At 73.3% G+C, this 57,671-nt stretch carries 44 protein-coding genes; 17 read left to right on the top strand and 27 right to left on the bottom strand.

Translation table 11 applies throughout. From position 1 onward, the window contains the following. Positions 1–217 precede the first annotated feature (217 nt). The 6 genes from ABD330_RS01720 to ABD330_RS01695 form a co-directional block, all read right to left on the bottom strand. Positions 218–1,042, bottom strand: coding sequence for a class I SAM-dependent methyltransferase (locus ABD330_RS01720; RefSeq protein ID WP_344459883.1), 825 nt, complete (start codon positions 1,040–1,042; stop codon positions 218–220). Between the two features lie 88 nt (positions 1,043–1,130). Further along, positions 1,131–2,087: a YihY/virulence factor BrkB family protein gene (locus ABD330_RS01715; protein WP_344459882.1), complete on the bottom strand. Its 957-nt coding sequence runs from the start codon at positions 2,085–2,087 to the stop codon at positions 1,131–1,133. Positions 2,088–2,168: 81 nt separating this feature from the next. Beyond that, a complete protein-coding gene (locus tag ABD330_RS01710) occupies positions 2,169–3,140 on the bottom strand; it encodes a class I SAM-dependent methyltransferase (RefSeq protein ID WP_344459880.1) in 972 nt (323 codons plus the stop codon). 121 nt (positions 3,141–3,261) lie between these two features. After that, entirely contained in the window at positions 3,262–5,019 is a 1,758-nt protein-coding gene (locus ABD330_RS01705; protein WP_344459879.1) for a hypothetical protein, read from the bottom strand. Positions 5,020–5,132: 113 nt separating this feature from the next. After that, entirely contained in the window at positions 5,133–7,157 is a 2,025-nt protein-coding gene (locus ABD330_RS01700; protein WP_344459877.1) for a hypothetical protein, read from the bottom strand. Between the two features lie 287 nt (positions 7,158–7,444). Next, entirely contained in the window at positions 7,445–8,458 is a 1,014-nt protein-coding gene (locus ABD330_RS01695) for a glycosyltransferase family 2 protein (RefSeq protein WP_344459876.1), read from the bottom strand. A gap of 276 nt (positions 8,459–8,734) precedes the next feature. Between ABD330_RS01695 and ABD330_RS01690 the strand changes: the two genes are divergently transcribed. From ABD330_RS01690 to ABD330_RS01670, 5 genes are all read left to right on the top strand, one after another. Next, a complete protein-coding gene (locus ABD330_RS01690) occupies positions 8,735–9,370 on the top strand; it encodes a class I SAM-dependent methyltransferase (protein WP_344459874.1) in 636 nt (211 codons plus the stop codon). 152 nt (positions 9,371–9,522) lie between these two features. Beyond that, positions 9,523–13,080, top strand: a complete 3,558-nt coding sequence (locus ABD330_RS01685) for a bifunctional glycosyltransferase/CDP-glycerol:glycerophosphate glycerophosphotransferase (protein ID WP_344459873.1) — start codon at positions 9,523–9,525, stop codon at positions 13,078–13,080. 262 nt (positions 13,081–13,342) lie between these two features. Beyond that, positions 13,343–15,868, top strand: a complete 2,526-nt coding sequence (locus ABD330_RS01680) for a CDP-glycerol glycerophosphotransferase family protein (RefSeq protein ID WP_344459871.1) — start codon at positions 13,343–13,345, stop codon at positions 15,866–15,868. Between the two features lie 59 nt (positions 15,869–15,927). Further along, positions 15,928–17,397: a hypothetical protein gene (locus ABD330_RS01675; protein WP_344459869.1), complete on the top strand. Its 1,470-nt coding sequence runs from the start codon at positions 15,928–15,930 to the stop codon at positions 17,395–17,397. Between the two features lie 31 nt (positions 17,398–17,428). Then, positions 17,429–19,012: a hypothetical protein gene (locus tag ABD330_RS01670; protein ID WP_344459868.1), complete on the top strand. Its 1,584-nt coding sequence runs from the start codon at positions 17,429–17,431 to the stop codon at positions 19,010–19,012. A gap of 280 nt (positions 19,013–19,292) precedes the next feature. Here the strand turns inward: ABD330_RS01670 and ABD330_RS01665 are convergent, their stop codons facing one another. From ABD330_RS01665 to ABD330_RS01640, 6 genes are all read right to left on the bottom strand, one after another. Continuing rightward, positions 19,293–19,847 (bottom strand): 2'-5' RNA ligase family protein, encoded by a 555-nt coding sequence (locus ABD330_RS01665; protein WP_344459866.1) that lies wholly within the window; start codon positions 19,845–19,847, stop codon positions 19,293–19,295. Next, entirely contained in the window at positions 19,847–20,884 is a 1,038-nt protein-coding gene (gene trpS / locus ABD330_RS01660) for a tryptophan--tRNA ligase (protein WP_344459864.1), read from the bottom strand. Before trpS ends, ABD330_RS01665 begins: the two co-directional genes overlap by 1 nt. A gap of 30 nt (positions 20,885–20,914) precedes the next feature. After that, a complete protein-coding gene (locus tag ABD330_RS01655) occupies positions 20,915–22,228 on the bottom strand; it encodes a hemolysin family protein (RefSeq protein ID WP_344459863.1) in 1,314 nt (437 codons plus the stop codon). A 138-nt stretch (positions 22,229–22,366) separates the two neighbouring features. Continuing rightward, positions 22,367–23,356 carry a malate dehydrogenase gene (locus tag ABD330_RS01650; RefSeq protein ID WP_344459861.1) on the bottom strand — a complete coding sequence of 330 codons (990 nt, stop codon included), beginning with the start codon at positions 23,354–23,356 and terminating at the stop codon, positions 22,367–22,369. A 251-nt stretch (positions 23,357–23,607) separates the two neighbouring features. Continuing rightward, positions 23,608–24,006: a DUF3017 domain-containing protein gene (locus tag ABD330_RS01645; protein ID WP_344459860.1), complete on the bottom strand. Its 399-nt coding sequence runs from the start codon at positions 24,004–24,006 to the stop codon at positions 23,608–23,610. Positions 24,007–24,023: 17 nt separating this feature from the next. Continuing rightward, entirely contained in the window at positions 24,024–24,881 is an 858-nt protein-coding gene (locus ABD330_RS01640) for a bifunctional methylenetetrahydrofolate dehydrogenase/methenyltetrahydrofolate cyclohydrolase (protein ID WP_344459858.1), read from the bottom strand. Positions 24,882–25,119: 238 nt separating this feature from the next. Between ABD330_RS01640 and ABD330_RS01635 the strand changes: the two genes are divergently transcribed. The 3 genes from ABD330_RS01635 (at position 25,120) to ABD330_RS01625 (ending at position 26,817) form a co-directional block, all read left to right on the top strand. Continuing rightward, positions 25,120–25,533 carry a hypothetical protein gene (locus tag ABD330_RS01635; RefSeq protein WP_344459856.1) on the top strand — a complete coding sequence of 138 codons (414 nt, stop codon included), beginning with the start codon at positions 25,120–25,122 and terminating at the stop codon, positions 25,531–25,533. Further along, positions 25,530–25,955 (top strand): DUF2752 domain-containing protein, encoded by a 426-nt coding sequence (locus ABD330_RS01630; RefSeq protein ID WP_344459855.1) that lies wholly within the window; start codon positions 25,530–25,532, stop codon positions 25,953–25,955. The genes ABD330_RS01635 and ABD330_RS01630 overlap by 4 nt, the downstream gene beginning before the upstream one ends. 181 nt (positions 25,956–26,136) lie before the next feature. Continuing rightward, on the top strand, positions 26,137–26,817 hold the full coding sequence (locus ABD330_RS01625) for an RDD family protein (protein ID WP_344459853.1): 681 nt from the start codon (positions 26,137–26,139) through the stop codon (positions 26,815–26,817). Between the two features lie 80 nt (positions 26,818–26,897). Here ABD330_RS01625 and purH read toward each other — a convergent pair whose 3' ends face one another. Together purH and purN are read right to left on the bottom strand one after the other, a co-directional pair. Continuing rightward, a complete protein-coding gene (gene purH / locus ABD330_RS01620; RefSeq protein ID WP_344459851.1) occupies positions 26,898–28,481 on the bottom strand; it encodes a bifunctional phosphoribosylaminoimidazolecarboxamide formyltransferase/IMP cyclohydrolase in 1,584 nt (527 codons plus the stop codon). Continuing rightward, positions 28,478–29,080, bottom strand: coding sequence for a phosphoribosylglycinamide formyltransferase (gene purN, locus ABD330_RS01615; RefSeq protein WP_344460032.1), 603 nt, complete (start codon positions 29,078–29,080; stop codon positions 28,478–28,480). The genes purH and purN overlap by 4 nt, the downstream gene beginning before the upstream one ends. 489 nt (positions 29,081–29,569) lie before the next feature. Between purN and ABD330_RS01610 the strand changes: the two genes are divergently transcribed. After that, the gene (locus ABD330_RS01610; protein WP_344459849.1) at positions 29,570–30,202 is read left to right on the top strand and encodes a hypothetical protein; all 633 of its coding nucleotides are present in this window, start codon (positions 29,570–29,572) and stop codon (positions 30,200–30,202) included. A 27-nt stretch (positions 30,203–30,229) separates the two neighbouring features. Here the strand turns inward: ABD330_RS01610 and ABD330_RS01605 are convergent, their stop codons facing one another. After that, on the bottom strand, positions 30,230–31,603 hold the full coding sequence (locus tag ABD330_RS01605) for a cell division protein PerM (RefSeq protein WP_344459848.1): 1,374 nt from the start codon (positions 31,601–31,603) through the stop codon (positions 30,230–30,232). Positions 31,604–31,720: 117 nt separating this feature from the next. On the opposite strand from ABD330_RS01605, the gene ABD330_RS01600 reads away from it, so the two are divergent. Next, on the top strand, positions 31,721–32,878 hold the full coding sequence (locus tag ABD330_RS01600; protein WP_344459846.1) for a sigma factor-like helix-turn-helix DNA-binding protein: 1,158 nt from the start codon (positions 31,721–31,723) through the stop codon (positions 32,876–32,878). Positions 32,879–32,977: 99 nt separating this feature from the next. Here the strand turns inward: ABD330_RS01600 and sucD are convergent, their stop codons facing one another. The 5 genes from sucD to ABD330_RS01575 form a co-directional block, all read right to left on the bottom strand. After that, a complete protein-coding gene (gene sucD / locus ABD330_RS01595) occupies positions 32,978–33,865 on the bottom strand; it encodes a succinate--CoA ligase subunit alpha (protein WP_344459845.1) in 888 nt (295 codons plus the stop codon). A gap of 17 nt (positions 33,866–33,882) precedes the next feature. Further along, positions 33,883–35,058 (bottom strand): ADP-forming succinate--CoA ligase subunit beta, encoded by a 1,176-nt coding sequence (gene sucC, locus ABD330_RS01590; protein ID WP_344459844.1) that lies wholly within the window; start codon positions 35,056–35,058, stop codon positions 33,883–33,885. A 359-nt stretch (positions 35,059–35,417) separates the two neighbouring features. Then, a complete protein-coding gene (locus tag ABD330_RS01585) occupies positions 35,418–36,548 on the bottom strand; it encodes a VWA domain-containing protein (protein ID WP_344460031.1) in 1,131 nt (376 codons plus the stop codon). Positions 36,549–36,634: 86 nt separating this feature from the next. Continuing rightward, positions 36,635–39,055 carry a DUF5682 family protein gene (locus tag ABD330_RS01580; protein ID WP_344459842.1) on the bottom strand — a complete coding sequence of 807 codons (2,421 nt, stop codon included), beginning with the start codon at positions 39,053–39,055 and terminating at the stop codon, positions 36,635–36,637. Positions 39,056–39,084: 29 nt separating this feature from the next. Then, positions 39,085–40,197, bottom strand: coding sequence for an ATP-binding protein (locus ABD330_RS01575; protein WP_344459841.1), 1,113 nt, complete (start codon positions 40,195–40,197; stop codon positions 39,085–39,087). A gap of 247 nt (positions 40,198–40,444) precedes the next feature. Here ABD330_RS01575 and ABD330_RS01570 point away from each other — a divergent pair, with 247 nt between their 5' ends. Together ABD330_RS01570 and ABD330_RS01565 are read left to right on the top strand one after the other, a co-directional pair. Next, entirely contained in the window at positions 40,445–41,776 is a 1,332-nt protein-coding gene (locus ABD330_RS01570) for an SWIM zinc finger family protein (RefSeq protein ID WP_344459839.1), read from the top strand. Between the two features lie 29 nt (positions 41,777–41,805). Further along, entirely contained in the window at positions 41,806–43,386 is a 1,581-nt protein-coding gene (locus ABD330_RS01565) for a DUF5691 domain-containing protein (RefSeq protein WP_344459838.1), read from the top strand. Between the two features lie 130 nt (positions 43,387–43,516). Here the strand turns inward: ABD330_RS01565 and icmB are convergent, their stop codons facing one another. After that, positions 43,517–43,924 carry a coenzyme B12-dependent isobutyryl CoA mutase small subunit gene (icmB, locus tag ABD330_RS01560; RefSeq protein ID WP_344459836.1) on the bottom strand — a complete coding sequence of 136 codons (408 nt, stop codon included), beginning with the start codon at positions 43,922–43,924 and terminating at the stop codon, positions 43,517–43,519. Between the two features lie 220 nt (positions 43,925–44,144). Here icmB and ABD330_RS01555 point away from each other — a divergent pair, with 220 nt between their 5' ends. Further along, positions 44,145–44,927, top strand: a complete 783-nt coding sequence (locus ABD330_RS01555; protein ID WP_344459834.1) for an esterase/lipase family protein — start codon at positions 44,145–44,147, stop codon at positions 44,925–44,927. A 23-nt stretch (positions 44,928–44,950) separates the two neighbouring features. Here the strand turns inward: ABD330_RS01555 and ABD330_RS01550 are convergent, their stop codons facing one another. Then, positions 44,951–45,121, bottom strand: a complete 171-nt coding sequence (locus ABD330_RS01550) for a hypothetical protein (protein WP_344459832.1) — start codon at positions 45,119–45,121, stop codon at positions 44,951–44,953. A 147-nt stretch (positions 45,122–45,268) separates the two neighbouring features. Further along, positions 45,269–45,625, bottom strand: coding sequence for a hypothetical protein (locus ABD330_RS01545; RefSeq protein ID WP_344459830.1), 357 nt, complete (start codon positions 45,623–45,625; stop codon positions 45,269–45,271). Between the two features lie 163 nt (positions 45,626–45,788). Here ABD330_RS01545 and ABD330_RS01540 point away from each other — a divergent pair, with 163 nt between their 5' ends. Both ABD330_RS01540 and ABD330_RS01535 read left to right on the top strand, forming a co-directional pair. Continuing rightward, positions 45,789–46,784: a helix-turn-helix domain-containing protein gene (locus ABD330_RS01540; RefSeq protein ID WP_344459828.1), complete on the top strand. Its 996-nt coding sequence runs from the start codon at positions 45,789–45,791 to the stop codon at positions 46,782–46,784. A 99-nt stretch (positions 46,785–46,883) separates the two neighbouring features. Further along, the gene (locus tag ABD330_RS01535; RefSeq protein ID WP_344459826.1) at positions 46,884–47,588 is read left to right on the top strand and encodes a M23 family metallopeptidase; all 705 of its coding nucleotides are present in this window, start codon (positions 46,884–46,886) and stop codon (positions 47,586–47,588) included. Positions 47,589–47,607: 19 nt separating this feature from the next. Here the strand turns inward: ABD330_RS01535 and pcrA are convergent, their stop codons facing one another. The 4 genes from pcrA to ABD330_RS01515 all read right to left on the bottom strand — a co-directional run bounded on the left by pcrA (position 47,608) and on the right by ABD330_RS01515 (position 54,621). Next, positions 47,608–50,196, bottom strand: coding sequence for a DNA helicase PcrA (gene pcrA, locus ABD330_RS01530; protein WP_344459824.1), 2,589 nt, complete (start codon positions 50,194–50,196; stop codon positions 47,608–47,610). Positions 50,197–50,397: 201 nt separating this feature from the next. After that, positions 50,398–51,861 carry a glycosyltransferase family 39 protein gene (locus tag ABD330_RS01525; RefSeq protein WP_344459822.1) on the bottom strand — a complete coding sequence of 488 codons (1,464 nt, stop codon included), beginning with the start codon at positions 51,859–51,861 and terminating at the stop codon, positions 50,398–50,400. Positions 51,862–51,958: 97 nt separating this feature from the next. Then, positions 51,959–53,233 (bottom strand): hypothetical protein, encoded by a 1,275-nt coding sequence (locus ABD330_RS01520; RefSeq protein WP_344459820.1) that lies wholly within the window; start codon positions 53,231–53,233, stop codon positions 51,959–51,961. Then, positions 53,230–54,621: a glycosyltransferase family 87 protein gene (locus tag ABD330_RS01515; RefSeq protein WP_344459818.1), complete on the bottom strand. Its 1,392-nt coding sequence runs from the start codon at positions 54,619–54,621 to the stop codon at positions 53,230–53,232. The genes ABD330_RS01520 and ABD330_RS01515 overlap by 4 nt, the downstream gene beginning before the upstream one ends. 366 nt (positions 54,622–54,987) lie before the next feature. Here ABD330_RS01515 and ABD330_RS01510 point away from each other — a divergent pair, with 366 nt between their 5' ends. Both ABD330_RS01510 and ABD330_RS01505 read left to right on the top strand, forming a co-directional pair. Beyond that, a complete protein-coding gene (locus ABD330_RS01510; protein WP_344459816.1) occupies positions 54,988–56,304 on the top strand; it encodes an acyltransferase family protein in 1,317 nt (438 codons plus the stop codon). A 546-nt stretch (positions 56,305–56,850) separates the two neighbouring features. Beyond that, positions 56,851–57,671 (top strand): C40 family peptidase (locus ABD330_RS01505; RefSeq protein ID WP_486327072.1); only part of this gene is annotated, 821 nt, incomplete at its 3' end.

Below are 57,671 nucleotides of genomic sequence, written 5' to 3'. Positions count from 1 at the left end.
GTCCCCCCCGGGGCGTTGGTTGACGTTCGGGAGCGGGTTCCTACAGGGGCGCGTGGGGGCACCTCCCGGCCGAAGGCTGGGGGAGAACTGCGCGACCAGGGCACGACGTAGGTGCACGGTTGCGCGCGCAGTTCCCCGCGCCCCTGTTTGTGGTTGCCCGTATGCCCACAGATCGGTCGCGCCCCTGCCGTGGTTGCCCGCGAACGGAGTGAGCGGGTCAGCGGGCGCGGCGGATGGCTCGGGTGACGGCCGGGGGGAGGAGGTCGAGGGCGAGGCGGCGGACGGCCGAGCGTTGGGGGCGGGGCTGGGGCGGGACGCCGTCCCAGGCGAGCCGCAGGACGGTCGCGCCGGCGATGACGTCCTCGTCCAGGCGGAAGCCTTCGCCGCGCCAGTCGCGGGCGAGCAGGGCCTGCTTGGCCGCCTCCGCGTCGCCCCAGGTGCCGTAGAACTTCTCGGGTGTGAGGCAGACCGGCCGCAGGCCGTGGACGGCCACCGCCTCCCAGACCGCCGCCGCGACGCCCGGGGTGTGCGGGGAGCGGTAGTCGTCCAGCACCACCAGGCCGTCCTCGGCGAGCGCCGCGCGGGCCACCTGGATGTCGCCGGCCACGTGCTCGTACAGGTGCGAGGCGTCGACGTGCACGAAGCGGCAGCTGCCCGCCCCGACCCGCCCGTCGGCGAGCACCGAGGTCGGCGCCTGGATCACCTCCGGCAGCCGTTCGTGGAAGGCCAGGTAGTTGGCCTCGAACGCCTGCCGGGTGAGTGTCTTGCGGTACGACATCGCCATCTCGGCGGCGTTCTCCTCGTCGGGGGCCGAGGAGTCGAAGAGGTCGCAGACGGTGAACTTCTCGCCGGGCCGCAGGTGGCCGCCGAGCAGCACCGCGCTGCGGCCCAGGTAGGTTCCCAGCTCCAGGATGTCCCCGGTCAGGCCGGCTGCGGTCTGGCTGTCGAGGAACCAGTCGAAGGCCTCCTGGTCGACCTTCCAGAACCAGCCGGGGACGTCGTTCGGGGTGCGCGGAGCGGGGGCGAGGACGGGAGCGGTCACGGGTCTCTCCAGGAACGGCGGCGCGGGGGGATGCCGCTGGGTGGTACGCGGCCCTGGGGGGAACGGGCCGGACTGCGCGTGATCCTAGTCACATCGGGGGTCGTTGGGCAGAGGGTACGCCGTTCTGGTCGGCGGCCGCTTCGAGCTCCGCCAGGGCGTGCTCCCTGGCCCGCCGCCGGGCGGCGGCCGGATCGGCCAGGGCCGTCCAGGAGACGCAGTACATCAGCAGCCGGCTGACGAAGTTGATCCAGAGCAGCAGCGCCACCGGCACGCCGAACGCGCCGTACACGCTCTTGCCCGCCACCCCGCCCAGGTACGAGGAGAGCAGTTGCTTCAGCAGCTCGAAGCCGACCGCCCCGATCAGCGCCCCCTGGAGCAGGTCGCGGCGGTGCTGGCCGCGGATCCTCGGGAAGGGGGCCAGCAGGTAGGCGAACATCGCGGTGCTGGCGGCCACCGCGATCAGCACACCGGCCCCGCCGAGCAGGGCGCGCCCGGGGGCTCCGCCCAGCCCGATCCCGTTCGCGACCCGCTTGGCCAGGGTGACCGCGACGGCGGAGGCGCCGAGCGAGACCGCCGTGATCAGGCCGAGGCCCAGCAGCACCACGCAGTCCCAGATCTTGCGGACCACCACGTTGCCCGGCTCCTGGGGCAGTTGCCAGACGTCGCGGATGCTGCCGCGCATGGTGTTCACCCAGCCGAGCCCGGAGAGCAGCAGCAGTACGCCGCTGACCAGCCCGATCGTCCCGGCGTTGGCGATCAGGCCGGGCAGGTCGAGCGAGCCGGAGAGGCCGGGGACCTGCTCCGAGATCTTGTCCTGCAACTCGTGCACCCGGGAGTCGCTCAGGGTCGCGACGGCGACCGCCAGCGCGACGGTGAGCAGCGGGAAGAGCGCGAGGAAGCCGAAGAAGGTCACCGCCCCGGCGAGCCGGTTGCCCTGGGCCGCCGTGAAGTGCGCGTACGTCAGGTAGGGGCGGCTGCGCAGCAGTCGGGCGAACAGCGGGCCGACCAGTGGCAGCTTGGCCAGGAACTCCACGGGCGCTCCCACGGTGCGCAGGCGCCCGTAGGCGATGAGACCCGTAGGCGCGAGAAGGACGAGTCCGACCTGTATACCCCGCACGCCGCCGCCTCAGCCCCGGCGGCGCGCCCGGCGCAGCGCGCCGGTGAGGACGGGCGGGAGCAGGTCCGCCGCGACCCGGCGGGCGACGGCGACGGGCCGGCGGGCGGCGGCGGCAGCGGCACGGCGGGCGGCGAGCTGCCCGGCGGCCCGCTCGGCCGCGTGCTCGGCGGCGAGCTGCTCGGCCTGCTCGGCGATCCGGTCGTGGTGCCGGGAGACCGGGAAGAACGGGACCGGGCTGGGCGCTCCGCCGAGCCGGAGCACCCGTTGGCCCGCGATGGTGTCCGTGACGACCCGGCAGCCTTCGGCGCCGCCGGAGGCCCGGATCAGCTCCCGCTGGAACGGCTCCGGGTCCCCCCAGGTGCCGTAGAACTTGCACTCGGTCAGGCAGATCGGCCGCAGCCCCTGGTTGAACACCGCCTCCCAGGTGGCGGCGGCCACGCCGGGGGTGTGGGCGGAGCGGTAGTCGTCCAGCACCAGCACCCCGGCGGTCCGCAGTGCGGCGCGGGCCACCTGGATGTCGCCGGCCACGTGCTCGTACAGGTGCGAGGCGTCGACGTGCACGAAGCGGCAGCTGCCGGCCTTGACCCGCCCGTCGGCCAGCACCGAGGTCGGCGCCTGGATCAGGGTCGGAAGCTCGTCGTGGAAGGCCAGGTAGTTGGTCTCGAACGCCTCCCGGGTGAGGGTCCGGCGGTAGGACATGTGCATCTCGGCGGCGTTGTCCTCGTCCGGCGCGTCCGAGTCGAAGAGGTCGCAGACCGTGAACTTCTCGCCGGGCCGCAGGTGGCGGCCCATCACGATGGCGCTGCGGCCGAGGTAGGCACCCAGTTCCAGCAGGTCGCCGGTCAGGCCGGTGACCTCCTGGCGGTCCAGGAACCAGTCGAAGGCGTGCCGGTCGAGGTCCCAGAACCAGCCCGGGACGTCGCCGAGCACGGCCGGTTCGACGGGCCTCGGGGCCTCGGTGGTCAGACCGGTTCCGGTCATGGGCACTGCTCCTTCGCTGGTACGGCGGACCGCGAGGGGACGGTCCACCGTGCTGAACGAGCCGGGTCCGCGCAGGTAGCGCCGCCGCAGGGCTACCCGGCCGGTCCCGGGTTGACCGGTGTCACCCGCTCGGGGGCCGGCCGCCGCAGTAGGCCGCCCAGTTCTGGAAGGAGACGTTGCCGCACCAGAGCCGGGTGTCCGTGCTGTCCTGCGGACGGCTGAGCTCGTGCGGGGGCGTGCAGGTGTGCCTGGGGGCGTACAGCGGGCAGCTGCCGTCGGCGCGCTCCAGGGTGTGCGAGCGCCAGGCGTCCAGGCCCATGGTGTGCTGCGCCGGGTCGGTCGGCATGTAGCGGTTGGCGGACCAGGAGGCGGCCATCGCGCCGAACAGCGCCAGGCCGCAGAGCGAGCCCGCCGCCAGCCGCCGGCCGAGGAAGCGGGGCAGCCGCACCGGCTGCCCGGCCGTCAGGCGGGACCAGGTGCTCCGGACCCCGCCCGCCAGCAGCATCGCGGCGAGCACGGTGAGCGCCAGCAGGCAGTAGAGGATCTGCCAGGTGGTGCGCGGGTAGAGCATCACCGCCTGGTCCCGCTGCATGTGCCCGGCGAACCAGAAGCGCAGCACCCAGGCGCTGGCGAGGGCGGCCAGCGCGGCGACCACCGGCGGGCGGCGCAGCCCGAGGGCCAGCGCGAGCGCCAGCCCGGCCAGCACCAGCAGGGTGACGGCGTCCTGCCCGGCCAGCCCGCCGGGCGGCGGCCAGGCCCAGGAGGGCGGCCAGCCGGAGCGGTCGGAGCGCCAGCCCATCACGTACGCCGGGTCGATGTAGACGTCGAAGTACGCGTACCGGTCGACCGCGTTCGCGCCGTTGGCGAGCATCCGGGTCAGCAGCGGCGCGCCGACCAGGGCGGCGGTGAGACCGGTGGCCCCGAGCAGCGCGGCCGCCCGGAGCAGCGCGGCGCGGCCGTGCTGCCACGGGACGAGCGCGAGGACCGCCACCAGCACGCCGGGCACGGACCAGACGAACCAGCCGGAGTAGGTGAGGAAGAGCACCCCGAGCACCGCGCCGAGTACCGCGCCGCGCAGCAGCACCGACCGGACGGTCCGGCCGCGCACCCGGGTGAGTTCGGTGAGCAGCCGGCCGAGGACCGGCAGCAGCACCACCATCACCAGGTGGCTGTAGGGGCGGATCGGGTCCAGGAAGACGATCGAGGCGGGGAGCGCGACGGCCAGTGCCCAGGCCGGGCGGAGCAGGGTGCGCCAGGCCAGGTAGCAGAGCGGGCCGAAGACGGCGCTGAGCAGGAGCTGGACGTCCTTGAGCGCGAAGCCGACCTGGCCGTGCCTCAGGTACTTGGCCCACTCGGCGAGCAGCACGATGAAGCCGGGCGGGTAGAGGCCGGGCAGCCCCTCGCCGCGCAGGTAGGACTCGGCGTAGGACTGCAGGGTGCCCGGGTCGCCGTCCTGGCCCCCGAGCCCCCACGGGGTGCCGCGCAGCGCGACGGCGATGCCGCCTGCCACGATGCCGGTGCCCAGGCCCGCGACGGCCGCGCAGCCCAGCCGCAGCACCAGGCCGTGGCGGCGGCGGTCGGACCGGTACGCCGTGAACAGGACGGCGGCGAGCACCGGCAGCGCCACCAGCGCGGCCCGGAACTGGAGCTTGGCGAGTCCGCTGACCTGGCCGACCCGGATCAGCGGGTCGACGCTGATGTCGCGGGCCCAGAGCATGAACCCGACCCCGACGGCGAGCGCGACGACCGCTTCGCCGACGGGTGCGAACAGCCCGCGCGGGTGGCGCCTGCCGGGCGGGTCGGCGGACTGTCCGGGACCGTCCTGGAGGAACTGGGGGTCGTCGTGGGCCTGGGGTTCGTCGGGAGCCTCGATGGCCACGTCCGGCATGGTGTCCGCTTCCGTCGGGAGGTGAACCGGACGCCCGCCGGACGCTCTGGTGCCGGGCAGTCCTCCGGCACTGCAATCGGCGTAACGACGGACCGGCGGGCAGGTCACTCCAGCGCGGGCGGAGTTCCCCCGAACGGGGCAACGACGACCGGACGGCCCCTCGGGTCGTACCGGATCAGCGCGACGTCGAGCTCGGCGAGCCGGCCCGGACCGGCCAGGGCGACGGTGTCGGCCGCCAGGACGGGATCGTCGAGGTAGACCCGCATCGGCACCGGCGAGGCGTCGGCGAAGTCGACGATCTCCTGGGCCGATCGGTGCCGGCGGCCCCAGAGCCAGGCCCGCCAGGAGAGCCCGTTGTCCCGGGCCAGCACGCCGAGCCAGAGGTTGCCCTCGGCGGCACGCGGGTCCTCGCCGCCGTGCGGATCGACCAGCAGCACCCCGATCCGCGGGTCGGGCACCGGACGGCTCGCCGCCACCGTGGTGACCAGCAGCGCGCTCGCCGGGGCCGCCCGCAGGCCGTGCCGGTACACGTCGGCGGCGCTGGGCCCGCCACGGTCCGGCTTCGCGTTCAGGACCAGCGTGAGGAACAGTGCGGCGGCCGTCAGCACGGCCCACCCCGCCTGGACCGGCCACGGCGACCGGCGCCTGCCCGTTGCCTGACGCGGCACCAGCGCCCCGGCGACGGGGACGACCGCGGCGCCGAGCGCGATCAGGGTCACCACGAACACCGGGTGCAGCAGCTTCTCGTAGTAGTACGAGGTCTTCCCGGTCGTGGCGACCTGATAGCGCATCACCGCCACCGCGACGGCCCCGGCCACCGCCACCGCGCCGAGCGCCGCCCGCCGGACCGGATTACGGCGGGCGGGCGCGGTGAGCAGGCCGAGCACGGTCAGCGCGAGCAGCGGCAGCAGCAGGTGCCGGCCGACCGGCAGCACGCCGCCCGGGATCACCAGCGCCTCGGCCGAGTTGGCCTGCTTCCAGTTCGCCAGCACCGGCAGCACGGCGGCGGCGCCCGTGACCACGGCGGCCGCCGCCGTGCGGGCCGGCATCCGCGGCCGACGGCGGCGGTGCACCACCGCCCAGAGCAGCAGCAGCGGCCCGGCGACGGCCAGCAGCAGGTAGTAGGAGAAGGACACCCCGACCGTCAACGCCCCGAGCAGCAGCAGCTGTTCGCCCGTCCGGCCGACCGGGCGGCAGACCACGGCGGTGAGCAGCGCGAGCAGCGCCAAGCCGAAGAGCTCGCTCTCGAACCCGACCAGCAGCAGTGGTGTGCCCTCGGCCAGGACGAGGTAGCCGCCGACCGCCACGCAGAGCGGCAGCACGGCCCACCCGCCCAGTGCGGGCCCGGCCGCCCGGCGGGCGGCCCAGACCACCGCCCCGACGAAGGCCGTGAGCACACCGGCGGCGAGCAGGACGAAAGTCCCGAGCGCGGTCGCCGCCTCCGTCGGCACGTCCCCGTTGCGGGCGAACTCGGTGAGCACCGCGAGAGTCAGGTGACTGCCCTGCGGATAGCTCTGGAAGCCCTCCTCCAGCGGGACGGCCGCCTGCGCGCGGTGGAAGGTGAGGTAGCCGCCGAACCGCAGTACGCTGTCGTAGAGCGCGAAGTGCCGGGCCAGGTCCTCACCCTGGTACAGCGCGGCGAGCCGGCCGGTGACACCCACCGCGAGCAGCGGACGGAGAGAGAACCAGCCCGCGGCGGCAACGGTCAGCACCAGCAGCCAGTCGCCGAGCGGCGGTCGGACCGGAAGCCGGAGCCGGAGAACCCGGTGCCGGTTGACCGTCAGGGTCGCCAGCGCCAGCGGCAGCGCCGTCGCCTCCGCCAGGGCCACCGGTCGCAGACCCCACGGCCAGACCGAGGCGAGCACACCGAGCAGGCAGAACCACCCGGTGAGCAGCCCGGCCGCGAGCACCAGCCGGTCCAGCACGGTCAGCCGGGAACGGAACTGGAACGCGGCGGCCCCCCAGAGCAGCGCGAGCGTGAGCAGATCCGCGTCGAGCACGTGGAGGACCGGCGGAGCACCCAGCAGCACGGCGGCACCCACCGGCGCCGCGGCCCACCCTCGCCCGCCGCCCGCCCGCCCGGGACGGAGACCGGGATCTGCGGGGGTCGCGGTGTCCGCGTCCGTCATGCGGCTCGGCTTCCGTCGGAGGGAGGACCAGCCCTGCGAAACGATCGGTCTGCCCGGAGGTTGCGCCGCGTCACTCCTTCGGCGGATGCGACTGGGCAACCAGATCAGGGGCGCGGGGAACTGCGCGATCAACCGTGCACCACCATCACTCCCGTTTCGCGCAGTTCCCCGCGCCCCTGGGGGGGTGCATGGCTGGTCGGCGAGCGGACGTGCGGCTACGTCGTGCCTACCTCGCGCAGTTCCCCGCGCCCCTGAGGAGGTGCATGGCTGATGCGTGAGCGGCTGGTTCAGGCCCTGCGGGCGGCCTTGGCGACGACGTGCCGGCCGCGGGCCAGGGCGCGGACGCCCTGGTAGGTGAGGTAGCGGCCGTGGCTGAGGAGTTCGGTGCGCAGGCCGCCGGCGCCGGGGTCGGGGCGGTAGTCGTCCGGGCGGAGGCGTCCGCAGTGCTCGGCCGCGCGGCGGAAGTACTCGCGGCGGTCGCCGGGCGGGATGCGGCCGGGCTTGCTGACCACGGTGTTGAGGTGGTGCACCATCCGGCCGTAGACCACGGGGCGCCAGCGGGCGAGGTCGGGGCGGCGGTCGAGGAAGGCGAAGACCAGGTCGTACTGGGCGAAGACGTCGAAGTGCTTGCGGCTCGCGGTGGCGAGTATGTTCCCGCCCTCTTCGCGCTGGCGGTAGTGGACGCCGACCAGGTCGAGCATGGTGATCCGGTGCGCGGCGAGGAGGGCCGGGAAGGTCCACGGCGTGTCCTCGTAGTAGCCGGCCGGGAAGGTCAGGCCCTGCTCCTCGATGTAGCCGCGGCGGTACGCCTTGTTCCAGACCACCATCAGCAGGTCGAGCAGGTCGGGCCGCTGGTCGAGGTCGAAGACGTCCGCACCCGGGCGGGCGAAGATCGGGGCGGAGTTGCTCCGCACGGCCCGGCCGTCGGCGTAGCTGCGGGCGTAGTCGTAGACCAGGATGTCCGGGTCCTGGCAGGTGCCCAGGCGGTCCTCGACGGCGGCGAGCAGCCCGGGGGTGAGGGTGTCGTCGCTGTCCAGGAAGATCACGTAGTCGCCGGTGGCGGCCGCCAGCCCGGCGTTGCGGGCGCGCCCGAGGCCGACGTTGGCGGGCAGGTGCAGTACCCGGAGGCGGTCGTCCCGGGTGGCGTACTCGTCCAGGAGGGCGCCGCAGCCGTCCGGTGAGCGGTCGTCGACCGCGATCAGCTCGAAGTCGGCGCACGACTGGGACAGTACCGAGTCGAGGCACTCGGCCAGGTAGTCCTGCACCTGGTACACCGGGACGATCACGCTGAAGCGGGGCATTTGCGACTCATTCTAGGGGGACGCTCAGTCGCCGGAGATCACCGGACGCCGGGGGAAGCGTCCCGGGACCGCCTGGGCAGGGGCAGGGCTGGGCCCGGCCGCAGACTAACCGGCGCGGGGAGGTGCGCGCACCCCCCGGGACCTGCCCCGGGACCTGCCCCGGTCCGCCCGCCCGCGCCCCGCCGGACGGGCCGCTCGGGCGGCCCGGGGCCGTCGTACCATCGTGTCGCAGCTCACTTGCCGCGCCCTGCGTCGAAGCCTGGAGAGGCCCCGCCCATGTCCGAAGCCCCCGAGTCGCCGAAGCCCGGCTCGCCCACCGGCGGCGCCACCGCCGACGCCTCCTACACGGAGCGCCTGGTGACCCTGGAGCAGTCCGGCATCAAGCGCCTGCTGCCCACCCAGGCGCCCTACCGCTGGAACCTCAAGCGGCTCCAGCTCGGCCGGGTGCTGGACGTGGGCTGCGGCGTCGGCCGCAACCTGCAGAACTGCGACCCGGGCAGCGTCGGCGTGGACCACAACGAGACCTCGGTCGCCACCGCCCGCGCCCGCGGCCTGATCGCCTACACCGCCGACGAGTTCGAGGCCGACCCGGAGCTGAGCCGGCCCGGTGCCTTCGACTCGCTGCTGGTCGCGCACGTGCTGGAGCACCTGGATCTGGAGACCTGCGAGCAGCTGCTGAAGAGCTATCTGCCGAGCATCCGGTCCGGCGGCAAGGTGGTGCTGATCACGCCGCAGGCGGCGGGCTACAAGTCCGACCCGACCCATGTGCGCTTCGTGGACTTCGAGGGCCTGCGCGACTACGCGGAGCGGGCCGGGCTGCGGGTCGACCGCAGCTACTCCTTCCCGCTGCCCGAGGCCGCGGGGAAGGTGTTCAAGTACAACGAGTACATCCTGGTCGGCATCGTCCCCTGACCCGCCCGCCGCCGACGTCCCGGGCCCGCGACCAGCGGGCTCCCGGGCCCGGCGAGGACGGCCGGGTAGGATCGCCGTGCACCCGTGCCCGGCTCGTCACCACGACCGGCCGCAGCTTGGTCGCACGTCCCCGATGAAAGGCCCGCGCACCGATGGCCCCCCGCCTCTCCGTCGTCGTCCCGATCTACAACGTCGAGCGCTACCTAGAGGAGTGCCTGGACTCGATCGCCGCCCAGACCTTCGACGACCTCGAATGCGTCATGGTCGACGACGGTTCGAAGGACGGCAGCGCGGCGATCGCCGAGGCCTACGCCGCCAAGGACTCCCGCTTCCGGCTCGTGAAGCAGGTGAACAAGGGCCTCGGCGCGGCCCGCAACACCGGCTACCGGCACATCAGCCCGGACTCCGAGTTCCTGAACTTCGTCGACAGTGACGACACCATGCCGCCGAGCGCGTACGAGCTGATGATCGGCACGCTGGAGGAGACCGGCTCGGACTTCGTCACCGGCAACGTGCTGCGCTTCCGCGCCGTCGGCTACTACCCGTCGGGCGGCCACCGCAAGCCGTTCAAGGAGACCCGGCTCAAGACGCACATCACCGAGATCCCGTCGCTGGTCACCGACCGCACCGCGTGGAACAAGGTCTACCGCCGGTCGTTCTTCGACGCGGCGGGCGTGCTCTACCCCGAGGGCATCCTGTACGAGGACGCGCCGGTCACCGTGCCGCACCACTTCCTCGCCACCAGCGTCGACGTGCTCTCCGAGCCGATCTACCACTGGCGCGAGCGCGAGGTCGGCGAGATGTCGATCACGCAGATGAAGACCAACCCCAAGACGGTCATCGACCGGGTCAAGTCGATGGAGCTCGTCCGCGCCTGGCTGCAGGCGCAGGAGGACCCCAAGTACCGCGAGCACCTGGACTTCTACGACGAGAACAACCTCGTCGAGGAGATCCCGATGTTCTTCTGGCCGATCATCGAGGGCGACGCGGCCTACAACCAGGCCTACCAGGAGTCCGTCAGCCGCCTGCTCCGCGCCATCGGCCCCGCGCAGGTCCGCAAGCTCCGCGCACCGCTGCGGCTCAAGTACCACCTGACCCTGGCGAACCGGATGGACGAGTTCGTCGCGCAGATGAAGTTCGAGAAGGACAGCAACGGCGCCGCCCCCGCGCGCGGCCTGCTGCGCCCGTACGCGGACTACCCCTTCCTGCGCGGCGGCCGCAAGAGCGTGCCGACCGACGTGCTGCGCCTGGACAACGCGCTGGTGATGCGCAGCCGCCTGTACGACTCCGCCTGGGTCGACGGCAAGCTGCAGATCACCGGGCACGCCTTCCCCGAGCACCTGGGCGCCGAGAACCGGCACGACATGGTCAAGGTGCTGGTGCTGCGCGAGGCCAAGGGCCGCCGGGTACTCGCCGTGCAGACCAAGGCGATGTACAGCCCGGAGGCGACCTCCAGCTCGCAGCACGACCTCTACAGCTGCGACTGGGCCGGCTTCAGCGCGTCCATCGACCCCAAGCGGCTCAAGCACCGGGGCCAGTGGAAGGACGGCTCCTGGCGGGTGCTGATCGCGGGCGTCGGCAAGGGCGGCGTCTACAAGGGCCGGATCTCGGGCGGCTGGAGCGACACCGCCGAGAACCTGCCGGTGCAGTGGGTCGAGCCGGACGTCCGGATCGTGCCGTGGCTCCGGGACAACCACGTCTACCTGCGGGTCGAGCGGGTGCGCGCCCGGGCGACCGAGGTGACCGCCTCGCGCGGCGAGGTCACGGTGGCCGGCACGGTGGCCTCCGGCGCCGACCTGGCCGGTGCCCGGCTGCGGCTCAAGCACGTCGAGTCCGACCGCGACCTGCTCCTCCCGCTGGAGCTCGGCGCGCCCGTCGGCCGCCTGGTGCCCTTCTCGGCCGGCTTCGCGATCAGCGAGCTGACCGCCGTCCGGGAGGCCTGGGACGCCCTGGACCCGGCCTCCGACGAGCGGCTGCGCGACCGCTGGGACACCGACCTGCTGCTGGCCGACGGCATCACGTCCGTGCCGCTGGTGATCGACGGCCGCCAGGCCCCCGAGCAGCTGGACGTCCCGATCAACGGGAACACCCGCGCGCTCTACTCCAAGCCCTCCCCCGGCGGGTACCTGCAGTTCGTCGACCAGGTGCTGCAGCCGGTGGTGACCGAGGTCGCCGCCGCCCGCGACCGTGAGGGCTACCTGCTCAGCGGCACCTTCCCGCTGCCCGGCACCCACCACTACGAGCTGGTGATCCGGCACAACTGGCGGGAGGAGGAGCACAGCTACCCGGTGGAGATCATCGACGGCAGGTTCCGCGCCGCGCTGCCCGCCGTACCGACCGCCTCCTTCGCCGGCCGGGTGCCGCTGCGCAAGGGCACCTGGGAGATCTTCTTCCGCCCGTCCGGCGCCGAGACCGGCAGCCTGTGGCCGCAGGTCCTGCTCGGCACCTCCTGCCACGGCACCCTGCCGCTGGAGATCCAGGCGCGCGGCAAGCGGATCGTGCTGGAACGCCGCCAGTACGACACCCTCTCGCTGGAGTCGCACTCCGACCTGCTCCCCGAGGAGCGCAGCGGCTACCGCCAGCGCCTGCTGCGGAACGCCTTCCGGTCGTTCCAGCAGCAGCCGCTGGCCGAGACCGTGGTCTACAACGCCGCGATGGGCGGCCAGTACGCCGGGTCGCCGCGCGCGGTGCACGAGGAGCTGGCCGGCCGCGGCCTGCCGCTGCGCCACCTGTGGACCTGCGACGACCTCCAGGCGGATCTGCCGCAGACCGCCGAGGGCATCCGGCAGTGGAGCCCGGAGTGGTTCGAGGCGATGGCCACCGCCAAGTACATCGTCACCAGCACCCACCTGCCGGAGTGGTTCGAGAAGCGTCCCGGACAGGTCGTCCTCCAGACCTGGCACGGCACCCCGCTGAAGCGGATCGGACACGACTTCGAGAAGGTCTGGTTCATCGACAGCGAGTACCTCAAGCACCTCGACCGCGAGGTGCCGCACTGGAGCCTGCTGGTCTCCGGCAACAGCTTCTCGACGCCGGTGCTGAAGCGCGCCTTCGGGTACAGCGGCAAGGTCCTGGAGACCGGCTACCCGCGCAACGACGTGCTGTTCGCGGCCGACCGGGAGAAGACCGCCGAGCAGGTCCGCGAGCGGCTCGGCCTGCCCGAGGGCAAGAAGATCGTGCTCTACGCGCCGACCTTCCGCGAGGACCGGCGCCGCCCGCACGGCGGCTACCAGCTGGACCTGCGGGTCGACCTGGCGGCCGCGCAGGCCGCGCTGGGCGAGGACCAGGTGCTGCTGGTGCGCGGGCACGAGGTGATGTGCGGCCAGATCCCGGGCGCCGGGAACGGCTACGTCTGGGACGTCGGCACCTACCCGGACATGGCCGACCTGCTGCTCGTGGCGGACGTGCTGGTCACCGACTACTCGTCGGCGATGTTCGACTTCGCGAACACCGGCCGCCCGATCGTGTTCTTCACGTACGACCTGGAGCACTACCGGGACAACCTGCGCGGCTTCACCTTCGACTTCGAGGCGGCCGCCCCCGGTCCGATGCCGGCCACTTCCGAGGAGCTGGTCAGCACCCTCGGCCGGATCGACGAGCTGTCCGGCGAGTACGCCGAGAAGTACACGGCGTTCCGTGAGGCGTACTGCGACCTGGACGACGGCCAGGCGTCCGCGCGGGTGGTCGACGCGCTGCTGGCCTCCTCCTGAGGCAGCACCCGGAAGACGAACTGGCTGTCGGGGGGAATTAATTTCCCCCGGCAGCCGGTTCGATTCCGGCCATCCCTGCGGGTGTCCGGCCCGCACAGCTGAACGTCCCTCAGCGAACCGGTTGACCTGGGCCTTCGCGCAGGTGTGAGATGGCACCCGCAGTCCGTGACCGGTGTCGGCCGCGCTCCCCGCGCATCCCCCGACGGCACCGCAGGACCGCCGGCCGCGACGGCCGCCCCACTGCCACGGAGGGCCGCCCCCGATGCCTGCTTCCGCCACCGCGACCGCCGTACCCGCACCCCGAGTACCGGAGCCCGCCGTGGACCCTGCCGTGGAGCCCGCCCCCGAGGCCGCCTTCGGCGTCCGCTCGACCCGGTGGACGGACGGCGGGCTGGAGATCACCGGCTTCGCCCGGCCCGGCGGCCGCGGCACCAGCTGGCTGAGCGGCCTCTTCACCTCGCTCACCCTCCAGCAGACCGACGAGGCGCACACCCGGACGGTCCGGCTGCGCACCCGGCACCTGAAGCTGCCGGAGGTCACCGACGACAGCGGGCAGAGCACCTTCGACTACGACTGGGCCGGCTTCACCGCGACCGTCGACCCGGCCAAGCTCCGTGACGGCGGCCGCTGGCTGGAGGGCGACTGGCTGATCGAGGCGGGCGTCCGGGCCGGCCGGCAGCGCGAGCAGGGGCCGCTCACCCAGCACTGGTGCGGGTCCGGCGAGTACCCGCTGACCCGGTGGGTGGACCGGGACGTCCGGGTGCTCCCGTACTTCGCCGAGAACGCGCTGCGGCTGCGGGTCGAGGTGGTCCAGGACCGGATCACCTCGGTCGGGCCGGCCGACGGCGGCCTCGACCTGGCCGTGCTCGCCGCCGACTGCCCCGAGGGCACGGTGCTGCGGCTGCGGCACCGGCAGTCCGACACCGAGCTGAGCTTCCCATTGGTGCCGGCCGACGGGCCCGGGTACCGCGTCCGCGTCCCGTTCGCCCCCTTCGTGATCGACGGCCCGGGGCCGCACGAGATGGAGCACTGGGACCCGGAGCTGCTGCGGCCCGACGGCAGCACCGCCCGGCCGGTGCTGGACGACCGCGGCGGTCCGCTCTCCGCCCAGCACCCGCTGCCCGCCCCCGGCCAGCTGCTCTACGTCAAGCAGCTCGCCGACGGCTACCCGCAGTTCTGCGTCCAGCGCGGCACCGCCTTCATCGAGCGGATCACCGCCTCCGGTGACGGCTTCGAGCTCGCCGGCGAGGCCCCGCTGCCCGGCGACGGCCCGCTGGAGCTGGTGCTCCGGCACAGCAACGGCACCGGCGAGGTGCACCACCCGGTCGCGCGCGGCGAGCGGTTCTCCTGCCGGATCCCCGCGCTGTACACCTGCTCCGACGGCTCCCCGCGGCCGCTGCCCAAGGGCATCTGGGAACTGCGGATCCGCCCGGCCGGCCGGGCCGACGCCGAGCAGCCGCTGATCGTCGCCCCCCAGGCACTGGCCACCCTGCCCGTCACCGTGACGGCCGGCTCCCCGGCCACCGGCAGCAAGTCCGTGCTGTTGCAGCGCCGCTGGCACGACACGCTGATCCTCGACTCCACCCCGGTGCTGGCCGCCGCCGAGCGCAGCGCGTACACCCAGCGGCGGCTGCTCACCGAGGCCTACCCCGCCGCCCGCCGCCGCCCGCTGCGCGAGGCGGTGCTGTACGACGTCTTCGGCGGCCGGGGCTACTCGGACTCGCCGCGCGCGATCCACACCGAACTGGTCCGGCGCGGCGCCCCGCTGGAGCACCTCTGGGTGGTCGACGACGCCCAGGGCGCGGTGCCCGAAGGGGTCCGGCCGGTCCGCAGCCACAGCGCCGAGTGGTACGAGGCGCTGGCGACCTCGCGCTACCTGGTCGGCAACACGCACTTCCCCGACTTCATCGAGCGCCGCCCGGGCCAGCTGGTCGTCCAGACCTGGCACGGCTCACTGCTCAAGCGGATCGCCCACGACGTGGAGAACGCCTGGCTCGGCGACGCCGGGTACCTGGCCGCGCTGGACCGCGAGTCGCCGCAGTGGAGCGTGCTGCTCTCCCCCAGCGCGTTCGCCACCCCGATCCTGCGCCGGGCCTTCCGCTACGAGGGCGAGATCCTGGAGTCCGGCTACCCGCGCGGCGACGTGCTGGCGCTGGGCACCGGCGCCGGGGCCGTCCGCGAGCGGCTCGGCATCCCGGCCGGGAAGCGGATCGTGCTGTACGCCCCCACCTGGCGCGAGGACCAGCAGCGCGAGAGCGGCGACGGCTTCCGCCTCGGCCTGCGGCTCGACCTGGACGCCGCGCGCGCCGAGCTCGGCGAGGACCACGTGCTGCTCGTCCGGCCGCACTCGCACGTCCGCGAGCCGCTGCCCGGCGCCGGCGACGGCTTCCTGTACGACGTCGGCGACTACCCCGACGTGCAGGAACTGCTGCTGGCCGCCGACGTGCTGGTGACGGACTACTCCTCGATCATGTTCGACTTCGCCATCACCGGCCGGCCGATCCTGTTCTTCACGTACGACCTGGAGCACTACCGCGACACCCTGCGCGGCTTCTACTTCGACCTGGAGTCCGAGGCCCCCGGCCCGCTGATCCCCACCTCCCCCGAACTCCTCACCGCCCTGCGCGACCTGGCCGGCTCCGACGCCCTCACGACCCGCTACGCGGACGCCTACCGGCGCTTCCGGGCCGTCCACTGCCACCTGGACGACGGCGGGGCCGCCGCCCGGGTGGTGGACCGGATGCTCGGCGGGACTCCGGCGGCAGGGGTGAACCCTGCGGATCGGTAGGGTGTGGATCACATTCGGAGCAGCACCGCTGCCGAAGACCGCGTACTCCTAGGCAGGCCATGACCGTGCTGTTGGACCGCCCCGCCCTCGGCTCGCCCCTGCGCACCAGGCTCACCCGCCGGGTACCGCCGAGGCTCCAACTACCGCTCGCCGTGGGCCTCGGGACGCAGGCCGTCCTGCTGCTCTGGTGGGCCGCGTTCTACCCCGGACTGACGAGCTACGACTCCGCCGTCTACGTCTCCCAGGTGACGACCGACACCTGGAGCTCCGAACACTCCGTCCTGTACGACGCGTTGCTCTGGGCCACCCTGCAACTGCCGGGCAAGCTGGCACTGCTGACGCTCGGCCAGACCGTGCTCACCGCGGCCACACTGGCGTACACCTGCGTCTGCCTGCGCGCGCTCGGCTGCCGGGGCCGGTGGACGGCGCCGATCGCCCTGCTGCTCGCGATGGTGCCGCAGACCGGGGCGTTCGTGGTGTTCATCTGGAAGGACGTCCCCTTCACGCTCTGCTCGGTGCTGGTCTTCGCCGCCTCGGCGCGGCTGGTGGCGCGCCGCGCGGGGCCGCTGGACTGGTGGGTGCTCGGGGTGGCCCTGCTCGGCCTCGGCCTGTTCCGGAACAACGGCCCGGGCGTGGCCCTGGTCGCCGGGCTGGCGCTGGTGGCCGTGGTGCGCGGGTTCCGCCGCCGGCTGCTGGTGCTGACGCTGGCCAGTGTCGCGGTCTCGCTGTTCGGCCAGCTGTGGCTGTACCCGGCGCTCGGGATCAGGCAGCCCGCCCTCAGCTCGGTCTACTCGCTCAACTACCACGACCTCGCGGTCGCCTACGCGGGCCAGCCCGACCTGTTCTCCCCCGCCGACACCGCCGTCATGGCCCAGGTCGCCCCGCTGGCCGCCTGGGCGAAGGGCGGCGCGAACTGCTACGTCTCGGACCAGCTGGTACTCGGCGCCGGCTTCGACCTGACGGCGGCGACCCGGGTCAACGACGAGCTGATGGGCCTGTGGACCAAGGCGCTGGAGCAGCGCCCCGACCTGGTCCTGGACGCCCGGCTCTGCCGCGGCCACATCGCCTGGTCCCCCTTCCCGGGCCCGGACGACCAGCACGCGGGGACCTGGATCCCGTACGCGCTGCCCGCGCCGCCCGACCTGTACGGCGTCGCCGCGCCGGGCACCTCCATGGCGCGCAACCCGTACCGCTTCACCCTCTACAACCACCCGGTCTGGCAGCCGCTGCACACCGCCGCCGAGTTCTGGTACAACGCCTTCCGGGTCCCGCAGCTGGACTGGCTGTTCTACCGGGGCGCCACCTGGTGCTACCTCGGTTACGCGGCGCTCCTGCTCTACGCCGGGCGGCGGCGGATGCGCTCCGTGTACGCGCTGGCCGGCGTCATGATCGGATTCCAGCTGACCGTGCTGGCGGCCAATCCGGCGCCGCTGTACCGCTATATGGTGGGACCGCTGTTCATCGGGCCCTTCTGCCTCGCGCTGCTCCCGGCGGTGCGCGGGCCCCGGGCCCGGAACACCGAGGTCTGACCCTCCCCGCACCGCTGTCTGGAGAACCGTCGTGCCCGAAACCGTCGCCTCACCCGGATCCGCGCCCGGACGCCTGCTGGAACGGGCCGTCCGGCGGATCCCGTCGGACTGGCGGCTGCCCCTCGGCGTACTGGCGGGCACCCAGGCGATCTGGCTGGTCTGGTGGGCCGCGTACTACCCGGCGCTGCTCAGCTTCGACTCGGTGATGTACACCTGGCAGGTCACCACCGGCAACGTCTCCTCGGACCACTCCGTCCTCTACGACGGCTTCGTCTGGCTGGCCCTGCACCTGCCCGGACAGTTCGGGCTGCTCACGCTGCTCCAGACCACGGCGGCCTCCGCCTGCCTCGCGTACGCCTGCGTCGCGATGCGCGACCTCGGCGTCCGCGCGCGCTGGACCGTCCCGGCCGCCCTGCTGACAGCCGCCTTCCCCTCCACCGGCGCGTTCGTGGTCTACGTCTGGAAGGACGTGCCGTTCACGCTCTGCGGGCTGCTGGTCTTCGCCGCCTCGGCCCGGCTGATCGCCCTGCGGAAGCTGCCCGTCGAGGGCGCCTGGTGGCGGCCCGGCTCGCGCCGCTTCGACCTGCTGATGCTCGCCACGAGCCTGCTCGGGCTCGGGCTGTTCCGCAACAACGGCGTGGGCGTGGCCCTGGTCGCCGGGCTCGCCCTGGTCCTGGTGCTGCCGGGCCTGCGGGTCCGGGTGAGCGCGCTCGTGCTGGCCGCCGTGGTGATCCCGGTCGTCTGCCAGCTCTGGCTGTTCTCCGCGATGGGGGTGAAGCAGCCGCCGTCGGACGCGGTGTTCGCGATGAACTACTCGGACGTCGCGGTGGCCTACCAGGAGGCCTCCTACCTGTTCACCCCGGCCGACGTCGCGGTGCTCAAGGCCGTCGCGCCGATGAGCACCTGGAAGCAGGGCGCCAACTGCTACTCGGCCGACGCGCTCACCAACACCTCCGCGCCGTTCGACCACACGGTCGCGCGGGAGCACAGCACCGAGCTGGTGGGCATGTGGACGAAGGTGCTCAAGGAGCGCCCCGACATCATCCTCGGCGCCCGGATCTGCCGCGGGCACATCGCCTGGGCCCCCTTCTCGGACCGGACCGCCCCCGGCGCCAGCACGATCATCCCGGGCATCGCCCGGGTCCCGCACTACTGGGGCTTCACCGACCCGGCCGGTTCGGCGAACCCGGCGACCGGGACCATCTCCCCCGCCGGCCGGATGGTCGGCAGCCCCTACCTGCCGGCCCTGGACAGCCACCCGTTCTCCAAGAAGCTGAACAAGGCCGCGACCTGGGTCAACCTGCTCTTCCGGGTCCCCCAGCTCGACTGGATCATCTGGCGCGGCGCCACCTGGTGCTACCTCGGCTACGCCGCCCTGGCCTGCTACGCGATCGGGCGGCGCCGCCCGGCCGTCTACGCCCTGGGCGGGGTCATGCTCGGCCTCCAGCTGACGCTGGTCGCGGCGAACCCGGCGGAGCTGTACCGCTACAACGTCGTACCGCTCTTCATCGGCCCGCTCTGCCTCGGCCTGATCGCGGCCCGGCGGGGCACGGAGCCGCGGGCTGCGGCCGAGCCGGTGAAGGAGCAGCGGGAGCCCGCGGAGCTCACCGCGTAGGAGCCTGCGGCGCTCACCTGCCCAACAGCCGCGGGCAACCACCTCAGGGGCGCGTGGGGGTACCACCCGGCCGAAGGCTGGGGGAGAACGGCGCGCGCAACCGGGCACGACCGTCACTACCGCCTCGCGCAGTTCCCCGCGCCCCCAAGAGCTCACCAAACGCGTACGAGCAACCACACCAGGGGCGCGAGGAACGGCACGCGCAACCGTGCACGACCGTCACTACCGCCTCGCGCGGTTCCCCGCGCCCCCTGGGTGCCCGATCCTGAACGGTCGGTCCCTAGGGGGCGAAGGCATACGTGTGCCAGGGCCGCCAGACCTGGTCGGGGCCGAAGCGGGAGAGGCTGAAGCCGGGGACGGTGAAGGTGGCGTGGAAGGCACGGGCCGACTCGTGGGCCTGGTCGAGGACGGCCTCGGGGAGACCGTGGGCGACCGTCACGTGCGGGTGGTAGGGGAAGGCGAGTTCCCGGGCGAGCGGGCCGGAGCGGACGGCGGCTTCGAGCGCGCGGCACTCCTGCGCGCCCTCCTCGACCCGGACGAAGACCACCGGGGAGACCGGGCGGAAGGTGCCGCTGCCCTGGAGCAGCATCCGGAACGCGCGGTGCCGGGCCGCCACCGCCGTCAGGTGGGTCTCGATCGTCGGCAGCAGCGCGGCCGGGACCTCGGTCGGCGGCAGCAGGGTGACGTGGGTGGGTATCGAGCGGGCGAGCGGGTCGCCGTGCCCGGCCCGGGCGTCCTGGATGGCGGTGCCGTAGGGCTCCGGGACGGATATGGACACGCCGATGGTGACGGCCTCGGGGAGGTCGCCACCATCGGGGGCGGTCGCAGGCGGCATCAGCGCTTCGGTGCCAGGAAGCCGATGCGGTCGTACACCGTGGCCAGCGTCCGGGAGGCGACCTCGCGGGCCTTCTCCGCGCCGAGGCCGAGCACCCGGTCCAGCTCCGCCGGGTCGTCCAGGTAGGTCTTGGTGCGCTCCTGGAAGGGGAGCACCCACTCGGTGAAGAGCTCGGCCAGCTCGGTCTTCAGGGCGCCGTACATCTTGCCCTCGAAGTGCGCGACCAGCTGCTCGACCGACTGCCCGCTGAGCGCGGAGTGGATCCGGAGCAGGTTGGAGACGCCGACCTTGTTCTCCTCGTCGTAGGTGACCACCGTGTCGGTGTCGGTGACGGCGCTCTTGAACTTCTTCGCGCTGACCTTGGGGTCGTCCAGCAGGCTGACCAGGCCCTTGGGCGAGGAGGCCGACTTGCTCATCTTCGCGCTCGGGTCCTGGAGGTCCTGGATCTTCGCCGTCGCCTTCAGGATGTACGGCTTCGGCACGGTGAAGGTCGGCGCGTAGCGGGTGTTGAAGCGCTCCGCGAGGTCGCGGGTGAGCTCCACGTGCTGGCGCTGGTCCTCGCCGACCGGGACGGCGTCGGCCTGGTAGAGCAGGATGTCGGCGATCTGCAGGATCGGGTAGGTGAACAGGCCGACCGAGGTGCGGTCGGTGCCCTGCTTGCTGGACTTGTCCTTGAACTGCGTCATCCGGGCGGCCTCGCCGAAGCCGGTGAGGCAGTTCATCACCCAGCCGAGCTGGGCGTGCTCGGGCACGTGCGACTGGACGAAGAGGGTGCAGCGCTCCGGGTCGAGTCCGGCCCCGAGCAGCTGGGCGACCGAGACCCGGGTGTTCTCACGCAGGGTCGCCGGGTCCTGCTCGACGGTGATCGCGTGCAGGTCGACCACCATGTAGAAGGCGTCGTTCTGCTCCTGGAGGTCCACCCACTGCCGCACCGCGCCGAGGTAGTTGCCCAGGTGGAACGAGCCTGAGGTGGGCTGGATACCCGAGAGCACCCGGGGACGGTCCTTTGCCGGACCACTGACCGCTGCGTTGACCATGGGCGCCATTGTTCCAGCTTCGGCGACCGGTCAGGAAACGACTTCGCTCGGAGGATCGTCCAGTGTGACGGCACTCACTCTGATCCGTTCGATCCGGCGGCCGTCCAACCGGGCGACGGTGAGCAGCACGCCGTCCTCGGTGGCGATCTGGTCGCCGGCCTCCGGCAGCCGTCCGAGCGCGCTGACCACGTACCCGGCGACCGTCTCGTACGGGCCCTCGGGCAGCGTGACGCCGGTCTCCTCGGTGAAGTCGGCGAGGTTGAGCAGCCCGTCGATCTCCATGCCGCCGCCGGCCAGCCGGCGGGTGGCGGTGGTGTCCTGGGCGTCGTACTCGTCCCGGATCTCGCCGATCACCTCCTCGACCAGGTCCTCCAGGGTGACGATGCCCGCGGTGCCGCCGTACTCGTCCACGATCATCGCGAGGTGGTGGCCCTCCCGGCGCATCTCGCCCATCGCCTCCAGCACCCGCTTGGTGGACGGCAGCAGCTTGACCGGGCGGGCCAGGTCGCGGACCCGGACGGCCTGCTCGCCGCGCGAACCGTACAGGTCGCGGACGTGCACGAAGCCGACCACCGCGTCGTACGAGCCCTCGACCACCGGGTAGCGGGAGTGCGGGGAGGTGCTGGTCTCCTCGCGGACGGCGGTGAGCAGCTGGTCGGCGTCCAGGAAGGTGACCTCGGTGCGCGGCACCATCACCTCGCGGAGCTGGCGCTCGCCGGCCGCGAAGACGTCGGCGATCAGCGCCCGTTCGTCGCTGCTCAGCTCGGTGTTGGTGGCGACCAGGCCGCGCAGCTCCTCCGAGCTCATGGTGCCCCGGCCCGCCTTGGGGTCGCCGCCGAACAGCCGGACCATCAGGTTGGTGGAGTGACCGAGCAGCCAGATCACCGGGCGCAGCACCACGGACATCACGTCGACCACGGGCGCGGCGAGCACCGCGATGGCGTCGGCGCGCTGGAGGCCGATCCGCTTGGGGGTGAGTTCGCCGAGCACCAGCGAGACGTAGCTGATGACGAGGGTGAGGCCGACCAGCGCGACGGCGTCCGAGACGCCGGAGGAGAGGCCGAGCCGGACGAAGACCGGGGAGAGCTTGCCCGCCAGGGTGTCCGCGCCGAAGGCCGCGGACAGGAAGCCCATACAGGTGACGCCGACCTGGACGGCCGCCAGGAAGCGGTTCGGGTCGGCGGCGAGGTGCGCGGCCCGCGCGGCGCCCCGGGTGCCCTTGGCCTCCAGCGCGCGGATCTGGCCCTCCCGCAGTGAGATCAGCGAGATCTCGGCGATGTTGAAGAGTCCGCCCAGCAGGATGAAGACGAGGACCAGCGCGGCGTCCCGGAGGGTTTCGTTCACGGTGGGTCAGTGTACGGCGGCCGCCGGGGGCCGCTCCGCCGGTGAAGCACCAGGGGCGCGGGGAACTGCGCGACATCGGAAGGCGACAACCTGCACCCTTCCGCCTCGCGCGGTCCCCCGCGCCCCGGTTCAGCGGACTCAGATCAGGCCGAGCTCGGCCACCGCGTCGCGCTCCTCGACCAGCTCGGCGACCGAGGCGTCGATCCGGGCGCGGGAGAAGTCGGAGATCTCCAGGCCCTGGACGATCTCGAACTTGCCGTCCTTGGTGGTGACCGGGAAGGAGGAGATGATGCCGGCCGGGACGCCGTAGGAACCGTCGGAGACGATGCCCATGGAGGTCCAGTCGCCCTCGGCGGTGCCGTTGACCCAGGTGTGCACGTGATCGATGGCGGCGTTGGCGGCCGAGGCGGCGGAGGAGGCGCCACGGGCGTCGATGATGGCCGCGCCGCGCTTGGCGACGGTCGGGATGAAGTCGCCCTCCAGCCAGTTCTGGTCGGCGATCAGCTCGGCGGCGTTCTTGCCGGCGACCTCGGCGTGGAAGATGTCCGGGTACTGGGTGGCCGAGTGGTTGCCCCAGATCGTCAGCTTCTTGATGTCGTTGACGGTGACGCCGGCCTTCTTGGCCAGCTGCGCGATGGCGCGGTTGTGGTCCAGGCGGGTCATCGCGGTGAAGCGCTCGGCCGGGACGTCCGGGGCGTTGCGCTGGGCGATCAGGGCGTTGGTGTTCGCCGGGTTGCCGACCACCAGGACCTTGATGTCGTCGGCCGCGTTGTCGTTGATGGCCTTGCCCTGCGGGCCGAAGATGCCACCGTTGGCCGCGAGCAGGTCACCGCGCTCCATGCCCGCGGTGCGCGGACGGGCGCCGACCAGCAGGGCGACGTTGGCGCCGTTGAAGCCCTCGGCCGGGTCGGCGGTGATGGTGATGTTGCGCAGCAGCGGGAAGGCGCAGTCGTCGAGCTCCATCGCGGTGCCCTCGGCGGCCTTGAGGCCCTGCGGGATCTCCAGGAGGCGCAGGTTCACCGGGACGTCGGCGCCGAGCAGGTGGCCCGAGGCGATGCGGAAGAGAAGCGCATAACCGATCTGGCCGGCCGCGCCGGTGACGGTGACGTTGACAGGGGTGCGAGTCATTTTTGTCTACTCCAGCGATCGCCAGGTGCCACGCTCCCGGCACGCTCGACGAGCCGGAGCCGAGGACGGTCTCTCGACGTCGAGAGACCCGGCTCAGGCTATCGCAAGCCGGGGCCGGGCACCGCCTCGGGACATGGCGGATGTGTCACATGCCGGGGCACGTGGGCATCCGCCCGTGGGCCCGTCAGGCAGGGCACACCCAGGGGCGCGTGGGGGCACGCCCCCCTGGGTGGCACCGCCGGCGCCCGGTCTCAGTGGTGCCGGCGCCCGACGAACTGCCCGATGTTGTCGAGCACCGACAGGTGGATCCACGGATCGGGCTGCGCGACCAGGGTGAGCAGCACGATCGCCCCGCCGAGGACGGTCAGCACGCTGACGTCCGTGAAGCGGCTGCGCACCGCCAGCAGGCCGACCTCCGGCAGGACCAGCCGCAGGACGGCGCCCAGCACCAGCGAGCCGCCGACCGTGAGCAAACCGGTCTTGAAGTCGCCGAACCTGGTGATGACGAGACCGACGCCGGCCACCGCCAGGACCAGCGTTATCGGCCACTGCCGCACCGGCAGGGTGTGGCCGCGGCCGATCGCCGCCGCCGAGCCCTCCGGCGGCAGCGTGCCCGTGGTGGTGACCGGCCGGCGGCGCGACCGGGTCATGCGTACGGCTGCCATCGTTACTGCGCGGCGCGGCGCTCGGCCGCCTCGACGATGTTGTTGAGCAGCATCGCGCGGGTCATCGGGCCGACGCCGCCGGGGTTCGGGGAGATCCAGGCGGCGACCTCGGCCACGCCCGGGTCGACGTCACCGACGATCTTGCCCTCGCCGTCGCGGCTGACACCGACGTCCAGCACGGCCGCGCCCGGCTTCACGTCCTCCGGCTTGACCAGGTGGCCCACGCCGGCGGCGGCCACGATGATGTCGGCCCGGCGCAGGTGCGCGGAGAGGTCACGGGTGCCGGTGTGGCAGAGCGTGACGGTGGCGTTCTCGCTGCGGCGGGTGAGCAGCAGGCCGATCGAACGGCCGACGGTCACACCACGGCCGACCACGACCACGTCGGCGCCGTCGATCTTCACGTCGTGCCGGCGGAGCAGCTCGATGATGCCGTACGGGGTGCAGGGCAGCGGGCCCTCGATGCCGAGCGCCAGGCGGCCGAGCGAGGTGGGGTGCAGGCCGTCGGCGTCCTTGTCCGGGTCCATCAGTTCCAGGACGGGGTTGGCGTCGAGGCCCTTGGGCAGCGGGAGCTGGACGATGTAGCCGGTGCAGGTCGGGTCGGCGTTGAGCTCGCGGACGACGTCCTCCACCTCCTGCTGGGTGGCGGTGGCGGGCAGCTCGCGCTGGATGGAGGCGATGCCGACCTCGGCGCAGTCCTTGTGCTTGCCGTTGACGTACCAACGGCTGCCCGGGTCGTCGCCGACCAGAACGGTGCCGAGACCGGGGGTGATGCCCCGCTCCCTGAGGGCCGCCACGCGGACGGCGAGTTCGGATTTGATCGCGGCCGCAGTGGCCTTGCCATCGAGAATCTGGGCAGTCATGGGCCTATTCTCCTGGATCGGGCCCGGTGCCCGCGCGCGCCCCGGCCCCGGCCGCCCGCTCGTCGGCCCGCCGGACCGGCCCGGGTTGCGGTTGCGCCACAGTTGCGCCCGGCGCGGAAAGGTGGCTGGACAGGGCCCGGCCGTCCGGACGACGATATGCCCGAGCGTAATCGCCGCCGCTCGCCGCCCAGTGACAGGCTGTCGGGCGCGGCGCGGGGGGAACCACGGGGGAACCACAGTGAGCAGTCCGTACCAGCCAGCGCCGCCCGATCCGTACGGCGGCGGTCACCAGCTCCCGCCACAGCCGTACCCGCAGCAGGCGTACCCCCAGCAGGCGTACCCGCAACAGCCCGGTTACGGGCCCGGTTACGGCTACCCACAGCAACCGTTCGCCGCGCCGGTGCCGGTGCAGGTGCCGAACTCGTTCGCGACCGCCTCGGTGGTGCTCGGCTTCATCGCCATCCTGTTCTCCTGCGCCTACGGCGGCGTGCTCGGCCTGGTCGGCCTGGGCATCGGCATCGCCGGGCTGAACCGCTCGGCCGCCACCGGCGTCGGCCGGAACGCGGCGATCGGCGGCGTGGCGCTCAACACACTGGCCGTGCTGATCACCATCGCACTGGTGGTCTTCCTCTTCGTATCGGCCCACGGGTGAGCGGCGGCGCAGTGGGCCCGCTGACGTCCCGTTGGCGCGACTCGGCGCAGACCCCCCGGGGCGCGGTGCTGCGGGTGTTCGCCCGGGTGGGCGCGGGCGTGCTGGCGGCCGTCGCGGTGGCCCGGCTGCACGACGCGCACGACCCCGGGGTGCTCTGCATGCTGCGGCGGTTCACCGGTGTCCCGTGCCCGGCCTGCGGCTGCACCACGGTGTTCATCGAGGCCGGCCACGGGCACCTCGGGGCCGCGCTGGCGGCGAACCCGGTCGCGGTGGCGGCGGGCCTCGGCCTGCTGCTCGCCCCGCTCGGGCCCGGCCGGTGGTGGTGGCAGCTGTCGACCGTCCGCCGGAACACCGTGCTCGGGGTGGTGTTAACGCTCTCCTGGCTGTGGCAGCTGCACCGCTACGGCTTCCTGCCCGCCTGAAGGTCCGTCCGGACCTCCGCCTGAACCTCCTGCGACCGTTCGAACACCGTCGGCCGGTGCGCACCTGCGCCGTCGGTCCGGTCCGCTAGTCTCCCACCCGGTCGGCAAGCTCAACTGCCCGTCCGTCCCAGGGTCTTCCTGTATCCGTCCCCACCATGTCCCATCCTGCCTGGAGGCAAAGATGAGCTACCCGCCCGACCCGAACAACCCCTACGGCCAGCCGCAGCAGCCGCCGCAGCCCGGTTACGGCTACCCACAGCAGACCCCGCCGCCCGCCCCGGGCTACGGCTACCCGCAGCAGCAGCCCCCGGCCCCCGGCTACGGCGCCCCGCAGGGCGGCTACGGCGCCCCGCCGCAGCCCGGCCCGTACGGCAACCAGGCGCAGGTCCAGCAGTTCTACGCGGGCTGGGGCTCGCGGGTCGTCGCCCGGATCATCGACCAGTTCAGCATCTTCCTGCTGCCGACCATCCTGATCGGCGTCGGCTACGTCCAGGTGGTGTCCAGCGCGGTCAAGACCATCAACACCGTCAACACCACCGGCGTCGCGGACACGACCACGACCAGCAGCAGCGGCACCGTCTTCTTCCTCATCGGCGGTGTGCTGAACCTCGCCGGCCTGGCGCTCTACACCTACATGCAGGGCACCAAGGGGCAGAGCCTCGGCCAGAAGGCGGTCAACATCCGCGTTCTGAGCGAGGCGACCGGCCAGCCGATCGGCTGGGGCATGGCGTTCGTCCGCCAGCTCTGCCACATGCTGGACTACTTCGTCTGCTGCCTCGGCTTCCTGTGGCCGCTCTGGGACGCCAAGAAGCAGACCTTCGCGGACAAGATCATAAGCACCGTGGTCGTCAAGTCCCAGTGACCTGACCGCCCCTGACGCCGAGGGCCCGCACTCCTGTCGTTCGGAGTGCGGGCCCTCGGCGTTCGTCAGCCGGCTGCGGCTCAGTGGAAGAAGTGCCGCGTCCCGGTCAGGTACATCGTCACCCCGGCCGCCGCGGCGGCGGCGATGACCTCTTCGTCACGGATCGAGCCGCCGGGCTGGACCACGGCCTTGACGCCGCCGTCGAGCAGGATCTGCAGGCCGTCGGCGAACGGGAAGAACGCGTCGGAGGCGGCGTACGAGCCCCGGGCCCGCTCGCCGGCCCGCTCGACCGCGAGCTTCGCCGAGTCGACCCGGTTGACCTGGCCCATGCCGACGCCGACCGAGGCACCGCCCTTGGCCAGCAGGATCGCGTTGGACTTGACGGCCCGGCAGGCCCGCCAGGCGAAGGACAGCTCGGCCAGCTCGTCGGCGGACAGCGCCTCGCCGGTGGCCAGCGTCCAGGCCGACGGGTCGTCACCGTCGGCGTCGATCCGGTCGACCTCCTGGAGCAGCAGGCCGCCGCTGATCCGGCGGGCCTCCAGCCGCTCGCAGGGCGCCTCGGGGGCGCGCAGCACGCGCAGGTTCTTCCGCTTGGTCAGCACCTCGACGGCGCCGTCCTCGTACGCCGGGGCCACCACGACCTCGGTGAAGATCGGGGCGATCTGCTCGGCCAGCTCCACGGTGACCGGGCGGTTGACGGCGATCACGCCGCCGTACGCGGAGACCGGGTCGCACTCGTGCGCCTTGCGGTGCGCCTCGGCGACGTCCGCGCCGGTGGCGATGCCGCACGGGTTGGCGTGCTTGATGATCGCGACGGCCGGGCCGTCGTGGTCGTAGGCGGCGCGGCGGGCGGCGTCGGTGTCCATGTAGTTGTTGTAGGACATCTCCTTGCCGGCCAGCTGCTCGGCGCCCGCGAGGCCGCCGGTGCCGTCCAGGTACAGCGCCGCCTGCTGGTGCGGGTTCTCGCCGTAGCGGAGCACGTTCGACAGGTCCCAGGTGGCACCGAGGAAGGCCGGGAAGGCGGCCTCGGACTCGGTGTAGCCGGAGGTCTCGAACCACTGCGCCACCGCGACGTCGTACGCGGCGGTGTGCGCGAAGGCGGCACCGGCGAGGCGCTTGCGGGTCAGCAGGTCGAAGCCGCCCTCCTTCACCGCGTTCAGCACGTCCGTGTAGCGGGCCGGGTCGACCACGACGGCGACCGAGGGGTGGTTCTTGGCGGCGGCGCGGACCATCGACGGGCCGCCGATGTCGATCTGCTCGACGCACTCGTCGGGCGTGGCGCCGGAGGCGACGGTGGCCTTGAACGGGTAGAGGTTCACCACGACCAGGTCGAAGGGCTCGATGCCCAGCTCGGCCAGCTGCGCGCGGTGCGACTCCAGCCGCAGGTCGGCGAGCACGCCGGCGTGCACGCGGGGGTGCAGCGTCTTCACGCGCCCGTCCAGGCACTCCGGGAAGCCGGTGAGCTCGGAGACCTCGGTCACCGGGACGCCGGCGGCGGCGATCCGGCCGGCCGTGGAGCCGGTGGAGACCAGCTCGACACCGGCGGCGTGCAGGCCCTGGGCCAGCTCCTCCAGGCCGGTCTTGTCATAGACGCTGACCAGTGCCCGACGGATCGGGCGGACGTTCTCGGAGACAGGGGGCGTGGTGCTGGCGGCGGCGCTCATGCCGGGATCCGTACCTTTCGGTCTTCAATGCGGTGGCCTTCGCGGGCCAGCCGGCCCACGACCTCGACGAGCAACTGGCGCTCGACTGTCTTGATGCGCTCGTGCAGCGCGTCGCCGCCATCGGCGTGGTCGGCGTCGGTGACCTCCACGACGCCCTGCGCGATGATCGGCCCGGTGTCCACTCCGGCGTCGACCAGGTGGACGGTGCAGCCGGTGACCTTCACCCCGTACGCGAGTGCGTCGGTGACACCGTGTGCGCCGGGGAAGGCGGGCAGCAGGGCGGGGTGGGTGTTGACGATCCGTCCGGCGAAGGCGGCGATGAACTCGGGGCCCAGGATCTTCATGAACCCGGCGGTCACCACCAGGTCGGGCTCGTACCCCTGGACCGCCGCGGTGAGCGCGTGGTCCCAGTCGGCGCGGCCGGGGAAGTCCTTGACCCGGTGGACGAAGCTCGGCAGGCCCGCCCGCTCGGCGCGCTCCAGCCCGGCGATCCCGTCCCGGTCGGCACCGACGGCGACGATCACCGCGCCGTAGGCGGGGTCGGCGACGGCGTCGATCAGGGCCTGGAGGTTGGTGCCGGAGCCGGAGACCAGGACCATCAGTCGGGCCGGGCCGGGCGTGCGGGGCGGAAAGGTTTGGGCGGGGGCGGCTGCCACTGCTCGAATCTCCGTACGTCGTGTCGCCCGCTGGTACGTCCACCGTCGGTGGGGCCAGTGCGGGCGGCGGCAGGTCTGGCGGACGGGACGCGCGGGGATCCGCCGCACGGCGGGCCCCGGGAACCGTGGTGAGCTGCTGACCGTGTCCACGATAACGGCTGGTCGGAGGCGTCCCGTACCCGTCTCGGGGCGCTACGCGCGTAGTTGAGATGCGGATCTCCCCCGGCCGTTCCTCGGCCGTTCACCCGGGGCCGATCGTCCGGGGTCGGCGGGCGCCGCCGCTGCGCACCGGTCACCCCCGGGACGGCAGGGCGGCGCACGGCCCGGAGCGGACCTGCGGGATCATGGGGGACGCGGGACGCCGGAGGGCGTGCCCGGCGAGGCGGCGCGAGCCGTACCGACCCGCGTCGACCAGAAGGAACGGCAGACCCGATGAGCAGCGGCGACAACACCGGCGAGCGCAACCCCTTCGCACCGCCGCCCGCGGATGCCCCCGACCAGCCCTGGCAGCCCCGGACCCCGCCGCAGCCCCCGGCCGGCGGCCCCGAGGACCCGTCCGGCGGTGAGCACCCGCAGGTGCCGCCGCCGCACCCGTGGAGCCCCGGGCAGCAGAGCGGCTGGTCCCCTGGGCCGCCGGCACCGCAGCCGAAGTTCGACCCGAACGACCCCGTCCAGCGCCGCGCCCGGTACGCGCTGAGCGCGGGCATGGCCGCCCTGTTCTGCGTGGTCACCGGTGTCGCGTACGTCGCGCTGCTGTTCGGGGCGCTCGCCGTCCACTGGGGGATCAGCGCGCTGCGGGCCCCCCGGAAGACCGGCGGGAAGGCCGAGGGCGCCACCCCCGTGCCGCCCGTGCCGCCCGTCCGCCCGCAGACGCCGGCCGCCATCGGCGGGCTGGTCACGGGCGGCGTCGCGGTGCTCTTCGTCCTGGGCTTCCTCGGGATCAACATCTACTACAGCGACTACGTGAACTGCGTGAACGACGCCCCCACGGCGGAGGCCCAGCAGGGCTGCAGCGACCTCGGCCCGAAGTTCCTGGTCGACGTCTACACCAGCGCGGGCCAGTAGGAGCAGGCTCACGCACCCGCCGGCCCGTCAGGGGCGGCCGCGCCACCACGCGAACGGGGAGCGGAGGCCGGCGGCCCAGGCCAGTACGCGGTGCAGGGCGATACGGGTCGCGGCGGCGCGGCGGACGGTGCAGGCGGTGATCCGCTGCCACCAGGACGGCGCGGCGCCACGGGTGAGCCACCAACGGACCAGCAGCGCCCCGGGCACGGCCGTCACCGCCAGCCAGCCGGTGGCGGCGAGCCCGGCCGGCCAGGGGGCCGGCCCGAGGTCGGACATCCGGCCGGCGGCCAGCGCGCCACCGGCCAGCCAGGCGCAGAGCGCCGCACCCGCGCCCGCCAGCGCCGAACCGCCGAGCGCGGCGAGCGCGGTGGCCGCCGGGTGCCACGGCGGGGCGGCCTCCGCGCCGCGTCCGCCCGCCGCCGCGCGGCCGAGCAGCACGGCGGGCACCAGGCCCGCGAGCAGCGGCAGTCCGCAGGCCAGCAGCCGCCAGCCGGGGCCGCCGGGCCCGCCGGACTCCGGGAGCAACGCGAGCAGCGGGAAGTCCGGCACCGCCCCGAGCCGCACCCCGGTCGGCGCGACAACCGTGCCGGTGCCCACCGCGAAGCCCGTACCGAGCGCGTACGCCGCCGCCCAGAGCACCGCGTTCGGCAGCAGCAGCGTGCAGGCGAGCAGCAGTCCGGCGAAGCCCGCCACGTCCGGGCCGAGCCCCTGGACGGACCGCCCGGCGGCTCCCCCGCCGAACAGCAGCGTGGCCGTCAGCACCAGCCCGCCCGCCGCCACCAGGCCGAACCCGCCCGCGGCGGCGGCCCGCCGGACGGCCGGGCCGCCGTCCACCGGCACGGCCCAGTCCGGCACCCGCGCGGCCCACCCGGGCAGCGCCGGACGCCACGCACCGGCGGCCGACCGCAGGCCCGCGGCGAGCGAGAGCCCCACCAGCGCGGCGACCGCCGGCAGGTCGAGCAGCGGCCGGGCCCGCAGCGCGCCGGACGCGCCGCACTCGGCGACCGCCACCGCCGCGACCGCCAGATAGCCGGCCCCCACGCCCAGCGCGGCACGCCAGGGGTTCCGGTCACGCCGTCCGAGGCGGGCGCCGGTGCGGACCAGCAGGACGGCGGTGAAGACCGTCGACAGCAGCGGGGTCACCGTCACCGGGACGGCCGGCCCACCCCGGGTGAGCGGCGCGCCGTGGCCGAGCAGCCAGAGCGCGCAGGCCAGCCGCCCGGCCCCGGCGGCGGTGTCGTCGCCGTACGGGGTGAGCACCCAGAGCCCGAGCACCGGGACGGCGATCACGGCCAGGGTGAGCAGCGCCGCCCGGACGCCGGTCAGCACGTCGGCGAGGACCGAGCGGGTGCCCAGCTCGCCCGGCAGGCCCAACACTGGACGGCCCATCAGCTGCGTCATGGGCCTCATGATCCCAAGATCACCCGTTGTGCCCCGTGAAGGGGCGAATTTTCGCCGTGTCCCGGATTATTCGTTTATGTGCCAATTGCCGTCCCAGTGCAGCGAGCGGTCCGCCCGGTGAGCCCCGCCACGACGGCGCCCCCGCAGCCCGCCGACCGCCGGCTGCTCGGGCTGCTCAGGCTGCTGACCCCCCGTGAGGCCCGGCTGCTGGCCCGCTTCGCGGCGGGTGAGGACATCGACGCGATCGCCCGGGCACTCGGCACCACCCCCGGCACGGCCCGCACCCAGTTGCACCGGGCGATGCGCAAGCTCGGCGTACGGACCCGCGCGCAGGCCGTCGCCGCCACGGACCTGCTCCCGTCGACGGCGCTCGCTCCCCCGCTCACTCCCCCTACGGCTCCTGCCGCTCAGGCGGCTCCGGCTGCTCCGGCTGCTTCAGCGGCTCCGGCTCCGGCTCCGGCTCCGGCCGATGTGTTCCGGGAGCTCTGCGCGACCGCCCACACCCGGCTCGTCCAGCAGACCTACCTGCTCACCGGCGGGCGGCGGCGCGCCACGCGCTGCGTGCGCCGGGCGCTCGCCGCCGCCTCCCGGCGCAGGCGTGAGGTGTCCGCGCTGGCCGACCCCGAGGCGTGGGTCCGGGCATACGCGTTCGAGGCGGCGCTGTCCCCGTGGCGCCCGGGCGGTCCACGGCGCGCCCACCGCCTGCAGCTGCCGCGCCCACGGATCGGCACCGGCCCGACGGACCGGCGGCGCGACCGGGCGCTGCTCAAGGCGCTCCGGCGGCTGCCCCGCCCGCAGCGGCGCGCGCTGGTACTGCACGACGGGCTCGGGCTGTCGGCCGCCGAGGTGGCGGTGGAGGTGGAGTCGAGCACGGCGGCGGCCGAAGGCCGGGTACGGGCGGCCCGGGCGGCTCTGGCCCGCTCGGTACCCGACCTGGTCGGCCCCGACCCACAGGCACCCGGCTTCGGCGAAGGCCTCAGCGCGCTGCTGCACCGCGCCGCGGTGGCGGCCTGCCCCGCACCCCGGGACCCCCGGCCCGGGCTGGTACGGGTGACCGGACGGCTCCGCCCCGGGCTGGTCACCGGGGCCGCGGGCCTGCTGACACTGGCGATGGGCGCGGCCGTGGTGGGCACCCTCGCGGGCAACGGACCCGCAGGGTACTTCCGTCCGCCGAGCCCGGCACTGCCCCTGTGCTCGGCGGTCGGCACCGGCAGCGCGGGGCCGGCTGCGCCGGGCGGCTCTCCGGGCCTGCGCAGCCTTTGGTGCAACCCGTAAGCGGAGCCAGGGGCGCGTGGCTGAGCAAGTGCGGACGGGAACGCAGCAGCGCCGCCTCCCGGAAGGGAAGCGGCGCTGCTGACCGACGAACTACGAGGCTCAGAGAGCCTCGAAGAGCACGCGGGCGAGGCGGGCGGTCTCGGACGGCGTCTTGCCGACCTTGACACCGGCGGCCTCAAGGGCCTCCTTCTTCGCCTGCGCGGTGCCCGAGGAGCCGGAGACGATGGCGCCGGCGTGGCCCATGGTCTTGCCCTCGGGGGCGGTGAAGCCCGCGACGTAGCCGACGACCGGCTTGGTGACGTGCTCGGCGATGTAGGCCGCCGCACGCTCCTCGGCGTCGCCGCCGATCTCGCCGATCATGACGATGATCTTGGTCTCCGGGTCCGCCTCGAACGCCGCGAGGGCGTCGATGTGCGTGGTGCCGATGACCGGGTCGCCGCCGATGCCCACGGCCGAGGAGAAGCCGAGGTCACGCAGCTCGTACATGAGCTGGTAGGTCAGCGTGCCGGACTTCGACACCAGACCGATCGGGCCCGCGGTGGTGATGTCCGCCGGGATGATGCCCGCGTTGGACTGTCCGGGGGAGATCAGGCCGGGGCAGTTCGGGCCGATGATCCGGGTCTTGCTGCCCTTGGCACCGGCGTACGCCCAGAAGGCGGCCGAGTCGTGGACCGGGACACCCTCGGTGATGACGACCGCGAGGCCGATCTCCGCGTCGATCGCCTCGACGACGGCGTCCTTGGTGAACTTCGGCGGCACGAAGATGACGGTGACATCGGCACCGGTCTCCTTCATGGCCTCGGCGACGGAGCCGAAGACGGGAACCTCGGTACCGTCGACGTCGACCGTGGTGCCGGCCTTGCGCGGGTTGACGCCACCGACGATCTGGGTGCCCGAGGCGAGCATCCGACGGGTGTGCTTCATGCCCTCGGAGCCGGTCATGCCCTGGACGATGACCTTGCTGTCCTTGGTAAGGAAGATAGCCATGGTGTTAGTCCCCTTCCTTACTTGGCCGCGGCCAGCTCGGCGGCACGCTCAGCGGCGCCGTCCATGGTGTCCACCTGCTCGACGAGCGGGTGGTTGGCGTCGGTCAGGATCTTGCGACCCAGCTCGGCGTTGTTGCCGTCGAGGCGGACGACGAGGGGCTTGGTGACGGCCTCGCCCTTCTCCTCGAGCAGCGCGAGCGCCTGCACGATGCCGTTGGCGACCGCGTCGCACGCGGTGATGCCGCCGAAGACGTTGACGAAGACCGACTTGACGTCGGGGTCGCCCAGGATGATCTCCAGGCCGTTCGCCATCACCTCGGCGGACGCGCCGCCGCCGATGTCGAGGAAGTTGGCGGGCTTCACGTTGCCGTGCGCCTCACCGGCGTACGCGACCACGTCGAGGGTGCTCATGACGAGACCCGCGCCGTTGCCGATGATGCCGACCTCGCCGTCGAGCTTGACGTAGTTCAGGCCCTTGGCCTTCGCCGCCGCCTCGAGGGGGTTGGCCGCCGCGTGGTCGACCAGCTCCTCGTGGTGGGGCTGACGGAACTCGGCGTTCTCGTCCAGGGAGACCTTGCCGTCGAGCGCGATGATCTTGCCGTCGCCGGACTTGATCAGCGGGTTGACCTCGACGAGGAGCGCGTCCTCCTCGATGAAGACCTTCCACAGGCCGACGAGGACGTCGGCCACCTGGTCGGCGACCTCGGCCGGGAACTTCGCGGCCGCGACGATCTCACGGGCCTTCTCCGGGGTGCAGCCCTCGTTGGCGTCGACCGGGATCTTGGCGAGCGCGTCGGGGTTCTCCTCGGCGACGACCTCGATCTCCACGCCGCCCTCGACGCTGGCCATCGCCAGGAAGGTGCGGTTGGTGCGGTCCAGCAGGAACGAGACGTAGTACTCGTCCTTGATGTCCGCGGTCTGGGCCAGCATCACCTTGTGAACGGTGTGGCCCTTGATGTCCATACCGAGGATCGCCTCGGCCTTGGCAACCGCGTCGGCCGGGTCGGCGGCGAGCTTGACGCCGCCGGCCTTGCCACGGCCACCGACCTTCACCTGAGCCTTGACGACGGCGCGTCCGCCGAAACGCTCGGCGATGGCGCGAGCGGCTTCGGGGGTCTCGATGACATCACCGTCAAGCACGGGCACACCGTGCTTGGCGAAGATGTCCCTCGCCTGGTACTCGAACAGGTCCACGTGTGTTCGTCCTTGTTCGTGGTCGCGGATTGTGTCTCTACGAGCGTGCCACGGCAGGATCTTCGCTGCGGGTCGTCGAGGCGGTGCGGGTACGCAGAGTTTGTGGCCTTGCGGCCCACACAGCCACGGGCGCACACGTCAATCAACACGCGCGTCACGTCCGTCTGGCAGGTTATCCCCGCCGGGCGGGCGTGTTTCGCCCGGAGCCCGGTCCGCTTTGGTGAGAACCGTCACAACGGGCGCACCCGAGTGGGTCGTACGCCCGGCCGCCCGGGTCACCGGGTCCTGACGGGGCCGGGCCGGGTGATTCGCGCGTACGGGTGAGTCGCCACCCGCCCGCAGTCGCCGCCTGCCCGGAGTCACCGCCCGTCCGGCACCGGGAGCGGCCGCTTCTCGATGGCGGCGGCCATGATGTCGGGGAAGGCGTCCGGCGTGCAGGCGAAGGCGGGCGCGCCGAGCGCCGCGAGGGCCGCCGCGTGGGCGTGGTCGTAGGCCGGGGCGCCCTCGTCGGAGAGCGCGAGCAGGGCGATGAACTGCACGCCGGCCGCCTTCATCGCCGCCACCCGCTTGAGCATCTCGTCCCTGATGCCGCCCTCGTAGAGGTCGCTGATCAGCACCACGACGGTCTCGGCCGGCCGGGTGATTCTCGACTGGCAGTACGCCAGGGCCCGGTTGATGTCCGTGCCGCCGCCGAGCCGGGTCGCGAACAGCACGTCGACCGGGTCGCTCAGCTGCTCGGTGAGGTCGACCACCGAGGTGTCGAAGACCACCAGCCGGGTGTCCAGGGTCTTCATCGAGGCGAGCACCGCCCCGAACACCGCCGAATGGACGACGGAGGGGGCCATCGAGCCGGACTGGTCGATGCAGAGGATGACGTCCTTCTTCACCGCGCTCTGCGCCCGGGCGTAGCCGATCAGGCGCTCGGGGACGACCGTGCCGTGCTCAGGCAGGTAGTTCCTGAGGTTGGCCCGGATGGTGCGGTCCCAGTCGATGTCGCGGTGGCGCGGCCTGTCGACCTTGGCGCTGCGGTCGAGCGCGCCGCCGACGGTGGCCCGGGTGCGGTCGGCGAGGCGGCGCTCCAGCTCGGCCACCACCTTGCCGACCACCGCGCGGGCGGTCTCCCGGGTGGTCTCGGGCAGCGCGTGCTTGAGCGAGAGCAGCGTGCCGACCAGGTGGACGTCCGGCTCGACGGCCTCCAGCATCTCCGGCTCCAGCAGCAGCCGGTCCAGCCCGAGCCGGGAGATGGCGTCCTGCTGCATCAGCTGGACGACGGTGGTCGGGAAGTACTCCCGGATGTCGCCCAGCCAGCGGGCCACCTGCGGCGCCGAACCGCCGAGGCCCGCACTGCGGGACTGCGGCCGGCCCCCCGCATCCCCGCCGGCGCCCCGGTAGAGGGCGGCGAGCGCGCCGTCCATCGCAGCGTCCCGGCCGGTGAGCCGGCAGCCGGTGCCGTCCGCCTCACCGCCGAGCACCAGCCGCCAACGGCGCAGCCGCTCGGCGGCGGGGTCGGTGCCGGATGCGGGGTGGGTACCGGGTGCGGTGCTGGTGCCGGATGCGGCCTGGAGCCGGGGGGCGGTCACGGGGCACTCCTTCGGTCGGGCTGGCGGGGGATGCGGCCGGTCGTCGGGGCCGGCAGGCCGAGCAGCAGGGTGAGCACGGGCAGCACGGCGTCCGCCCGGACCGGGTCGAGCGCGGTCGCGGTGACAGGGGCGGTGACCACGCCGAGCGGGCCGCCCGCGACGCGCTCGCCGACCGTCCGCCGGACGCCCGCCTCCAGCTCGGAGAACGTCCGGCGCAGCAGGGGCAGCACATCGGTGAAGGCGTCACCGGACACGCCGGTGAGCCACTCGTCCAGCAGCCCGAGCAGGCGGGGGTCGTGCAGCAGCAGGGCGCCGCCACCGGAGAGGAAGCCCTCCACCCAGCCGGCCGCGTCCGCCGGGGCGTTGGCCGTCGAGAGCACCAGGCCCATCCGGCGGCCGGCCTCCCCGGAGTCGAGCCGGCCGTCGTCCAGCAGCAGCCGGACGGCCCGGCCGCGCAGCAGGCCGGGGACTCCGGTGGCCGGGCCCGCCGAGGGCTCGCGGCGGGCCAGTGCGCGCAGGGTGCCCGCCCAGCGGTCGGCGAGCGGCTCCGGGCTCTCCGGGCTCTCCGGGCTCTCCAGGGTCCCGGGGCCGTGCTCCAGCAGGGCGACCGCGGCGTGCACGGCGTCCAGGTGCGCGCGCATGGCGGTGGCGCCGTCGGCGTCCAGCCCGGTGCAGGCCGGCGGCAGGCCGACGCAGATCCGCTCGGCCAGCCCGCGCGCCACGCCGTCCAGCGCCCCGGCGTCGGTGCCGCGGACGTCGCCGTAGCGCAGTGCGCGGACCAGGGCGGGCAGCGCACCGGCCAGCTGGGCGACGTCAGTGTCCAGGGCCGCGCGGTCGGCCAGCACCCGCATCACCGGCGGCAGCGCGCCGGGCAGCCCGGCGAGCAGGCAGCGCTCGGCGAGCCCGGTCAGCTCCGGCAGTTCACGGGTGGTCAGGGCGGTCTCGACGGCCTTGCCGGTGGCCGCGTCCTCGACCGTGGTGCCCCACTGGGCGGCCTCGACGATCCGGACGGCGAACTCCGGGTCCCAGCGCAGGCGCCAGCTCTCCCGGAAGGTGCCGGTGGAGTTGACGGCGGACCGGCTCGGGGTGCCCCAGGCGATGCCGAGCAGCCTGAGCCGGTGCAGCAGCAGGGAGCGGGCGGTGTCCAGCTCCTTGCGGAGGTCGAGTTCGAGCTCGCGCTCGTGCGCCTCCGGTCTGAGCCGCAGGCTGCGCTGGAGCCGGGCGAGGTCGCGTTGCAGCGGCACGACCGGCGCCGACTCGGGGACCTCGCCGAGGGCGTCGCCGACCACCAGCCGGTCGTGCACCAGGGCGAGGGTGAGGTCGGAGCCGTCGCACAGGACGGACCGGACGGCGTCCAGCGTCTCGGTCAGCCCGGCGAGCGGACGCCCCCGGACGGCCGCGAGAGTGCCGGCCAGCCGGACGGCCTCGATGACGTGCGCGGAGGAGACCGGGTGGTCCTCGGCGCGGAGCAACTCGGCCGCCCGGGTCAGCCAGCGGGCCAGCGGCTCCTCGTCGGTGCTGGTGAAGAGGTGGTGGTACCAGCCGGGCGAGTCGATGCCGGCGCCGTACCCCGTGTGCTGGGAGAGCCGGCGGTGCGTCCAGGGCACCCAGGTGATCTCCGTCTTCACCTTCTTGGGCAGCCCGGCGAGCAGCGCGCGGTCGTGCGCGACCGTCGGCATGGCCGCCAGCGCCGGGACGTGCCAGGCGCCGCAGACCACGGCGATCCGGCCGTACCCGGCCCGGCGGGCGGCCCGGATCTGCTGGCGCATGTACGCCTCGCGCAGCTCGTCCCGGTGGCTGTTGCCGCCCTGCTCGCGCAGCGCGGCCATCGCCTCGGCGACGGCCGCGAACGGCGCGAGGGCGTCCGCGCCCGGGGCGCGGTGCTCGACCACGTCCTCCCACCAGCGCTCGGCGTCGTCGTGCCCGGCCGCCGCGGCGAGCGCGCCGATCGGGTCGGACGGCGGGCGCGGCCCGCCGTCCCCGTCGGAGGCCTCGGCGCCGTCCTCGTCGGGGGCCTCGGCCAGGGCCAGGCTCTGGGCCGCCGGCAGGTCGACGAACCGTACGGGGATGTCCCGCTCGACCGCGTACCGGATCGCCACCCACTCCGGCGAGAAGGCGGCGAACGGCCAGAACGCGGCCTTCGCCGGGTCGTCCACGGCGTGCGCGAGCAGCGCGACGGGCGGGACCATGTCCTTCTCCCCGGCCAGCGCGACGATGCCGTCGGCCTCCGGCGGGCCCTCGATCAGCACCACGTCCGGCCGCAGCCGCGCCAGCGCGGCGGCCACCGCGCGGGCCGAGCCGGGCCCGTGGTGCCGGACGCCCAGCAGGGTCGGCCCGGTGCTCGGGCCCGCGCCCGTACCCTCGGCGGTGCCGGTGCCGGTGCCGGCCGCCGTGTCTGCGGCGGTGTCTGCGCTCATGGCGTTCTCCCCTCTCGACTGTCCTGGTATCAGCGGGAGTTCTCGCGGGCGGCGCGGTAGAAGTCCTTCCAGCCGTCCCGCTCGCGGACCACGCCCTCGACGTACTCGCGCCAGACCACCTGGTCGGCGACCGGGTCCCGCAGGACGGCTCCGGCGATGCCGGTGGTGACGTCCGCCGCGCGCAGCATGCCGTCGCCGAAGTGGGTGGCCAGCGCCAGGCCGTTGGTGATCACCGAGATGGCCTCGGCCGTCGACAGCGTGCCGCTGGGCGTCTTGACCTTGGTGCGGCCGTCGGTGGTGAGGCCGTCGCGCAGCTCTCGGAAGACCGTCACGACCCGGCGGATCTCCTCGGCGCCGCCCGGCAGTTCGGGCAGGTCGAGCGAGCGGCCGAGCTGGTTGACCCGGCGGGTGACGATGTCGACCTCCTCGTCCAGCGAGCCGGGCAGCGGCAGGACGACGGTGTTGAACCGGCGGCGCAGCGCGCTGGAGAGCTCGTTGACGCCCCGGTCGCGGTCGTTGGCGGTGGCTATCAGGTTGAAGCCGCGCACGGCCTGCGTCTCGTCGCCCAGCTCGGGGATCGGCAGGGTCTTCTCGGAGAGGACGGTGATCAGGCCGTCCTGGACGTCGGCCGGGATCCGGGTCAGCTCCTCGACCCGGGCGATCTTGCCGTCGGCCATCGCCCGCATCACCGGCGAGGGCACCAGGGCCGCCCGGCTGGGGCCGTGGGCGAGCAGCTGGGCGTAGTTCCACCCGTACCGGACGGCCTCCTCCGGCGTACCGGCGGTGCCCTGGACGAGCAGCGTGGAGTCACCGCTGACGGCGGCGGCGAGGTGCTCGGACACCCAGGTCTTCGCGGTGCCGGGCACCCCGAGCAGCAGCAGCGCGCGGTCGGTGGCCAGCGTGCTGACGGCGACCTCGACGATCCGGCGCGGGCCGATGTACTTGGGCGTGACCACCGTGCCGTCGGGCAGTTCGCCGCCCAGCAGGTAGGTCGCCACCGCCCACGGCGAGAGCCGCCAGCGCTCGGGGCGCGGCCGGTCGTCCTGCGCGGCGAGCGCCGCCAGCTCGGCCGCGAAGGCGTTCTCGGCGTGCTCGCGGAGGACCTCCGCCTTGGCGGGGATTTCACTCGTTCGAGTGGTCATCAGGGGCTCCTTCAGGTCGGCCGCCGGGCATGCCTGTGGCAGGGCTGCGGGCGGCTGGGGATCAAGGGGGAGCATCGGCTCGGACGTCCTACCAATGGCGACAGGCCCGGTTCGTACTGCCGTTCCGGCCTGCGGGAACCACCCTGCACCACCCCACTGACAACGCCGCCGGCCCCGGTGACCCGGCGTCAGACGGCTGCCGTTCGCGGGGCGGTCGATGTCAGTGGCCCCGCCTAGCGTCGTCGGCATGGAGGATCGCTGGAGCACCGAACACATCCTGTCCCTCGCACCCGACCAGGCGTCGTACAAGGCGGCCGGCAAGCTGTCCGGGCCCGCGCCCTGGTCGGAGGCGGGCTGCGGGCAGGGCGCGCTGTGGGGGCTGTGCAAGGGCAGCGGGAGCACGCCGTACCGGACGGTCGTCGAGTTGGCGACGCCCGCGTACAAGTGCAGCTGCCCCAGCCGGAAGTTCCCCTGCAAGCACGCGCTGGGCCTGCTCCTGCTGTGGAGCGGCGGCCCGCAGGCGGTCGCCGACGGCGCCGAGCCGCCCGGCTGGGTCGCCGACTGGCTCAAGGCCCGCCGGCAGGACGAGCAGCGCCGGGCGGCCCGGGCCGAGGGGGTCGTCGCCGACCCGGCCGCCGCACGGCGCCGGGCGGAGAAGCGCTCGGCCCGGGTCGCCGCGGGCGCGCAGGAGCTGCGGCTCCGGCTGGCCGACCGGGTACGGCACGGCCTGGCCGACCAGGCCCCGGCCGCGGGCGGCTGGGAGGAGGTGGCGGCCCGGATGGTCGACGCCCAGGCACCCGGGCTGGCTTCGCGGGTACGGGAGCTGGACAGCGTCCCGGCGGACGACCGGCTGGCCGAATACGCCCTGCTCCACCTGCTGGCCGGCGCCTACGGCCGGATCGGCGAACTGCCCGAGCCGCTCGCGGCGACCGTCCGGACCAGGGTCGGCTTCACCACGGACACCGCCGAACTGCTGGCCGGCCCGACCGTGCGGGACCGCTGGCTGGTGCTGGGCAGCCGCACCGTGGCACCCGAAGGGGCCACCGAGGAGCACCAGCTGACCACCCGGCGGATCTGGCTGCGCGGCGCCAAGACCGGCCGCCCGGCCCTGCTGCTCGCCTTCGGCCGGACGGGACAGGCACCGGACCTGGCCCTGCCCACCGGCCGGCTGCTGGAGGCCGAACTCGCCTTCCACCCCGGCGCCCGCCCGCTCCGGGCCGCCCTCGGCACCCGGTACGGCGCACCCGAGCCGGGCCCGGCCGGGCAGCCCGCCGGGCTCACCCCCGAGGAGGCGGTCGCCGGGTACGGCGCGGCCGTCGCGGACGACCCCTGGCTGGAGTCCTGGCCGACGGTGCTGACCGGCGTGGTGCCGGTGCTCGGCCCCGACGGCTGGCAGCTGACGGACGGCCGGCACAGCCTCCCCGTCCGGCGCGGCAGCGTCCCGGAGGCCGCCCTGTGGCGGCTGGCCGCCGTCTCGGCGGGCCACCCGGTGACGCTCTTCGGCGAGTACGGGTACGCGGGCTTCGCCCCCGTCACCGCCTGGGGCCGGGACGGCCGCCCGACCGGCATCGCCCAGTGAACACCCACCGCACCGAAGGAGGCCCGCCCATGCCGATCACCGACACCTGGGAGGAACTGCGGACGGCTGCCCTGCTCGGCACCGACCGGCGCCCGCTGCCGCCCCCGGGCGGCAGCCCCGCGCTGGTCGACGCCGCCGGGGCCGTCGACCGCACCGACCCCGCCACCGCCCTGCTGGAGCTGGCCGCGCTGGAGACCGTCCGGCGGCGCGCCGGGGCCCCGGCCGGCGAGGCGGTCGAGCTCCCCGCCCCCGCCGGGCCCGACCCCCGGCCGGAGCTGCCCGAGGCCGCCGCCCGGCGGCTCGGCGTGCTGGTCGGCGGGCGCGGCGCGGCAGGGCCGACGGCCAACCTCGGCGAGCTGCTGCCGCAGTGGCTCGCCACCGCCCGTCTGCGCGGCTACCGGCTGCCCGCGCCGCTCGTCCCCCCGCTGCTGGACGCCGCCCGGGCCCGTAGCGAGCTGCGCGGCGACGTGGTGTCACTGGCCGGCCCGCTGGGCCACTGGCTGGCCGCCCTGAACCCGGACTGGCGGTTCGTCGGCCGGACGGTCGCGGAGAGCGCCGCCGCCGAACCGGGCGACCGGCTCTGGCACGAGGGGCTGTTCGCCGAGCGGGTCACCCACCTCACCCGGCTCCGTTACACCGACCCCGCCGCGGGCCTGGCCCTGCTGCGCTCCACCTGGACGACGGAGCGCGCCGAGGACCGGCTGCTCTTCCTGGACAGCCTCCAGGAGGGCCTGTCGGCTGCCGACGAACCGTTCCTGGAGGCGGCGCTCACCGACCGCAGCAAGAACGTGCGGGCGACGGCCGCCGAGTTGCTCTCCACCCTCCCGGGGTCGGCGCTGGCCACCCGGATGGCGGAGCGCGCCCGCGCCGCCGTCCGCTTCGACGGGGCCCGGCTGGTGGTCACCCCGCCCGCCGCGTGCGACGCGGCGATGCAGCGCGACGGCATACCCCCCAAGTCACCCACCGGCCGGGGCGAGCGGGCCTGGTGGTTCGGCGAGATCATCGCCGCCGCGCCCCTGGCGCTGTGGACGGCCGACACCGGGCTCACCCCCGAGCGGCTGCTACGGCTGCCGGTCGGCGACGGCGATCCCGCCGAACCGAACGGCGGGGCGGGCTGGGGCGACGACCTGCGCGAGGGCTGGGCCCGGGCCGCCGTCCGGCAGCAGGACGCCGACTGGGCCCGCGCACTGCTCGGCCCGGCCCCGCGCCCCGGCCGGCCGGACCGGACGGCGGGCGCGCCCGCCAAGCTGCTCTCCGTCCTGCCGCCGGCCGAGCGGGCCGCCTGGACGGCCTCCTACATCGAGGCGCACGGGCTCGGCGAGGCCTTCCAGTCGCTCGGCGCCTGCGCCACGCCCTGGACACCACCGCTGAGCACCGCCGTGGTGTCGGCCCTCGACCGGGCCGCCCGCTCCGGCGCGTACCCGTGGAGCCACAGCGGGGTCCTCGGCATGACGGAACGGGCCCTGGCCCCCGACACCGCCCCGGCGGTGGAGGCCCTGGCCGCCGCCACCACTCCCGACAGCGCCTGGGCGGAGACCTTCACCCGCCTCGCCGGGACACTGCGGTTCCGCGGCGCGATGCTCGCTGAGCTGGCGCTCCAGCAGCCCTGAAGGGCGCGAGGGGGCTGCGCGCGGCCGAACGTGCGGCGACGTTGCTTCCGGTTTCGCGCAGTTCTCCCCCAGCCTTCGGCCGGGAGGTACCCCCACGCGCCCCTGGGGCGACGCCGGCCCGTGCCGTGCGTCAGGCGGTCGGGCGGAGGTTCGCCTGGACCCAGGCGACGACGTCGCGGGTCGTGGTGCCCGGGGTGAAGATGTCGGCGACGCCCAGGCGCTTGAGCTCGACGATGTCCTCCTCCGGGATGATGCCGCCGCAGAAGACCTTGATGTCCGCCGCGTCCCGCTCGCCCAGGAGCTCGATCACCCGGGCGCAGAGGGTCATGTGGGCTCCGGAGAGAACCGACAGGCCGATGCCGTCGGCGTCCTCCTGGATCGCGGTGTCGACGATCTGCTCCGGTGTCTGGTGCAGGCCGGTGTAGATGACCTCCATGCCGGCGTCGCGCAGCGCTCGCGCGATCACCTTGGCGCCGCGGTCGTGACCGTCCAGCCCCGGCTTGGCGACCACTACCCGGATCGGGCCTGACACACCCATCACTGCCTCCTGGACCACGTTGTCCACCACGTCGGCCGACCTGGTCGACCCACCTGGTTAACGACCGATAACCAACCCTGAGGGGAGATTAGCGCCACACCGGCCGGTTGGTCGTTTCACCCGTCAAGAGGAGGGGAAAATCACAGCACAATCCCCCTCCCGTACCCGGGCGCCGTCCGGCGCCGGGGCCCCCGCGCCACCCTGCCGGGGAGAGTCGCCGATGACCATCCCGTTCCAGCGGACCTCCGACGCGGTCCGGGGCGCGGGCGCCGAGGCCGCCGCCCTCGCCCACCACCTGATCCGCTACCCGACCGGCATCCCGCCCGAGCGCCACCGCCGGCCGTGCCCGCCGTACCCCGTCGAGGCGCCCGCCCACCCCGGGCCGGTCCTGCTGCTGCACGGGCTGATCGACAACCGGGCCGTGTTCACCCCGCTCCGCCGCGAGCTGCACCGGCACGGCTGGACGCATCTGCACGCCCTCAACCACTCCCCGCTGACCGCCGACGTCCGGGCCGCCGCCGTCCTGCTCGGCCGGCACGTCGAACGGGCCCGCCGCGCGCACTCCGACGGCCCGGTCGCGCTGGTCGGGCACAGCCTGGGCGGGCTGATCGCCCGGTACTACGTCCAACGACTGGGCGGCGACCGGCTGGTGGACCTGGTGGTCACCCTGGCCACCCCGCACCTGGGGACCACGGCCGCCCTGCTGCCCAATCCCTTCCCCGTCACCCGCCAGCTGCGCCCCGGGAGCGACCTGCTGGCCGAACTCCGACTGCCCGCGCCGCACTGCCGTACGCGTTTCACCGCCATCCGCGGCGAGCTGGACGAACTCGTGCTGCCGGGCCGCCACGCCTGGCTGCACCACCCGGATCTGACGGCCGAGAACCTGCTCGTACCGGGCGCGGGGCACATCGGCCTGCCGGTCCACCCGCACGCTCTCGAAGCCGTCCGCCGGGCCCTGGAGGCCCGGGAACTCCCCGGCTCCCTGATCTGCCGGGCCGGCTGAGGCCGCCACCGGACGGCGACCGGTCAGCTGCCCCAGATCAGGTCGTGCGGGGCGACGGCGGCCGCGGTGACGGCCACGGGGGCCGGCGAGGCGGTGGGGGCCGAGGCGGCCGCAATCACGGCGGGGGCCGGCAGGGCGGCACCGAGGGCGAGAGCGGTGACCGCGGCGGCCTGGGCGAGACGGGTGCGGATCATGGTGACGGTCCTGTTCTGGGAGGTCTGACGAAGGGAGGTGCCGGTCTCGCGTCCCGCGGTGACGCTTCGTCCGGTGGTGCCCGCCGGGTGTTTCCCCTTGCCGGCGAGTACCAGTTTCGTCGCAGGCCAGGCCTGGGAACAGAGAGATCAAGTGGACGGAAACGGCCCTGGACCGTTCAGTCCACCGAGGCCGGAAGAGGACAGCAGCTGCTCGTAGAACGGCACGACGAGCGGGGCCTGGGCGTCCACCGGCTGCCAGCCCTGCAGCAGGGAGATGCCGGTGACCCATCGCCCGCAGAGTTGTGCCGCCCGCTCCTCGGCCTCCCCCAGGCGGTCCGCCTGGAGGTAGAGGCCGAGCGTGGGGTAGGGCACCGCCTTCGGGTGGACGGCGATGTGCTCGATCCTGTCCTCCGGCACGGACATCGCCCACAGCAGGGCGGCGAGGCGGCCGGGGAGAGGGCGGCCGGGGATCGGCGGCCTCAACCGGGCGTGGATGAGGTACATGGCGATGACTATCCCAATGCGGTCATCCCCCGCATAGGTGACCAAGATGGACGCTTTGGGCCCAGGCCCGAACAGGCCAAACAACTTCCTGGAAGGCGAAAGACGCCTATGCGAGGATCGTGTTCGGCGCAATCCACAGAACCATCACCGGGGGATCAAAGGAATGCTGGGGACGCTCGGGCTCGACTCCGTCTCGGAAGCGGTCTACCGCTCCATGCTGGCGCATCCACAGGACGGCGTGGCCGACCTTGCCCGCCGACTGGAGATACCCGAGGGCGGCGTACGGGAGGCCCTGAACACCCTGAGCGAACTCTCGCTGCTGCGCCCCTCGCACGACCGCCAGGGCGAACTCCGCGCGGTGTCGCCGGATGTCGGCATGGAACTCCTGATGGCACGTCAGCAGGCCGAACTCGCAGCTCAGCAGCTGCGGATCGAGGCCTCCCGGGCAGCCGCCGCCCAGCTGATCGCCGAGTACGCCGACCTGCGGCCCGCGGCCACGCACCCGGGCGTCGAGCACCTGGTCGGGCTCGACCGGATCCGCGACCGGCTCACGACCATCGGGCGGGAGATCCACACGGAGGTCATGACCTTCGCGCCGGGCGGCGGCCACACCACGGAGGACATCGCGGCGGCGAAGCCGCTCAACCAGGACCTGTTGGCGCGCGGTGTCCGGATGCGAACTGTTTACCTGGACAGTGTCCGCAACAGCCCGCCCACCGTCGAGTACATCAACTGGCTGGCCGCACAGGGCGGCCAGGTGCGCACCGTGCCCGCGCTGCCCACCCGCATGATCGTCACCGACCGGACCACCGCCGTGATCCCGGTCAGCAGTGACGACGCGGCGGCCGGTGCCGTCGTCCTCACCGGACACGGGACGCTCACCGCACTGTGCGCGCTCTTCGAGAGCGTGTGGGCCGATGCGCAGCCGCTCGGCGAGGAGGCCGGGCGGGACGAGCACGGGCTGCGCGGGCCGGAGGCGACCGCGATCAGGCTGCTCGCCGAGGGGCTGACGGACGAGGCGATCGCGAAGCGGCTCGGGGTGTCGCACCGTACGGCGCGCCGGCTGGCGACGGAGCTGATGGAACGGCTCGGCGCGCGCAGCCGCTTCGAGGCGGGCGTCCGGGCGGTCCAGCAGGGGTGGCTGCCGCACCGCCCGTAGGACCATCGGGTGATATGCCCGCTTTGTCCGTGGTCGGGCGGAGGCACTACAGTCTCGGCTGGTTTCTCCCGTCCCGAGAAGGCAGCAGTCTTGACGACCATGCCCAGGCCCGAACCGCACCCCCGAGACCGGCCGAACTCCCGGGCCCAGCGCCGCGACCACAGCCGGGCGGCGCTCCGCTCGGCCGTCCTCACGGTCGCGCTGCCGTCGGTCGCCGCCCTCGGCGTGTTCGCGGCGGCAGCCGTGGCCGGCGCCCACCAGTCGACGCCGCAGCACACGACCCGCCAGGAGCCGCCGGCCGAACCGCCGGACCCCGACGATCCGGCCGCCCGTGCGGCCCGCGACCAGCCCAGGGCGGACCTGCTGCCACAGCAGGAGGCTCCGCCCCGGCCGGCCGAGCCCGCCCGCCCCGCGCTCGTGCTCCCCGTCGAGGCCCACGGCCTGAGTGCCACCTTCGGCGCGGTCGGCAACCGCTGGGCGGCCCGGCACACCGGCGTCGACTTCCCCGTCCCCCGGGGCACGCCCGTGCACGCGGTCACGGACGGCACCGTCAGCACCCGGTGGAACCCGGCGTACGGGTACATGGCCGCCGTCACCGCCGCCGACGGCACCAGGACCTGGTACTGCCACCTCGGTTCGTACCGCGTCCGCAAGGGCCAGGTGCGGGCCGGGGACGTCATCGCCTACTCCGGCAACAGCGGCAACAGCACCGGCCCTCACCTGCACTTCGAGGTCCACCCCGGCGGAGCGGGCCCGGTCGACCCGCTCCCCTGGCTGATCGCGCGCGGGCTGGACCCCCGGTAGCGCTCGTACTCCGGCAGGACTAGAGCTTCTCCACCGGCGCGTAGCGGAGCAGGAGCTGCTTCGCGCCGGCCGCCCCGAAGTCGACCTTGGCCTGGGCCTTGTCACCGACGCCGGAGACCGCGACCACCGTGCCGAGCCCGAAGCTGTCGTGGTTGACCCGGTCGCCGACCGCCAGCGAGACCACCTCGCGTTCGGTGACCTTGCGGGCGGACTTGCCCCAGCCGGACTTCGGCGAGGCGGAGGCGCCCATCTGGGAGGAGCCGTACGAGTCCGAGGAGCCGCCGGAGAGCGGGCTGCGCGACGGCGGCGCGACCTGCGCGCCCTTGCGCTTCCAGTCCACCAGCTGCTCCGGGATCTCCTCCAGGAAGCGCGAAGCGGGGTTGTACGAGGGCTGGCCCCAGGCACTGCGCAGCACCGAGCGGGTCAGGTAGAGCCGCTGGCGGGCGCGGGTGAGGCCGACGTACGCGAGGCGGCGCTCCTCCTCCAGCTCCTTGACCTGGTTGAGCGCGCGCATGTGCGGGAAGATCCCGTCCTCCATGCCGGTCAGGAAGACGACCGGGAACTCCAGGCCCTTGGCGGTGTGCAGGGTCATCATCGTGATGACGCCCGAACCGTCCTCGTCATCGGGGATCTGGTCGGAGTCGGCGACCAGCGCGACCCGCTCCAGGAAGTCCGCGAGCGAGCCGATCGGCGGGGTGCCCTCGCCGTCGCCGTCGGGGCGCTCGCCCGGGTCCTTCTCGTACTCCAGGGCGACGGCCGCGAGCTCCTGGAGGTTCTCCACCCGGGTCTCGTCCTGCGGGTCGGTGGAGGCCTGGAGTTCGGCCAGGTAGCCGGTCTCCTCCAGCACGGCCTCCAGCACGGCGGCCGGGCCCGCGCCGGACTCGACGATCTGCCGCAGCCCGGCCATCAGTTCGTTGAACTTGCGCACCGCGTTGGCCGAGCGCGCGGCCATCCCGTACGCCTCGTCCACCCGCTGGAGCGCCTGCGCGAAGCTGATCCGCTCGCGCGCGGAGAGCGCGTCGATCATCGCCTCGGCGCGGTCGCCGATGCCGCGCTTGGGGACGTTGAGGATCCGGCGCAGCGGCACGGTGTCCTCGGGGTTGGAGAGCACCCGCAGGTACGCGAGCACGTCGCGGACCTCCTTGCGCTCGTAGAAGCGCACCCCGCCGACCACCTTGTAGGGCAGGCCGACCCGGATGAACACCTCCTCGAACACCCGGGACTGTGCGTTGGTGCGGTAGAAGATCGCCACGTCGCCCGGGCGGGCCTGTCCGCCGTCGGTGAGGCGGTCGATCTCGTCGGCGATGAACTGGGCCTCGCCGTGCTCGTCGTCCGCGACGTAGCCGACGACCTTCTCGCCGTCCTCGCCGGCCGTCCAGAGCTTCTTCTCGCGGCGGCTGGTGTTCCGCTCGATGACGGCGTTGGCGGCGCTCAGGATGGTCTGGGTGGAGCGGTAGTTCTGCTCCAGCAGGATGGTGGTGGCGTTCGGGTAGTCCTCCTCGAACTGGAGGATGTTGCGGATCGTCGCGCCGCGGAAGGCGTAGATCGACTGGTCCGCGTCACCGACCACGCACAGCTCGGCGGGCGGGATCTCGGCCAGCTGCGCGGCCGCCGGGTTGACGAAGTCGCCGTCCACCGTGCGCTTCGGCGAGGTCGACGTGCCGCCGCTCAGCTCGCGGACCAGCATGTACTGGGCGTGGTTGGTGTCCTGGTACTCGTCCACCAGGATGTGCCGGAACCGGCGGCGGTAGTGCTCGGCCACGGCGGGGAAGGCCTGCAGCAGGTTGACCGTCGTCATGATGATGTCGTCGAAGTCCAGCGCGTTGGCCTCGCGCAGGCGGCGCTGGTAGAGGAAGTACGCCTCGGCGAGCTTCTTCTCCATCGGGTTGGCCGCCTGGTCCGCGTACGTCTCCTCGTCGATCAGCTCGTTCTTCAGGTTGCTGATCTTCGCGGTGAAGGACTTCGGCGGGAACTGCTTCGGGTCCAGGTCCAGGTCGCGGCAGACCAGGGCCATCAGGCGCTGCGAGTCCGCCGAGTCGTAGATGGAGAAGCTGGAGGTGAAGCCGAGGAGCTTGCTCTCCCGGCGCAGGATCCGCACGCACGCGCTGTGGAAGGTGGACACCCACATCGCCCGCGCCCGGGGGCCCACCAGGCTCTCGACCCGCTCGCGCATCTCGCCGGCGGCCTTGTTGGTGAAGGTGATCGCCAGGATCTCGCCCGGCTGCACGTGCCGGGCGCCCAGCAGGTAGGCGATCCGGTGCGTCAGCACCCGGGTCTTGCCGGAGCCGGCGCCGGCCACGATCAGCAGCGGCGAACCGGCGTGCACCACGGCCTCGCGCTGCGGGTCGTTCATCCCCTCCAGCAGCTGCACCGGGTCGATGACCGTCCGGGCGGCGCCGTTGCGGTGCCAGGCGTCGCGCTCGGCGGCGGCCGCGTGGTCCGTCTGGAACAGGTCCTCGGGGATGGCCTCCTCGTACGCCTCGGGCCCGTCGTACGGCGGCTCGTCGTAGGGCGGCTCGAACGGCTCGTCGGCAGGCGGCTGCTGCTGCGACCCGGCCGAGGGGAGCTCGAAGCCGGGGAGCGGAAGGTCGTCAAAGAGGCTAGTCATGGCCCTTCGAGTCTATGGCCCGCCACCGACAACCCGGCCGGGCCGCCCACTCGGTCACATCCGCCCCGCCACCGCCCCGAAGCGTTCACCTTCCCGCGCCGCAGCGGACACTTCCGCAGCCGTCCGGTCACAACCGCCCAGCGGCCGGCGGCACACCGGGACTCCCGGTGCACCGCCCGGCCGCACCCGCCGGGCAGGTGGTCAGGAGCGCCGCTCCAGCAGGGTCACGACCATCCCGTGCACGGGCGTCACCCGCACCTTGGTGTAGGCCCCGAGGAGCTTCTGCTCGGCCGGGTTGAGGCCGGCCAGCGGGTCGGCGGGTGTGCCGAAGGTGGCCACCCAGAGCCGGGCCGTACCGCCGAGGCAGGCGGCCTCGTCGGTGCAGTCCTGCGGGAGGAGGTCCTGCGCGTCGGCCGCCGTGCCGAGGGCGAACACCTGCTTCGGCCGGATGCCGGACGGCAGGTAGTAGTCGATGGCGGTGCCCACCTGGAGGTACGCCATGTCGGCCCGGACGGGGACGAGCCCGTCGCCGGGCCGGTAGCCCTGGGCGATGACCGCGGCGGCGGCCTTCGCGTCCCAGATCTCGCGCGAGTACGGCCGGCGCAGCTGCCGCTGGTCGGGCAGCCCGAGGATCACCAGGACCACCAGGCCGAGCGCGGTGAGCGCCCGGGGGCGCAGCGCCGTCAGCCCGGCACCGGCGGCCAGCGCCCAGGCCGGCAGCGTGAAGAGCAGGTAGCGGTCGAGGAAGTACGCGGTGGAGCCCTGCGAGATCAGCCAGAGGACGCCGATGGGCAGCGCGGCCAGCATGCCGATCTCGAAGGCCGGGCGGCGGCGCTTGGGCCAGGCCACCGGCAGCAAGGCGAGTGCGAGGATGCCCAGGCTCACTGCGGTGGAGTCGAAGAGTCCGCGCCAGAACCAGTCGACGACGTACTGCATGGTCGGCTTGGTCAGCCAGTCCAGCTGCCGGCCGGACTGCCGCCGTGCCATCAGGACGAGCGGCAGCAGCGGCAGCAGCCCGGCCGCCGCCGCGAGCGCGAAGCCGGCGATCGTCCGGAGGCTGCCGTGCGCGCGCCGGCGCAGCACCACGATCAGCGCGTGCCCGGCGAGGAAGACCAGCGAGACCATGTGCAGGTACCCGGCCACCGCGACGGCACCGGCGTAGGGCAGCCAGCGCAGCGGGACGGGCCGCTCCAGCGCGCGCAGCAGGAGCCAGGTCGCCAGCGAGACGGCGCACACCACGAGGGCGTACGAGCGGGCCTCCTGCGCGTAGCGGGAGGTCGCCGGGATCACCGCGAAGATCAGGGCGGAGACCAGACCGGTGCGCGGGCCGAACAGCCTGCGGCCGGTCAGCGCCACGAAGACCGCCGCGCCCGTCATGGCCAGGGCGGACGGCAGTCTGAGCATCAGCAGCGAGTGGCCGAAGACCTGCGCCCAGTAGTGCTCGAACACGTAGTAGGCGCCGGAGGACGCGTCGACGTGCTTGAGCAGGTCGAAGAGCTGCGGAGTGCTGCGGTCGATCGCGCTCCAGGTGGCCAGTTCGTCCCGCCAGAGCCCCGCCCGCGAGCTGCCGTAGAGACCGAGTGCCAGGGTGAGCAGGGCCGGCCAGAGCCAGAACCCTCGTGCCACCAGGGCCCGGACCCGCTGCCACCCGCTCTGGGTGGTCACGGATTCGGCCGTAGTCGTCGTCCCCCCGGCGGACGACACGGTGCTAGTGGAGCTGGTACTCATTCCTGCGGACCTCTCGTATCTTGGGCTCAACGCGTCACGGCGAGTTGGTGTAGACGAACACGACGTACCCCCCGTACGCCGCCGAGCACAGGGCGGCCGATCCGAGCACGACGGCGGCCACCCCCTTGGTACGGACCCTGGCCAGAGCGGCCGCGAGCGGGAACAGCAGTGCGAAAGCCGGCACGAGGAAGCGTGCCCGCGAGTTGAAGTAGGCCGCGTCCCCGAGCGCCAGCAGCAGCATCATGGCGCTGTAGACGAGCAGGGTCGGCGGCTGGCGCTGGAGCAGGCAGACCGCGAACAGCAGCACCGACCCGGCGAGCACCCCGGTCACCACGACGTCGGTCATCCAGACCGGGCCGGCGACGGTGAGCATCGTGCGGATCGAGTGGTAGGTGGAGCGCCCGAAGTCGAAGTGCGACTGCCAGGCGTCCTGGATCCGGAAGTAGGCGTCCCAGCGGCCCTTCACGGAGCCGACCCAGACGATGAAGCCCACAAAGCCGAGCGGCGCGACCGCCGCGCCGAGCAGCGGGCGCCACCAGGCGAGCCGGTCCTCCTCGGCGAGCTCGCCCCGGCGGTCCTTCCACCACTGCAGCCCCAGCGCGCAGACCGCGCCGATCCCGACCGCCGCCGCCACCGCGACACCCGTCGGCCGGGTCAGGCCGGCCAGCGTGCTGAGCACCCCGGCCCAGACCCAGCGGCGGGTCACGGCGGCGTACATCGCCCAGGCGGCGAGCGCGGTGAAGGGCAGCTCCGAGTACGCCAGGCTCTCGACCACAGCGTACGGGGTCACCCCCCAGAGCACGGCGGCGATCACGCCGGCCCGGCGGCCGTAGAGCTTCGCCGCCACGGCGAAGATCCCCCAGGCGGCGAGCAGCGCCGAGCCCCACGCGATCAGCAGCGCGGCGTGGTTCACCGAGAGCGGCAGCACCCAGCAGACCGTCCGGATCAGCATCGAGTAGACGGGGAAGAAGGCGTACGGCTGGTAGAGCCCGTACGGTCCGGCCGTCGGCGCGGTGCCCGCGTAGCCGTGCACCGCGATGTTCTGGTACCAGACCGCGTCCCAGAGCGTGCTGAGGTAGTGCAGGTTGCTCTGGCCGTGCGGGAGGCGCTGGGCGTGCCAGTGCAGCAGGACGCCGACGGCGAGCGCGCGGACCAGCAGGTAGCCGATCAGGGCGGGTGCGGCGTGGCGGGCGGCGGCGAGCAGCCGCTGCGGGATCCGGGCGGGGGCGTGCGCGATGCCGCGCGCCGGGCGCGCGGACGGGCCGCTGTCGGGGGCGGCGGCCCGCGGGTCGGAGAGTCGGGTGCTCACTGCGCGTTCTCCTGGTCGGCCGTCCGGTCGCTGGCGCGCCGGGGCTGTGTCGCGGAGGTCACCGGACCTTCGCCGTCCTTGCGGGCGGCCGGGACCGCCGCGGGGGTTCCGGCGTCCGGTCCGCGGCGACGCGGCACGGTCGCCCGCCAGAGCCTGACACAGGAGAGCACGGTGGCGGCGAGCAGAAGCAGGTTCCGGGCGGCCAGCAGGAGGGTGAAACCGGTGTGGCCGGCGAGGATCTGCTGGAAGAACAGCGGGAACTCCACCGTGGTCAGCGCGACGGCGCCGATCAGCATCGCGACCACCGCGCGCTGGGTGGTGGCCCGGTAGGTCAGGCAGACCGCGCCGACCCCGATCAGCCAGATGAAGTACTGCGGGCTGATCACCCGGCTGGTGGTGACGAAGACCAGCATCGCCGCGAGCGCCGCGTCGGCCGGCGTCGCGGCGGAGAACACCCGGACCCGGATCCGCCACCAGAGCAGCCAGCAGAAGCCGATGACGCTGAGCGCCAGCATGCCCTTGCCGATCAGGTCGACGTAGGAGCCCACGATCTCCAGCGAGCCGTACCGGTAGGCGATCTCGCTGTGGTAGCCGAACTGGTGCGCCACCAGCAGGGCACTGCCCGGCAGCGACTCGAACTCGATGCCGCGGCTCCCCTGCGCGTTCAGGAAGTCGAACGGCCCCTTGAGGAACAGCGAGACCAGCACCAGCAGCGAGACCACCGCGGAGGCGAAGCCGATCGCGACCGAGCGCAGCCCGCGCCCCCAGGGCGCGCCGAAGACCGCGAAGGCCGGCCAGACCTTGATCATGGCGCCGAGGGCGGCCATCCAGCCGCCGAGCATCGGCCGGCGCTGCAGAAGGAGCAGGCCGAGGACGGCGAAGAGCGTGACGATCACGTCGTAGCGCGCGTAGGGGATGTACAGCATCAGCGGCAGGCCGAGCGACCAGGCCCAGGCTCCGCCGAGGGTGCGGCCGGGGCGGCGGCCCTGCCAGACCAGCGCGCCGACGATCAGCAGGTCCGCGAGGCAGGTGACGGCCACGAAGCCCTGGACGTAGTTGACGCCCGGCACCAGCTTGGGGGCGAGCATCACCCCGGCGGCGCCCGGCGGGTACTGCCAGGTCGGGTCCCCGAGCGGGTAGGAGCCGCCGGCCAGCAGGTGCGCCCACTTCTCGTAGAGGCGGTGCACCTCGCCCTTGGCGTTCTCGCCCGAGGAGAAGACCGTCATGATCATGAGCAGTCGGCTGGAGGCCCAGTACCCCAGCGGAGCCAGCACGTCCGTCGGCCAGGTCGCCGGGTTCCGCCAGCGGGCCGGTCCGGCCGAGGCGGGCACGTCGGCCTGTCCCTCCGGGCGGGGACGTGCCTCAACATCCACTGAGGTGTCTGACATCATGCTCCGTCGTACGAACGATGGCGGGCAGCAGTCAGCAACCCCCGGGGAACCGCACTGCCGGACCTCTGCCATCAGGCACGGCATCGACACACGGGCGGCCTGCCGCCCCCGCCTCACGCCCCCGGCACAGGGCCGGGAGGGGCGCGGGAGCATACCCGTGCCCGTCCATTATGGCCCCACCGCACATTCGGGCCTTCACAGCATCCCCCCGACAGCGGCCCGGTGCGGCGGATCCGGATGCCGACGGCCTGCCGCCCCGGACGGTTGCACGGACGGACTGTGGCGATGCCCACATGAATACCGAGTATGTAGTTCCGCGCAGCTGTACCGTCCCGGCGGCTCGTTGGGCTAGCCTCCTGAGCTGTGACCGTAATTGAACAGCAGCCGACCGAGATATCCGGCGGCACAGCGCAGAAACCCGCCGCGAACCGGCCCGTGGTCCGGCTCGGCTGGCTGGACGCCCTCCGCGGTATCGCCGCGCTGCTCGTCGCGGTGCACCACTTCGGACTGGTGGAGATGTTCCCCGGGGGCAAGGGGTTCGCCGACCACTTCGACCTCGGCATCTACGCCGTCATGACCTTCTTCCTGGTCAGCGGTTACATCGTGCCGGCCTCGCTGGAGCGCCGCGGCGACGTCCGGGGCTTCTGGATCGGCCGGATCCTGCGGATCTACCCGCTGCTGATCGTCGTCGTGGTGGCCGCCCTGGCGATCCTGCCGCGCGACTACTCCGCCGTCCCGACGGTCGACGTCGACCACCCGGTGCGGGCCGGCATCGCCAGCCTGACGCTGCTGCAGGACCTGATGAACGTCCCCAACGGCCTCGGCGTGCTGTGGACCCTCTCCTACGAGATGGTCTTCTACTTCTTCGTCACCGCACTGTTCGTCACCGGCTGGCACCGCCGCAGCAGCCCGATCTCGGTCGGTCTCGCCGCGCTGGCACTGCTGCTCGGGGCGGCCGTCCCGACCCAGATGATCACAGTGGACCGGGGATCGACGCGGAACCTGATCCTCGCCGCCGCCATCGTGATGGCCATGGGCCTGGTGGGCGTGCTCAGCGGACGGACCTCGCTGACCCGCATGGGCGCCCTGCTGCTGGGCGGCCTCGGCGCGGTGCTGCTGTTCGGCAACTCCCGGGCGATGTTCTTCGAGAGCATGATGATCCTGGCGACGATGTTCGCGGGCACCGCGATCTACCGCGCCGAGCAGGGCCAGATCGACCGCCTGACCGCCTGGCTCGGCTGCGCCTTCGTCCTGGTCGCGGGCGTCTGCACCGGCTGGATGTACAACCACGGCGACCACGCGCTCTGGAAGTCCTGGACGGCCGGCTGGATCGCCTGGTCCCTGCCGTACTTCGCGGCCTGGCTGACCTTCGGCGTCGGGATGCTGCTGAAGAACCGCCGCTTCCCGAGGGTGCTCACCTGGCTCGGGGCGATCAGCTACTCGGTGTACGTGGTGCACATCCCCATCCTGATGGGCGTGCGCTGGCTGGCCCCGGCGAAGAACTTCCCGGCCCACGGCGCCGGCAAGTTCATCCCCTTCCTGATCTTCCTGGCGGCCGTCCTGATCGTGAGCCAGCTGACGTACCGCCTGGTCGAGCTGCCCGGCCAGAACCTGGGCAAGCGCATCACCAAGCGCCTCGCCCTCCGGGACGCCGAGGCGAAGGCGAAGCCGACGGCCTGACAGCCCCTGCCCTCCGCACCACGGAACGCCGCCCCTCCGGGGGCGGCGTTCCGTCGTTTCCGGGCGTTCTCCAGACCTAGGGCCTGTCGTCAAACCCCCGCCTGCGGCGCGACCCCTGGCACGCCCTCTCGCCGCACCGGGCGAAAGCCCAAGTACGTCCAGTACGAGGACTTCCACCCGGCACGCCGAGAGCACGCACCAGACGCCGCGCCGCCGCCCTTCGGGCGACGACGGGGGTTTGACGACAGACCCTAGGACTGATCGGGCCAGGGACCTTTCCGTCCAGCCGACCGCTCTTCCAACCGGCCCCGGCGGAGGCGAAGCTGTAGTCACCGGCCGGGAACGCCACACGGCGACCGGGCCGGACGAAGCTCGCGAAACCTGCCCGGCACCTGCGGTCCGACCGCACCGACGGTTTCGCCCCCGTACCCGACCACGGCTGTTCCTGCAGGCCAGCCGTTCAGCCGAGTGCGCTCTCGCACCAGCCGACGCCGGTCATCTCCGACGCGTCAACCCACCGGTCACCACACATCTCTGGAGACTTCCATGCCTGCACAGCGCTCACACAAGCTGCTCTCGCTGTCCGTCGCCGTCGTCGCCGCCGCCGGCATCGCCATGAGCTCGGGCACCGCCGCCTACGCCGCCCCGGTCCCCCACCCGACGACGAGCTCGGTGGCGGCCCAGGCCCCCAAGGGCTTCAGCACCGCCTTCAAGCCGAGCGTGCCGAACCCGACCACGGCGACGGCGGCCCAGCTGGCCAAGGCGCAGGGCGGCACCGGCCACGGCCTGCTGGCACCGCGTTCGGTCACCGGCGGCACCATCAGCCGCACGGAGGTCCTGGCACGTGCCCAGGCCTGGGTGGACGCGGGGGTGCCGTACAGCGAGAGCGCCTACTACACCAACTCCAACGGCACCTACCGGCAGGACTGCTCGGGCTTCGTGTCGATGGCCTGGAACCTGCCGTCCTCCAGCGGCAACAACTACGGCGAGACGACCGGCACGCTGCCCAACTTCGCCACCAAGCTCGGCAGTTACGACGACCTGCAGCCCGGCGACATGCTCGACAACGTCAGCAGCCACGTCGTGCTCTTCACCGGCTGGGACAGCTCCGGGAACGCCACCCTCATGGAGGAGGCGCACAGCGGCACCAACGCCCGGCACAGCACCTACACCCGCGACTACCTGAACTCCAACGGCTACTCCGCCTACCGCTACAACAACATCTCCAACGGCGGCCACAGCGCGGGGACGGAGTCGGGTGGGGCCGGACGGGTCCGCTGGGCCGACTGGGACGGCGACGGCAAGGCCGACTACATCATCCTGGGCGACGACGGCTCCGTCCACGTCTACCTCAACAAGGGCACCGA

The sequence above is a fragment of the Kitasatospora kazusensis genome (genome assembly GCF_039529945.1).
GTDB lineage: Bacteria > Actinomycetota > Actinomycetes > Streptomycetales > Streptomycetaceae > Kitasatospora > Kitasatospora kazusensis.
This window is presented reverse-complemented; position numbering and strand designations above follow the sequence as displayed.

Bases quoted from the DNA above. Each gene is read 5' to 3' on its own strand.
- ABD330_RS01605 (WP_344459848.1), bottom strand. From the start codon at position 31,603: ATGACGCAGCTGATGGGCCGTCCAGTGTTGGGCCTGCCGGGCGAGCTG.
- ABD330_RS01545 (WP_344459830.1), bottom strand. From the start codon at position 45,625: ATGTACCTCATCCACGCCCGGTTGAGGCCGCCGATCCCCGGCCGCCCT.
- ABD330_RS01555 (WP_344459834.1), top strand. From the start codon at position 44,145: ATGACCATCCCGTTCCAGCGGACCTCCGACGCGGTCCGGGGCGCGGGC.
- purN (WP_344460032.1), bottom strand. From the start codon at position 29,080: ATGGTCCTGGTCTCCGGCTCCGGCACCAACCTCCAGGCCCTGATCGAC.
- ABD330_RS01685 (WP_344459873.1), top strand. From the start codon at position 9,523: ATGGCCCCCCGCCTCTCCGTCGTCGTCCCGATCTACAACGTCGAGCGC.
- ABD330_RS01675 (WP_344459869.1), top strand. From the start codon at position 15,928: ATGACCGTGCTGTTGGACCGCCCCGCCCTCGGCTCGCCCCTGCGCACC.
- ABD330_RS01570 (WP_344459839.1), top strand. From the start codon at position 40,445: ATGGAGGATCGCTGGAGCACCGAACACATCCTGTCCCTCGCACCCGAC.
- ABD330_RS01640 (WP_344459858.1), bottom strand. From the start codon at position 24,881: ATGACTGCCCAGATTCTCGATGGCAAGGCCACTGCGGCCGCGATCAAA.
- ABD330_RS01565 (WP_344459838.1), top strand. From the start codon at position 41,806: ATGCCGATCACCGACACCTGGGAGGAACTGCGGACGGCTGCCCTGCTC.
- ABD330_RS01515 (WP_344459818.1), bottom strand. From the start codon at position 54,621: ATGTCAGACACCTCAGTGGATGTTGAGGCACGTCCCCGCCCGGAGGGA.
- ABD330_RS01580 (WP_344459842.1), bottom strand. From the start codon at position 39,055: ATGAGCGCAGACACCGCCGCAGACACGGCGGCCGGCACCGGCACCGGC.
- ABD330_RS01695 (WP_344459876.1), bottom strand. From the start codon at position 8,458: ATGCCCCGCTTCAGCGTGATCGTCCCGGTGTACCAGGTGCAGGACTAC.
- trpS (WP_344459864.1), bottom strand. From the start codon at position 20,884: ATGGTCAACGCAGCGGTCAGTGGTCCGGCAAAGGACCGTCCCCGGGTG.
- ABD330_RS01610 (WP_344459849.1), top strand. From the start codon at position 29,570: ATGAGCAGCGGCGACAACACCGGCGAGCGCAACCCCTTCGCACCGCCG.
- ABD330_RS01665 (WP_344459866.1), bottom strand. From the start codon at position 19,847: ATGCCGCCTGCGACCGCCCCCGATGGTGGCGACCTCCCCGAGGCCGTC.
- ABD330_RS01710 (WP_344459880.1), bottom strand. From the start codon at position 3,140: ATGACCGGAACCGGTCTGACCACCGAGGCCCCGAGGCCCGTCGAACCG.
- ABD330_RS01540 (WP_344459828.1), top strand. From the start codon at position 45,789: ATGCTGGGGACGCTCGGGCTCGACTCCGTCTCGGAAGCGGTCTACCGC.
- ABD330_RS01700 (WP_344459877.1), bottom strand. From the start codon at position 7,157: ATGACGGACGCGGACACCGCGACCCCCGCAGATCCCGGTCTCCGTCCC.
- ABD330_RS01650 (WP_344459861.1), bottom strand. From the start codon at position 23,356: ATGACTCGCACCCCTGTCAACGTCACCGTCACCGGCGCGGCCGGCCAG.
- ABD330_RS01535 (WP_344459826.1), top strand. From the start codon at position 46,884: ATGCCCAGGCCCGAACCGCACCCCCGAGACCGGCCGAACTCCCGGGCC.
- ABD330_RS01550 (WP_344459832.1), bottom strand. From the start codon at position 45,121: ATGATCCGCACCCGTCTCGCCCAGGCCGCCGCGGTCACCGCTCTCGCC.
- sucD (WP_344459845.1), bottom strand. From the start codon at position 33,865: ATGGCTATCTTCCTTACCAAGGACAGCAAGGTCATCGTCCAGGGCATG.
- pcrA (WP_344459824.1), bottom strand. From the start codon at position 50,196: ATGACTAGCCTCTTTGACGACCTTCCGCTCCCCGGCTTCGAGCTCCCC.
- ABD330_RS01690 (WP_344459874.1), top strand. From the start codon at position 8,735: ATGTCCGAAGCCCCCGAGTCGCCGAAGCCCGGCTCGCCCACCGGCGGC.
- ABD330_RS01625 (WP_344459853.1), top strand. From the start codon at position 26,137: ATGAGCTACCCGCCCGACCCGAACAACCCCTACGGCCAGCCGCAGCAG.
- icmB (WP_344459836.1), bottom strand. From the start codon at position 43,924: ATGGGTGTGTCAGGCCCGATCCGGGTAGTGGTCGCCAAGCCGGGGCTG.
- ABD330_RS01575 (WP_344459841.1), bottom strand. From the start codon at position 40,197: ATGACCACTCGAACGAGTGAAATCCCCGCCAAGGCGGAGGTCCTCCGC.
- purH (WP_344459851.1), bottom strand. From the start codon at position 28,481: ATGAGCGCCGCCGCCAGCACCACGCCCCCTGTCTCCGAGAACGTCCGC.
- ABD330_RS01680 (WP_344459871.1), top strand. From the start codon at position 13,343: ATGCCTGCTTCCGCCACCGCGACCGCCGTACCCGCACCCCGAGTACCG.
- ABD330_RS01645 (WP_344459860.1), bottom strand. From the start codon at position 24,006: ATGACCCGGTCGCGCCGCCGGCCGGTCACCACCACGGGCACGCTGCCG.